The sequence below is a fragment of the Dendrosporobacter sp. 1207_IL3150 genome (assembly GCF_036763085.1).
In the GTDB taxonomy this organism is placed as follows: Bacteria; Bacillota; Negativicutes; order DSM-1736; family Dendrosporobacteraceae; genus JBAIYU01.
This window is the reverse complement of record NZ_JBAIYU010000031.1, coordinates 115343-173013: the sequence shown is the minus strand read 5'-3', so window position 1 is coordinate 173013 and position 57671 is coordinate 115343. Positions and strand designations below refer to the sequence as shown.

General features: G+C 40.5%; 53 protein-coding genes and 2 riboswitches (2 of these 55 running past the window's edge). Of the genes, 6 read left to right on the top strand and 47 right to left on the bottom strand.

The window, feature by feature from the left end:
- A protein-coding gene (locus V6C17_RS14920; protein WP_333523376.1) for an N-acetylmuramoyl-L-alanine amidase family protein crosses the window boundary here: on the top strand, positions 1 to 225 show its 3' end. 615 nt of this gene lie to the left of the window's left edge; the window shows 225 of its 840 coding nt (coding positions 616–840); its start codon lies beyond the left edge, outside the window; it ends in the stop codon at positions 223 to 225.
- A gap of 89 nt (positions 226 to 314) precedes the next feature.
- Positions 315 to 956 carry a C40 family peptidase gene (locus tag V6C17_RS14915; RefSeq protein WP_333523375.1) on the top strand — a complete coding sequence of 214 codons (642 nt, stop codon included), beginning with the start codon at positions 315 to 317 and terminating at the stop codon, positions 954 to 956.
- A 72-nt stretch (positions 957 to 1028) separates the two neighbouring features.
- Here the strand turns inward: V6C17_RS14915 and V6C17_RS14910 are convergent, their stop codons facing one another.
- From V6C17_RS14910 to V6C17_RS14790, 25 genes are all read right to left on the bottom strand, one after another.
- Positions 1029 to 3953: an insulinase family protein gene (locus V6C17_RS14910; protein WP_333523374.1), complete on the bottom strand. Its 2925-nt coding sequence runs from the start codon at positions 3951 to 3953 to the stop codon at positions 1029 to 1031.
- Between the two features lie 317 nt (positions 3954 to 4270).
- Positions 4271 to 4786, bottom strand: a complete 516-nt coding sequence (locus V6C17_RS14905) for a DUF456 domain-containing protein (protein WP_333523373.1) — start codon at positions 4784 to 4786, stop codon at positions 4271 to 4273.
- A gap of 145 nt (positions 4787 to 4931) precedes the next feature.
- Positions 4932 to 6209, bottom strand: a complete 1278-nt coding sequence (gene purD / locus V6C17_RS14900) for a phosphoribosylamine--glycine ligase (RefSeq protein WP_333523372.1) — start codon at positions 6207 to 6209, stop codon at positions 4932 to 4934.
- A 24-nt stretch (positions 6210 to 6233) separates the two neighbouring features.
- Complete coding sequence (gene purH, locus V6C17_RS14895; RefSeq protein WP_333523371.1) at positions 6234 to 7778, bottom strand: bifunctional phosphoribosylaminoimidazolecarboxamide formyltransferase/IMP cyclohydrolase; 1545 nt, start codon at positions 7776 to 7778, stop codon at positions 6234 to 6236.
- Between the two features lie 45 nt (positions 7779 to 7823).
- A complete protein-coding gene (gene purN, locus V6C17_RS14890) occupies positions 7824 to 8441 on the bottom strand; it encodes a phosphoribosylglycinamide formyltransferase (protein ID WP_333523370.1) in 618 nt (205 codons plus the stop codon).
- The gene (purM, locus tag V6C17_RS14885; protein WP_333523369.1) at positions 8434 to 9501 is read right to left on the bottom strand and encodes a phosphoribosylformylglycinamidine cyclo-ligase; all 1068 of its coding nucleotides are present in this window, start codon (positions 9499 to 9501) and stop codon (positions 8434 to 8436) included. Before purM ends, purN begins: the two co-directional genes overlap by 8 nt.
- 25 nt (positions 9502 to 9526) lie before the next feature.
- On the bottom strand, positions 9527 to 10966 hold the full coding sequence (purF, locus tag V6C17_RS14880) for an amidophosphoribosyltransferase (RefSeq protein ID WP_333523368.1): 1440 nt from the start codon (positions 10964 to 10966) through the stop codon (positions 9527 to 9529).
- Positions 10963 to 11673 (bottom strand): phosphoribosylaminoimidazolesuccinocarboxamide synthase, encoded by a 711-nt coding sequence (gene purC, locus V6C17_RS14875; RefSeq protein WP_333523367.1) that lies wholly within the window; start codon positions 11671 to 11673, stop codon positions 10963 to 10965. Before purC ends, purF begins: the two co-directional genes overlap by 4 nt.
- A gap of 22 nt (positions 11674 to 11695) precedes the next feature.
- On the bottom strand, positions 11696 to 12181 hold the full coding sequence (gene purE / locus V6C17_RS14870) for a 5-(carboxyamino)imidazole ribonucleotide mutase (RefSeq protein ID WP_333523366.1): 486 nt from the start codon (positions 12179 to 12181) through the stop codon (positions 11696 to 11698).
- Positions 12182 to 12449: 268 nt separating this feature from the next.
- Entirely contained in the window at positions 12450 to 13820 is a 1371-nt protein-coding gene (locus tag V6C17_RS14865; RefSeq protein WP_333523365.1) for an NCS2 family permease, read from the bottom strand.
- 247 nt (positions 13821 to 14067) lie between these two features.
- Positions 14068 to 14169, bottom strand: a riboswitch (purine riboswitch).
- Between the two features lie 144 nt (positions 14170 to 14313).
- Complete coding sequence (locus tag V6C17_RS14860; RefSeq protein WP_333523364.1) at positions 14314 to 15597, bottom strand: FAD-dependent oxidoreductase; 1284 nt, start codon at positions 15595 to 15597, stop codon at positions 14314 to 14316.
- A 56-nt stretch (positions 15598 to 15653) separates the two neighbouring features.
- Positions 15654 to 16112 carry a RidA family protein gene (locus V6C17_RS14855; protein WP_333523363.1) on the bottom strand — a complete coding sequence of 153 codons (459 nt, stop codon included), beginning with the start codon at positions 16110 to 16112 and terminating at the stop codon, positions 15654 to 15656.
- A gap of 351 nt (positions 16113 to 16463) precedes the next feature.
- Positions 16464 to 18005: a glutamine-hydrolyzing GMP synthase gene (gene guaA, locus V6C17_RS14850; RefSeq protein WP_333523362.1), complete on the bottom strand. Its 1542-nt coding sequence runs from the start codon at positions 18003 to 18005 to the stop codon at positions 16464 to 16466.
- 52 nt (positions 18006 to 18057) lie between these two features.
- Positions 18058 to 18882, bottom strand: coding sequence for an MTAP family purine nucleoside phosphorylase (locus V6C17_RS14845; protein WP_333523361.1), 825 nt, complete (start codon positions 18880 to 18882; stop codon positions 18058 to 18060).
- A gap of 27 nt (positions 18883 to 18909) precedes the next feature.
- Positions 18910 to 19938, bottom strand: coding sequence for a cyclic dehypoxanthinyl futalosine synthase (mqnC, locus tag V6C17_RS14840; RefSeq protein WP_333523360.1), 1029 nt, complete (start codon positions 19936 to 19938; stop codon positions 18910 to 18912).
- Positions 19935 to 20774 carry a menaquinone biosynthetic enzyme MqnA/MqnD family protein gene (locus V6C17_RS14835; RefSeq protein WP_333523359.1) on the bottom strand — a complete coding sequence of 280 codons (840 nt, stop codon included), beginning with the start codon at positions 20772 to 20774 and terminating at the stop codon, positions 19935 to 19937. Before V6C17_RS14835 ends, mqnC begins: the two co-directional genes overlap by 4 nt.
- 3 nt (positions 20775 to 20777) lie before the next feature.
- On the bottom strand, positions 20778 to 21869 hold the full coding sequence (mqnE, locus tag V6C17_RS14830; RefSeq protein ID WP_333523358.1) for an aminofutalosine synthase MqnE: 1092 nt from the start codon (positions 21867 to 21869) through the stop codon (positions 20778 to 20780).
- A gap of 283 nt (positions 21870 to 22152) precedes the next feature.
- A complete protein-coding gene (pdaB, locus tag V6C17_RS14825; RefSeq protein WP_333523357.1) occupies positions 22153 to 22893 on the bottom strand; it encodes a polysaccharide deacetylase family sporulation protein PdaB in 741 nt (246 codons plus the stop codon).
- A 55-nt stretch (positions 22894 to 22948) separates the two neighbouring features.
- On the bottom strand, positions 22949 to 23629 hold the full coding sequence (locus V6C17_RS14820; protein ID WP_333523356.1) for a hypothetical protein: 681 nt from the start codon (positions 23627 to 23629) through the stop codon (positions 22949 to 22951).
- A 149-nt stretch (positions 23630 to 23778) separates the two neighbouring features.
- A complete protein-coding gene (locus V6C17_RS14815) occupies positions 23779 to 24450 on the bottom strand; it encodes a YjbH domain-containing protein (RefSeq protein WP_333523355.1) in 672 nt (223 codons plus the stop codon).
- A 1150-nt stretch (positions 24451 to 25600) separates the two neighbouring features.
- On the bottom strand, positions 25601 to 26566 hold the full coding sequence (locus V6C17_RS14810; RefSeq protein ID WP_333523354.1) for a caspase family protein: 966 nt from the start codon (positions 26564 to 26566) through the stop codon (positions 25601 to 25603).
- A 2-nt stretch (positions 26567 to 26568) separates the two neighbouring features.
- Complete coding sequence (locus tag V6C17_RS14805; RefSeq protein ID WP_333523353.1) at positions 26569 to 26979, bottom strand: TIR domain-containing protein; 411 nt, start codon at positions 26977 to 26979, stop codon at positions 26569 to 26571.
- A gap of 213 nt (positions 26980 to 27192) precedes the next feature.
- Complete coding sequence (locus V6C17_RS14800; RefSeq protein ID WP_333523352.1) at positions 27193 to 30387, bottom strand: type I restriction endonuclease subunit R; 3195 nt, start codon at positions 30385 to 30387, stop codon at positions 27193 to 27195.
- Positions 30384 to 31679 carry a restriction endonuclease subunit S gene (locus V6C17_RS14795; protein ID WP_333523351.1) on the bottom strand — a complete coding sequence of 432 codons (1296 nt, stop codon included), beginning with the start codon at positions 31677 to 31679 and terminating at the stop codon, positions 30384 to 30386. Before V6C17_RS14795 ends, V6C17_RS14800 begins: the two co-directional genes overlap by 4 nt.
- The gene (locus V6C17_RS14790) at positions 31676 to 33595 is read right to left on the bottom strand and encodes a type I restriction-modification system subunit M (protein WP_333523384.1); all 1920 of its coding nucleotides are present in this window, start codon (positions 33593 to 33595) and stop codon (positions 31676 to 31678) included. The genes V6C17_RS14795 and V6C17_RS14790 overlap by 4 nt, the downstream gene beginning before the upstream one ends.
- 501 nt (positions 33596 to 34096) lie before the next feature.
- Between V6C17_RS14790 and V6C17_RS14785 the strand changes: the two genes are divergently transcribed.
- Positions 34097 to 34588, top strand: coding sequence for a hypothetical protein (locus V6C17_RS14785; protein WP_333523350.1), 492 nt, complete (start codon positions 34097 to 34099; stop codon positions 34586 to 34588).
- Between the two features lie 395 nt (positions 34589 to 34983).
- On the opposite strand, the gene V6C17_RS14780 is transcribed toward V6C17_RS14785, so the two are convergent.
- The 3 genes from V6C17_RS14780 to V6C17_RS14770 all read right to left on the bottom strand — a co-directional run bounded on the left by V6C17_RS14780 (position 34984) and on the right by V6C17_RS14770 (position 36488).
- Positions 34984 to 35859 carry a rolling circle replication-associated protein gene (locus tag V6C17_RS14780; protein ID WP_333523349.1) on the bottom strand — a complete coding sequence of 292 codons (876 nt, stop codon included), beginning with the start codon at positions 35857 to 35859 and terminating at the stop codon, positions 34984 to 34986.
- A 66-nt stretch (positions 35860 to 35925) separates the two neighbouring features.
- Positions 35926 to 36273: a hypothetical protein gene (locus tag V6C17_RS14775; protein WP_333523348.1), complete on the bottom strand. Its 348-nt coding sequence runs from the start codon at positions 36271 to 36273 to the stop codon at positions 35926 to 35928.
- A gap of 17 nt (positions 36274 to 36290) precedes the next feature.
- Positions 36291 to 36488, bottom strand: a complete 198-nt coding sequence (locus tag V6C17_RS14770) for a helix-turn-helix domain-containing protein (RefSeq protein ID WP_333523347.1) — start codon at positions 36486 to 36488, stop codon at positions 36291 to 36293.
- 857 nt (positions 36489 to 37345) lie between these two features.
- Between V6C17_RS14770 and V6C17_RS14765 the strand changes: the two genes are divergently transcribed.
- Positions 37346 to 37789, top strand: a complete 444-nt coding sequence (locus V6C17_RS14765) for a helix-turn-helix domain-containing protein (protein ID WP_333523346.1) — start codon at positions 37346 to 37348, stop codon at positions 37787 to 37789.
- 30 nt (positions 37790 to 37819) lie between these two features.
- Entirely contained in the window at positions 37820 to 38989 is a 1170-nt protein-coding gene (locus V6C17_RS14760; RefSeq protein ID WP_333523345.1) for a site-specific integrase, read from the top strand.
- 85 nt (positions 38990 to 39074) lie between these two features.
- Here the strand turns inward: V6C17_RS14760 and groL are convergent, their stop codons facing one another.
- From groL to tsaD, 5 genes are all read right to left on the bottom strand, one after another.
- The gene (gene groL / locus V6C17_RS14755) at positions 39075 to 40712 is read right to left on the bottom strand and encodes a chaperonin GroEL (RefSeq protein ID WP_333523344.1); all 1638 of its coding nucleotides are present in this window, start codon (positions 40710 to 40712) and stop codon (positions 39075 to 39077) included.
- A gap of 36 nt (positions 40713 to 40748) precedes the next feature.
- Positions 40749 to 41033, bottom strand: a complete 285-nt coding sequence (groES, locus tag V6C17_RS14750) for a co-chaperone GroES (RefSeq protein ID WP_333523343.1) — start codon at positions 41031 to 41033, stop codon at positions 40749 to 40751.
- Between the two features lie 382 nt (positions 41034 to 41415).
- Entirely contained in the window at positions 41416 to 42003 is a 588-nt protein-coding gene (locus V6C17_RS14745; protein ID WP_333523342.1) for an ANTAR domain-containing response regulator, read from the bottom strand.
- A gap of 2 nt (positions 42004 to 42005) precedes the next feature.
- Positions 42006 to 43427, bottom strand: coding sequence for a sensor histidine kinase (locus tag V6C17_RS14740; RefSeq protein ID WP_333523341.1), 1422 nt, complete (start codon positions 43425 to 43427; stop codon positions 42006 to 42008).
- Positions 43428 to 43650: 223 nt separating this feature from the next.
- Positions 43651 to 44691 carry a tRNA (adenosine(37)-N6)-threonylcarbamoyltransferase complex transferase subunit TsaD gene (gene tsaD / locus V6C17_RS14735; protein ID WP_333523339.1) on the bottom strand — a complete coding sequence of 347 codons (1041 nt, stop codon included), beginning with the start codon at positions 44689 to 44691 and terminating at the stop codon, positions 43651 to 43653.
- Positions 44692 to 44798: 107 nt separating this feature from the next.
- On the opposite strand from tsaD, the gene V6C17_RS14730 reads away from it, so the two are divergent.
- Positions 44799 to 44999, top strand: a complete 201-nt coding sequence (locus V6C17_RS14730; protein WP_333523338.1) for an alpha/beta-type small acid-soluble spore protein — start codon at positions 44799 to 44801, stop codon at positions 44997 to 44999.
- A 133-nt stretch (positions 45000 to 45132) separates the two neighbouring features.
- On the opposite strand, the gene rimI is transcribed toward V6C17_RS14730, so the two are convergent.
- The 14 genes from rimI to V6C17_RS14660 form a co-directional block, all read right to left on the bottom strand.
- Entirely contained in the window at positions 45133 to 45576 is a 444-nt protein-coding gene (gene rimI, locus V6C17_RS14725; protein WP_333523337.1) for a ribosomal protein S18-alanine N-acetyltransferase, read from the bottom strand.
- Positions 45573 to 46280 carry a tRNA (adenosine(37)-N6)-threonylcarbamoyltransferase complex dimerization subunit type 1 TsaB gene (gene tsaB / locus V6C17_RS14720; RefSeq protein WP_333523336.1) on the bottom strand — a complete coding sequence of 236 codons (708 nt, stop codon included), beginning with the start codon at positions 46278 to 46280 and terminating at the stop codon, positions 45573 to 45575. The genes rimI and tsaB overlap by 4 nt, the downstream gene beginning before the upstream one ends.
- A complete protein-coding gene (gene tsaE, locus V6C17_RS14715) occupies positions 46240 to 46737 on the bottom strand; it encodes a tRNA (adenosine(37)-N6)-threonylcarbamoyltransferase complex ATPase subunit type 1 TsaE (RefSeq protein ID WP_333523335.1) in 498 nt (165 codons plus the stop codon). The genes tsaB and tsaE overlap by 41 nt, the downstream gene beginning before the upstream one ends.
- Positions 46738 to 46748: 11 nt before the next feature.
- Positions 46749 to 47741: a thiamine-phosphate kinase gene (gene thiL / locus V6C17_RS14710; RefSeq protein ID WP_333523334.1), complete on the bottom strand. Its 993-nt coding sequence runs from the start codon at positions 47739 to 47741 to the stop codon at positions 46749 to 46751.
- A gap of 145 nt (positions 47742 to 47886) precedes the next feature.
- Complete coding sequence (thiC, locus tag V6C17_RS14705; protein ID WP_333523333.1) at positions 47887 to 49188, bottom strand: phosphomethylpyrimidine synthase ThiC; 1302 nt, start codon at positions 49186 to 49188, stop codon at positions 47887 to 47889.
- A gap of 183 nt (positions 49189 to 49371) precedes the next feature.
- Positions 49372 to 49471, bottom strand: a riboswitch (TPP riboswitch).
- 58 nt (positions 49472 to 49529) lie between these two features.
- Positions 49530 to 50099: a GerMN domain-containing protein gene (locus V6C17_RS14700; RefSeq protein ID WP_333523332.1), complete on the bottom strand. Its 570-nt coding sequence runs from the start codon at positions 50097 to 50099 to the stop codon at positions 49530 to 49532.
- Positions 50099 to 51625 carry an N-acetylmuramoyl-L-alanine amidase gene (locus tag V6C17_RS14695; RefSeq protein WP_333523331.1) on the bottom strand — a complete coding sequence of 509 codons (1527 nt, stop codon included), beginning with the start codon at positions 51623 to 51625 and terminating at the stop codon, positions 50099 to 50101. The genes V6C17_RS14700 and V6C17_RS14695 overlap by 1 nt, the downstream gene beginning before the upstream one ends.
- 258 nt (positions 51626 to 51883) lie before the next feature.
- Complete coding sequence (locus V6C17_RS14690; RefSeq protein ID WP_333523330.1) at positions 51884 to 52108, bottom strand: DUF3006 domain-containing protein; 225 nt, start codon at positions 52106 to 52108, stop codon at positions 51884 to 51886.
- Positions 52109 to 52111: 3 nt separating this feature from the next.
- A complete protein-coding gene (locus V6C17_RS14685; RefSeq protein ID WP_333523329.1) occupies positions 52112 to 52996 on the bottom strand; it encodes a ComEC/Rec2 family competence protein in 885 nt (294 codons plus the stop codon).
- Between the two features lie 244 nt (positions 52997 to 53240).
- A complete protein-coding gene (locus V6C17_RS14680) occupies positions 53241 to 53591 on the bottom strand; it encodes a type II toxin-antitoxin system PemK/MazF family toxin (RefSeq protein ID WP_333523328.1) in 351 nt (116 codons plus the stop codon).
- A gap of 3 nt (positions 53592 to 53594) precedes the next feature.
- Complete coding sequence (locus V6C17_RS14675) at positions 53595 to 53867, bottom strand: CopG family ribbon-helix-helix protein (protein ID WP_333523327.1); 273 nt, start codon at positions 53865 to 53867, stop codon at positions 53595 to 53597.
- A 97-nt stretch (positions 53868 to 53964) separates the two neighbouring features.
- The gene (locus tag V6C17_RS14670; RefSeq protein ID WP_333523326.1) at positions 53965 to 55515 is read right to left on the bottom strand and encodes an NAD(P)H-hydrate dehydratase; all 1551 of its coding nucleotides are present in this window, start codon (positions 55513 to 55515) and stop codon (positions 53965 to 53967) included.
- Complete coding sequence (acpS, locus tag V6C17_RS14665; RefSeq protein WP_333523325.1) at positions 55512 to 55892, bottom strand: holo-ACP synthase; 381 nt, start codon at positions 55890 to 55892, stop codon at positions 55512 to 55514. Before acpS ends, V6C17_RS14670 begins: the two co-directional genes overlap by 4 nt.
- 92 nt (positions 55893 to 55984) lie before the next feature.
- Positions 55985 to 57671: the 3' portion of a PAS domain S-box protein gene (locus V6C17_RS14660; protein ID WP_333523324.1), read on the bottom strand. It continues 305 nt past the right edge of the window; 1687 of the gene's 1992 nt are visible here — the last part of the coding sequence; the start codon falls outside the window, past its right edge — the gene reads right to left on this strand; the stop codon is at positions 55985 to 55987.

Genomic DNA, 57671 nt, shown 5'->3' with positions numbered 1-57671 from the left:
CAGTCCGCCGAATATCAGAACAAGCTCGCGGATGCCATTGTAAAGGGGATTCAAACTTACTATTTCAAACCAGTGAATGATTTACAGAGCAAATTATATATTTTTAGTTTAAATTTAATTACAAATAACGCTGAGCATAATGCCAGCGTTATTTATTTTAAGATGCAAAATCTTGGTTATTGCCTGATTGGCTATCCTGTTGCTAACTTTTTCAAGTTTACATAACTCATGAAATGATATAAAATATCTTTATGCATGTTTCACAATAAATAAGGTCTAGAGTAACACTGGACACTAATTAGGAGGTTGAATCAATGTTTAAGTATAAGTCGCCGCTTGCAGTTGCTTTAATGCTTTCCGTATCCATAACTTTTACTACTCCAGCATCGGCCTATGCCGCATCGTTGGACAACCTGTTAGCCCAAACAACAAAATCTGTTTCTGATAGTTCTTCTGGAAATGGAATATATAATATACTAATGGGACTTCTTCTAGGTAAGTTGTTAGGTAACGCTACAAGCAAATCAGATGATTTATCTAAAGTCTTAGGTCTAACAAATACTCAGGCTTCAAATCAGGCATCTGCTTCAGGCAGTGCAATTATTGCAACAGGCCAAAAGTATATGGGTGTACCATACGTATGGGGTGGCGAAACACCTAACGGCTTTGACTGTTCCGGCTTCACACAATTCGTAATGAAGCAAAATGGTGTTACAATTCCTAGAACAGCAGCCGAGCAATTCGCTGCAGGCACCCCTGTAGCTAAAAATAATCTAAAAGTCGGCGACCTAGTTTTCTTCACAACTTATAAACCAGGCGCTTCACATGTTGGTTTCTATATGGGTGACGGAAAATTCATTCATGCAAGCTCAGCAGCTAAGCAAGTAGCAATCTCCTCATTAGATGAGCAATATTATGTTGATCATTATGTAGGAGCCCGCAGCTATATTAAGTAGAAAAAATAAGGCTGCCTAGGCATAGGTCTTTGAATAGAATGAGGCCAATCCATTTGCGGATTGGCCTCTTTTCTATTCAAATATGTTTTTAGTATGCTTAAAGGCGTCCTTATTATCGCAAATTTTCTGTTCGCTGCCCAAAACACATAAGTAATTTTCTTTCATAGCAGCATCAATTAAGTCTGCCAGTTTTTTAATATCTTCCTGTCGAGTGCTTAAAACCTCGTTACGCTCTTGCTGGATAATATCTTGTGTTATCTTCCGAAGATAACACTCAGCAGCTACATCACCTTTCATTTGCGGAGTAAGCGGCGTGTCTAACTGACTCATTGTTCCAATGATATATTTAGTCATCTCGCGCTCACTGACATTAAAGCTTCTGAGATATTCCGGTGTTTGATCATATACATTAATTGTTTCTCGAAGATTAGGATCACGATATGACCCTAATACCATATTACCATTCCGGCGGAATTGTGCAAAAGCACCATATGCTCCACCCTGTACGCGGATTTTATTCCACAAATAATCATACCGCAGAATTGTTTCCAAAACTTTAAGACTGCCATGATAATCGAAACCCAGTTTGCGGAAATTTGCGCCTTTTGCTACATATTGGACTTTGCCAGACGTCATCAAACCTTCATTTAGAGCTTCGAGTTCAAAATTATACTTTTGCTTTTCAATTTCAGTGTTTCCTAGATAACTATAAAATGTTTTAAAGGCTTGCTGGAATTTTTCGTAATTTTCATCCTCGACAGTTACACTAACTATTAAATTATCTCGATTAAATATAATCTTAGCTGCTTCACTTAAGCTTGCGTTTATTTCTTCAAACTTTGCATCAAAATTTTTCTCTAAATCAACCATGAATTCATAAAAAGTAAGCAAACCCATCTCATTAAATTTGGAGGATTGTGAGAAATACGATAATACTCGCCCGGCAGCAACTTGTTGCGAATTTCGCATTAAGAACATCGTTAAGCTGGATTTTACCTGTTGCACCAATTCTTTGGCTCGCTTTTTATCAGCAAAAACACTGCGAGCTGTAATCTGACCTACTAGATCAAACATTTTAGGAAGCTTACTAACAAGCGCCTTTGATTTAATTCTAAACTTCGGATAATAAATATCATCACTGTCGTTTTCGGTATAAGCAAGCAGATCATAGATAATTCCACCGGTATTGATGTTTATCTCATTCGCTAGTTCGGTGTACTCATATTTTTCAGTAGAAACCTTACCTAAGAATTCTGCCAGCAAATAAGCATAAGGTAGTTTGCTCTGTGATATTCCGCTAGCATCATAATACAGATTTACATATGCTATTTGATTGGTACCAACAGGATGGAACAGCACTTTAGTTTGCTGTTCATTTTTTTCCACAAGGATCAGCTTTTCGGACTCTGGTTCAATATCACTCAGACTTAGAAGCGGTATGACTGCCAGCGTTTCAGCAGTATCAGGTGTCTCCTGCATAACTCTTAGCTTTTTTGTTTGTTCGATTATTGTTTCTATTTCAGCTGGTGACAGTTTTGCTTTGTAAGAAGCTAAATGTTCAGTTATTTCTTTAGCCTTAGCTTCAGCAAGTCCCTGATTCGGTCTTAATACTACAAGCGTTTTATGCCCGTTTTCAATTAGCCGATCTTTTATAAGCTGTTCAAAATAGTTGCCCGTAAGAGCTGTCTTAACTTTAGCCAGTGCAGCTTCATATTCTAAATGTAAAAATGGGCTTTCATCATAAAGCCAACTGTTCATGCATTTAATATTGTAAACTAATCCCTTAGGGCTTCTTCCAAAGTCAGCTTCACGAAGCTTAAACTCTAACAAATTAATTGAGGCTTCAATCAGCTGTTTATCAAGTCCATCTTTTACAAGCTTTGCTAATGTTTGATTAACTACTTGCTCAAATTTCTCTTTCTGATCTTCGTTCGACCCACTGACAATTATGCTAAAAGTAGGCTGTAATATACTATCACTATATATACTCATAACATCTTTACCAATTTCGGCATCAAGTAAAGCTTTCTTCAGGGGAGCAGCAGGCGTTCTAAGGAGCAGATGTTCTAAAATTTGAAAAGCTAGCGTTTTTTCTGGCTCTGTTGCCTTACCGACAATGTAGTTTAAGCTTATAAAGGTCTTATCTTTTACTTGCTCATTTGGCGACACAGGATAGTCGGCTGCTTTTTCTACTTTTGCAGAAAATAGTTTCTGCTCTTGGACCTCAGAATGGGTCTCAATTTTTTCAAACTTGCCGAGATATTCCCGATTTATAAAATCTAATTTTTCTAAGATATCTATGTCGCCATAAAGGTACATATAGCTGTTGGCAGGATGATAAAACTTACGATGGAACTCAAGAAACCCTTCCTGCGTTAAATCAGGTATTACGTCTGGATCGCCGCCTGATTCATAACCATAGGTAGTATCGGGAAAAAGTGATGCCAAAATTTCTTTATCCAAAATTGCTTCAGGTGAAGAAAAGGCACCTTTCATTTCGTTATATACAACACCCTTATAGGTAAGTTCAGCATCCTTATCCTCAAGTTCGTAATGCCAGCCTTCCTGCATAAGAATCTCTGGCTGGTTATAGATATTAGGAAAAAACACAGCATCAAGATATACGTCCATCAGGTTTTGAAAATCTTTATCATTTCTGCTAGCTACAGGATACATGGTTTTGTCAGGAAATGTCATTGCATTAAGATAGGTGTTCAGGGAACCTTTTACTAACTCAACAAAAGGTTCCTTCATATTAAATTTTCGAGAGCCGCAAAGTACCGAATGCTCGACTATATGAGCTACTCCTGTGCTATCTTCCGGCGGTGTCCTAAAAGTAATTGAAAAAACCTTATTGTCATCCTCATTTTTTAAAAACATTAAACGGGCGCCGCTTTTCTCGTGATTAAATATTTGAGCTAAAGAATTAATTTCTTTTACTTGTTTTTCCTCAGTTAACTTAAAACCATGATAGATATTACCTAACTGTAAAGTCATAATATTTTGCCTCTCTTTCTATTACATAAAGTAAACCTTGATTCAGGTGGGGCTGCCTGTGCCCTTTGGGTATAACTCCATCTGAATTTTAGTACGATAAGAAAGTTTAAACTTTCTTACTGCATAAGTGGTGAGCGGCATCTGCCTTCACATAGCTCAGCACAAGCCTTTTACTAAAAACTCTTTCTAATATCATAATAATTGGCACAGGAATTTCCTATGCCAATTATTATTCGATGGCCTGATAATCTCATTGCCAGCTCTTGTTATCCTTTAGTATATTTCGTACTAAAGGCATCTATCCACACGCCTAACAATTAACTCCAAGGTACGCTTGCTAAAATATAAGCCGTCATTGCAACCGCAATGGCGAACTTTATTATCATTCCGATAATTTGGCCTTTTATAACACTTTGAGCTACACGGGAAGCTTGTTCAGGACTCTTATTCTTTGTATACTCGGCAAAATAACTGCCGGCAAATCCACCTAAAATTGCCCCTCCTATAGATCCTATGACCGGCAAAACCCCTGTTCCAACAATACCGCCAATAACACTACCGAGAAAAGCTGCCGCTACTGCACGTTTTGATGCCTTTTCTCTTTTTGCGCCGACTGCTCCTGCAATCGCTTCAACTACTTCTCCTGCTGCTAATGCTGCAAGCAATACAAGAAGTGAAGTGAAATTGATATGGACGAAATTTTCATAGTAACCATATACCAGGGCCGTTAAAAATATTAAAACATTTCCGGGCAGTCCCATAAGAGTAAGACCTATGCCGCCCAGCAAAACTGCTATAAACGCAATATTCACCAGTAATTCGGTATATTCCATTTTACTCAATCTCCGTTTTAGTAAATTAGTATTGGCTTTTAATTATTATTCTCCAAATCTGATATTCTTACCTTCATTTGCTAATTTATCTTCGGCCTGTCAAAAAAAAATATGTTCCATGATAAACATGAAACATATTTTGTCTTTAATTGTTAAGTTTTTTAATAGCGCGATGTGCTATATCACGGCGATAATGCATATCTGTGAATTTAATCTCTTGTACGGCATTATAAGCTTTTTTTACGGCGCTCAAAATATCCTTCGCTGTTGCAGTAACGCCTAATACACGCCCGCCGCTTGTGACAATAGCGTTATCTTTTATGGCCGTTCCAGCGTGAAATACTAAAGCACCCACTTCTTCAGCGTTTTCGATACCAGTTATTACGTCACCCTTTGCATACCCACCTGGGTAGCCGCCAGCTGCTAAAACAACACACACAGCTGCGTTATCGTCCCATTTAACCTCTATATCTGATAGTTTCCCATCGATGCAAGCTTCCATTACTGTAGCTAAATCACTCGATAAAAGGGGCAGCACTACTTGAGTTTCTGGATCACCAAAGCGGGCATTGAATTCAATGACCTTGGGTCCGCTATCTGTGATCATTAATCCAGCATATAGACATCCGCAATACAATCTACCTTCAGCACGCATAGCATCAACTGCAGGTTGAAGAACCTCTAACTGTATCTGTTCGAGCATAGCTTTAGTTATAATCGGTGCAGGTGCATATGTCCCCATACCGCCAGTATTAGATCCTTTATCACCATCGTAAATACACTTATGGTCCTGAGCTGAAACCATCGGTACAATAGTAAAACCATCAGTAAAGGCAAGCAAGGATGCCTCTTCCCCTGTTAAATACTCTTCAATAACTACCCTGCTGCCTGCTAATCCAAAAGTCTGATCGCGCATTATCATATCAACTGCGCCGATAGCCTCTTCGATCGTCATAGCTACAACAACGCCTTTCCCAGCAGCCAAGCCATCAGCTTTAACTACAAGCGGTGCACCTTGATTCCTAATGTATTCTCGGGCCTTATCTGCATCGGTAAAGACTTCAAAACTTGCAGTCGGAATATTATATTTTTTCATTAACGCTTTGGCAAAAGCTTTAGAGCCTTCAATTTCAGCGGCCGCTTGTGTAGGTCCAAAAATCTTTAATCCTTTAGCTGTGAATACATCTACAATACCATTAGCCAAAGGCAGTTCAGGACCAACAACCGTCAATCCAATTTTATTGCTTTGGGCAAACTCCAGCAAAGCTTGATTATCCGAAATATCTATTTCAACACATTCTGCAACTTTGCTAATACCAGGATTGCCTGGTATGCAATATACTTTTTCTACACACGGGCTCATCGCAAGTTTCCATGCTAAAGTATGTTCACGTCCACCGCCGCCAATTACTAAAATCCGCATACGATCATTCCCCCATATAGAAGACTAATGTTTAAAGTGTCTCATTCCAGTAAATATCATAGCTATACCATGTTCATCGGCAGCCGCAATAGATTCAGCATCTTTTACGGAGCCGCCAGGCTGAATTATTGCCTTGATACCAGCTTTAGCAGCGGTATCCACCGTATCACGAAATGGAAAAAACGCATCTGAAGCTAAAACTGCACCTTGTGCTTTGTCTGCTGCCTGAGCTAGTGCAATAGCGGCAGCACCGACTCTATTCATTTGGCCTGCACCAACACCGTATGTTTGGTTATTACCGGCAACAACAATTGCATTAGACTTAACATGCTTGACTATCTTCCAGGCAAATAGAAGCTGTTTTAATTCTTCCTCTGTTGGTTGACGTTTTGATACTACTTTAACGTCAGTTTCAGCTTGAACTGCCGTATCAGCATCTTGAATCAACATTCCACCAGACACTTTCTTGAAATCCAAGAATTTATCTTCGCCTTTTGTCTCAATTTCAGCAAGCAACAGCCTAAGATTTTTTTTCTGGGCTAGAATTGCAAATGCTTCTTCTTCAAACGCTGGAGCTATAATAACTTCTAGAAAAATGGAAGCCAATTGCTCAGCAGCAGCCTTATCTACAGCACGATTAAGAGCAACTATACCGCCAAAGGCTGAAACTGGGTCAGCTTGGTAAGCCTTGTTATAAGCTTCTAATATGGTTTCACCAACCCCCGTTCCACAAGGGTTAGTATGCTTAATAATTGCTGCCGCTGGCTGATTGAAGTCTTTAACAATCGCGTATGCTGCCTCTATATCAGCTATGTTATTAAATGACAGCTCTTTGCCATGAATCTGGCGAGCATTTGCAATTCCGGCACCAGTAAAATATTTTTCGCGATAAAAAGCTGCCTGCTGATGCGGATTTTCGCCATACCTTAAATCTTGAACCTTTTCCATTACTATGTGCATGGTTTCAGGAAATTGACCTTGACCGAGCTGTTTTGATAAGTATTGACTGATACAAGCATCATATTCTGCCGTATGACCATAAGCCTCTTGAGCCAATGCCATGCGAAAAGTTTCCGATACAGCACCTTTTTCACTTATTTGGCTAATAATTTCATCATATCGAGCCGGATTTACAACTACTGAGACATATTTGAAATTTTTAGCAGCAGCTCTAATCATTGCTGGACCGCCAATATCGATATTTTCAACAGCATCAGCAAGGGTGGCATCAGGTTTAGATATCGTCTGCCTAAAAGGATACAGATTGACTACTACCATATCAATGCCTGTAATATTATGTTCCTTCATTGCCGCTGCATGGGCGTCATTATCCCTAATAGCCAATATTCCGCCATGTATATAAGGATTAAGCGTCTTTACACGCCCGTCCATTATTTCTGGAAAGCCAGTCACATCACTTACATAAACTACTGGCAGACCAGCATCACGGAGTGCTTTCATTGTTCCACCAGTTGATATTATTTCTATTCCTAATTCATGAAGTTTTTTAGCAAATTCTATTATTCCGGTTTTATCAGATACACTAATAAGGGTTCGCTTAATATTCATTTTCATCCCCACTATCTTAGCTGTTACTAACCGAACAGCACTTTATCATTTGCTTAGCAATTTCACTAGCCGGCCTTCAAGCTGCAAACGTCCTTCGACAAAAAACTTGATTGCCTGCGGATAAATCATGTGCTCTTGCTGCAGAATTCGCGCAGCCAAGCTTTCTGGCGTATCGTCAGCTAAAACCGGTACTGGCTGCTGCAATATAATCGGTCCAGTGTCCATACCTTCATCAACAAAGTGCACAGTACATCCTGAAACTTTAGCACCATAAAGTAATGCTTGCTGCTGCGCATTCTTGCCTGGAAAAGCCGGTAAAAGCGATGGGTGAATATTCATAATTTTATTAGGATAAGCATTTACGAAATATGAGCTTAAAATCCTCATAAAACCAGCTAAAATAACTAAGTCTACTTTATATAATTGAAGTTGCTTAATCAACGCTTGTTCAAAGTCCTGCTGCGATTTATATTGCTTGCGATCTACACAAACAGCCGCAATATTTAAGTCAGCTGCCCGTTTAAGCGCATTTGCTTCAGGCTTATCGCTGATTACAACTCCTACTTCAGCTGAAATTTCGCCTGAATTAATCGCATCTAAAATCGACTGTAGGTTGCTGCCGCGTCCGGAGGCTAATACTCCTAAAACAATTGGCTTAGCCACCGAATACGCCTCCCTTTAGGGTTACGGACTGATTACCGGCAGTGACTTTACCTATGATGTAGCTTTTTTCTCCACGCTCAGTTAAGTGTTGCTGTACAGCGTCGGCCTTATCTGCTGATACAACTAAAATCATCCCGATACCCATGTTAAAAGTTCGATACATTTCAGGCCAAGCAACACCGCCCCATTCTTTAAGCAAATCAAAAATTGGTGGCTTGGGCCAGTTTGTAACATCTATTTCTACTGCGCAGTCTTTAGGTAGAACTCGCGGGATATTATCATAGAAACCGCCGCCAGTAATGTGAACCATACCTTTTATATCAAATGAATTGATCAGAGGCAAACATGTCTTAGGGTAGAGTTTTGTAGGCACCAGCAATTCTTCGCCTAAAGTTTTTTCTAATTCAGGTATATATTGATCTGCAGATAGCTTTTTAACATCAAAACAAATTTTTCGCACAAGTGAGTAACCATTAGAATGAAGACCGCTTGATGGCAAACCTATTAGAACGTCGTTTGGCTTAATATTGTCGCCTGTTATAATTTTGGGCTTGTCGACTATACCTACAGCAAAACCAGCGATATCGTATTCTCCTTCGGGGTAAAAACCCGCCATTTCAGCAGTTTCGCCGCCAATTAAGGCACACCCTGATTCTTTACAGGCTTTTGCTACGCCGCTGACGATAGCTGCAACTTTTTCAGGCTCTAGTTTACCGACTGCAAGATAATCTAAAAAGAATAACGGTTCAGCACCCTGAACCAAAATGTCATTAACGCACATCGCCACAGCATCCTGGCCGATTGTATCATGTCGGTCAAGCAAAAACGCCACTCGCAGTTTAGTTCCTACGCCGTCGGTTCCTGAAACTAAAACTGGCTGACTATACTTACCGGCATTAAGAGCAAACAAACCGCCAAAACCACCAATATCACCCAATACCTCAGGACGATAAGTAGCACGTACGTGCTTTTTCATCAGGTCAACAGCTCGATTACCAGCATCAATATCTACACCAGCTTCACGGTACGTAAGCTGCGCATTAGTCTTGTCTGTACTCATAACCCATCCTCCATCTGGCTGCAGCTTATTTCTGCTGCGATTTTCTTTCTTCAAATACAAACTTATTGCTCGCACAGGACCCCTCACATGGTACGTCTGCTGGATATTCACAGTTAAAGCACGCATGGCACATTTCCTCATGACGCACGTTACCGACTGAATTACGAAGCCCTTCAAGTGACAAGTAATGAAGTGAGTCTGCACCAATATATTCTCTAATTTCCTCTATCTGTTTGGAGGAGGCGATTAGATCTTTCCGAACCGACGTGTCTATTCCATAATAGCAAGGATAGCCGATTGGAGGGGAGCTAACACACATATGCACAGCTTTAGCGCCTGCCTCTTTAAGCATTCGCACAATTTTCCCACTAGTCGTTCCGCGCACAATTGAGTCATCCACCATAATAACCGATTTTCCCTTAACAACTGATTTTACAGCGTTTAGCTTCAGCCTAACACCTAGATCGCGTTTTTTTTGCTCTGGTTGGATAAAAGTTCTGCCGATATAGCGGTTTTTCATCAGACCTTCCATGAAAGGAATACCTGACTCATAGCTAAAACCTAGCGCAGCAGTCGTTCCTGAATCAGGAACCGAAATTACTATATCAGCCTTAAACCCACTCTCTCGCGCTAAGGTACGACCCATTTCAAATCTAGTTTCATGTACACTTTGACCATCAATAATACTATCGGGACGAGCAAAATAGATGTACTCAAATATACAAAGCGCACGGCGGTCTGATGAGGCGAATCGATATGATTTAATACCATCGTCATCAATAACTACCATTTCACCTGGTTCAACATCACGGATAAATTCAGCGCCAACTGTATCTAAAGCGCAAGATTCTGAGGCTAATACCCAGCCGTCATCTAGCTTGCCAATACAAAGAGGTCTAAAACCATGCGGATCACGTACACCGAAAAGTTTATCTTCGGTCATTATAACGAGGCAGTAAGCGCCTTTAATTTTATTTAAGCTTTCCATAATCTTCTCTTCGATAGAATGATTACGGGAACGAGCAATAAGATTCACGAACACTTCACTATCAATAGAGGTCTGGAATACACTACCTGTTTGCTCCATTTCGGCTCGCAGCTCACGTGCATTTGTCAAATTGCCGTTATGAGCAAGACTGATGTGTCCGCCAGCATAGGTAACCATAAGCGGCTGCGTATTTGCCAATAAACTAGATCCAGTAGTCGAGTAACGAACATGTCCGATAGCAATATGCTGATTTCCCATGCTTGGAAGCTGGTGACGAAATACTTCATTAACCAGTCCCATCCCGCGATGGACATCCATCCAAGAGCCATCAGTTATTGCAATTCCGGCACTTTCTTGCCCGCGATGCTGAAGAGCATAAAGTCCCCAGTAAGTGAATAATGATACATCTTCTTGCCTCGAATATATGCCAAATACACCGCACTCTTCCTTTAGTTTATCTAGTTCAAGATCAATCATAGAACCTCACCTGTTAAACGCTGTAATACTTCCTTATAGGCTTCTTCAACATTACCAAGATTACGGCGGAATCTGTCTTTGTCAAGTTTCTCACCAGTCTTGCTGTCCCAGAATCGGCAAGTGTCTGGCGAAATTTCATCACCAAGAATAACTTCACCATTATAAAGTCCGAACTCAAGCTTAAAATCTATTAATTCAAGATCTTTTGCTTTTAGATAATCAGTTAATATGGAATTAATTTTTAAAGCATATTCTTCCATTTTAGACACTTGCTCTTCTGTTGCTAAACCTAGTGCCTTAATATGATAATCATTAATTAGCGGATCGCCTAGATCATCATTTTTATAGTAGAGCTCAACAACTGTGCAAGGCATTTTACGGCCTTCTTCCCAGCCGATACGTTTAGCTAAGCTGCCTGCCGCAATATTACGTACAACAACTTCTACTTGGAGTATTTTCAGACTTTTAACTAACATTTCGCGGTCACTAATCATACTGACAAAATGGTTAGGAATATCGTTTTCAGTTAAGAGTTTGAAAAAAAATGAGGAAATCCGATTGTTTAATATACCTTTATTAATAATTGTTCCTTTTTTTTCGCCGTTAAAGGCAGTGGCATCATCTTTATAATAAACTAATACTTCGTCAGCCTTATCAGTTGCATATATCTTTTTTGCTTTTCCTTCGTATAATGGTTGCTTTTCCATTGTAAATTCCTCCTGTTATCTTTTATTGATTAGCTAAGACTTTAGCTGCTTTTTCTTCAACTTCATCAATCATTGCCTGCCGGTGAAATGACAGCTTATCTTGTACGTCCTTGTTGGAAACACCTATTATTTGGGCAGCAAATATTGCTGCATTTTTCGCACCGTTAACGGCCATGGTTCCAACTGGAATACCTGAAGGCATTTGCACAATACTTAATAACGCATCAAATCCATTTAAAGCTGTGCTGTTTATTGGGACACCAACAACAGGCAGAGTAGTCAAGCTTGCTACTACGCCAGGCAAATGAGCGGCAGCACCAGCAGCTGCGATAAACACTCTAACACCGCGTTCAGGTGCAGTGGTAACAAAATCATGTACCTTGGCTGGCGTGCGATGCGCTGATGCTACTATAACTTCTGCACCTATGCCAAATTCTTCTAATAACTTTACAGCTGGTTTCAGAATTGGCCAATCGGAATCACTACCCATAATTATTGCAACTTTCATTTTTGTGCTCTCCCCTCATTTTACGTGATTAATTGATTTCGTCGATTACTGCGCCACATCAAGATGCTATGATAATAAACTAAAAAGTGTAGCTATTGGAATATTGTTTGTTCCAGACGTCATGGAAACTATTCCTTAAAAAAGTAATTTATATTAAACCCAGATACCATAACTGATATCCGGGTTAATTTTCTAAGTTATCATCTATCTTTTTTTTACCAACTCCAGCTTAAGACTGGAGTTGGCAAAAACAAAACGATCAACAAAATTATTCATTTAGGAAAACAAATCTGGCGATAACTAATACAGCTAAAACATAAAGAATCCAGTGAACTTCTCTGCCTCTTCCTGTAATAAGCTTCAGCAGAGGATATAATACTAAACCAGCAGAAACACCATTAGCGATACTGTAGGTGAAAGGCATAAGAACGATAGTTAAAAATGCTGGTAAACTTTCGGTAAAATCGCTAAAATCGATATGGCGTACGCCTTCCATCATTAGGGCACCAACTATAATCAATGCAGGTGCTGTTGCAGCATCTGGAATTAATCCAGCAAGCGGCGTAAAGAAAAGAGCTAAAAGAAATAAAATACCACAAACAACTGCTGTAAGCCCCGTGCGTCCACCTGCACCAACGCCAGCTGCACTTTCAACATAAGCAGTAATTGTACTTGTACCCAAAAGTGATCCTAAGCTTACACCAAGAGCATCAACAAGCATAGCACGGCCAATTTTAGGAAATCTGCCCTGTTTATCCATTAATCCAGCTTTAGTAGCAGTACCAACTAAAGTGCCCATAGTATCAAACAGTTCAACAAAAGTAAATGTGAATATAATTGTCATTAACCCCATGCTGAGAGCACCTTTAATATCAAGCGCAAAAAAGGCGTTATTGCTAAAATCAGGAACAGATATCGGACTAAAGCCTGCTGGTATTTGCACAACCCCCATAACTATACCTAAAAGAGTAGTAGTTACGATACCTAGTAAAATAGAACCACGAACATTGCGTGCCATCAAAATAGCAATAAATATTAGTCCAAAGAGTGTAAGTAAAACATCTTTATGTGCTAAGTTGCCCATCTCAATAATAGTTTCAAAAGAAAGCGGAGTACCATTACCTTTTGCAGCAACGATTTTTTCTAACGTTGGTGGAATCAAGGATAATCTAATTGACATGATTCCCGACAGTTTTAGACCTATAATAGTGATAAATAACCCAATACCAACAGTTATAGCATGTTTAAGCGATGCTGGCATGCCCTCGACGAGCAGCTGACGAACTTGTGTAACTGTTAATAAGATAAAAATGAGACCTGAAAGAAATACCGCACCCAGTGCTACTTGCCAGGAAACACCCATTCCTAGTACAACTGTAAAAGCATAGAACGCATTCAAGCCCATACCTGGAGCTAGCGCAATTGGATAATTAACAAATAACCCCATCATTATGCTGACAAGTCCAGCACCTATTGCAGTAGCCAGAAGTACAGCATTCTTGTCCATTCCAGCTGAAGAAAGAATACTCGGATTAACAAACAATATGTACGCCATTGTCATAAAGGTTGTAATACCAGCCATAATTTCTGTGTTGACTGTTGTATTACGTTCACGAAGCGAAAAGAGTTTTTCTAACATTATTGTCTCCCCTTAAATTATTCTGAAAATCTGAGCAAAAACATGCTACAGTAGCCAGCACCGTTATTTTAACCATTCACCTCCAATAAAATAATAGCCCGGGCAGGGAAATTCGCATTACACTTAGTGAGCGAAATTCCCGCCCGGGCTTTTGTCCCAACGGTGTAGTGTTACTGTTAACACTTGTACCACTTGGTCGCAGCCACAGCCAGACATCAAAACATGGACATCGTCGGCCATGCGGAACCCTAGGTACATTTTCACTCGTAGTCAGATAATTTACGGTTACCTGGTAGAAACTCTTGAGCCATATTCTCAATATTATACGAGTATTAAACTTTACTCACTTATAATAACAGAAATCGCCATAAGCTGTCAACGAAAAATGAACTTTAATCGCCGTAACATGAATAATGTTCGGGTTTTATATTGCGCCCATTTTAAAAGACCTTACTATAACTTTGCAAAAATCACCATTATAGTAAGGCCTATTTTATAATATACTTTTAGAAAATATATCGCTTAATCCTAGGCGATTAACACGTTCTTGTATCTTGGAAATATTTGTTGTGTACAAACCTTTTTCTTGCATACGAACAAAATATTGTGCGCCTGAAAATGTATATTTTAGGCTCATACCTGATTCAGTTTGCATTTGCTCATTAACGTGCGCTATTGCATCACCAATTGCAAGACTGTCGGGTAAAATCAATAAATCTAATCCCGCTAATTTACGTACGGCATTATGACCAGCCAGCATGCCTGTGACAATAGCTTCTGTATGCCCTACCAGCAAGCCTGCTTTTTCGCCACAGCAAAACAGGTTCTCTACCCCTTGTACACGTAAGGCATTATCACGAGGTGATAAATCAAAATACCTCATCGAATTACCTATTCCGCCTGCGTAGGGATCTTCAAAGCGAGCATATTCAAAGCCCGGTATTTCCCGTAGCTTTTCAATCGGATAGTAAGGCGACATTAACTTAGCATGTCCTGTATCTAAAAGGATTATATTCTCGGCAAATTCCTTTAAAGCATATTGCTGGCAAGCTTTGATACCCAGTGTTTCAGACTTTCGCAGATTGGTAGGAATAGGTATCACTACTACACCATACTTATCAAGTCGCTGTACTATTTCATTTGACAAAGACTCTTTTAGCAATTTACACGAACCACTCATAGCTCCAATAGAATTATCGATTTTTTTACCGTGCTTTTCTTGAATGCCAGATCGCCCTGCAATACTTATCCGCGGCCCAAAAGCGGGACATCTAATTATGCACATTGCACAGCCATTTCCGTACTTACTGCAATTACCTTGCGGCCCAGCAGTTCCTGTAGCCTCTACAAAAACATCACCATATATTTCATCATCAGCATCGGTAATAACAGATTTAATTCTATTTCCCTTTATTGTAATATCACGGACCCTAGACATGGTGCAATATTCAATACCATTCTCTGATAGCAATTTGCGCACGGCAGGTTCTATTTTTGATACATCGTATAAGCTGGCATGTTTATGGCCTGGAAATTCAATATTAACATGACGTGAACATTGATCCGTTACAAAAAACAGATCTCCGCCGCCCATAGCGATAGCTTCTTCCGCCGCCGTAAATCTTCCGTTATTACGCATAATCCCACCAACAAGCCCAGTACCTAACAGCATATCAGTGCGTTCTAAGAGTATAACCTTTTGAGCTCCAGCTTTTTTCGCAGCAATAGCAGCTGAGCAGCCTGCCCAGCCTCCGCCAACTACAACTACTGTCGCCATCATATCCCTCCGCTTACGGCTATGTATCAAATAGGACGAATCCATCAGATAAATTATTACTTAACTTTTACAATAAGCTCAACTTCAACTGCACTATCAATAGGCAGTTCAGCTACACCTACTGCTGATCTGGCATGCGCACCAGCCTCACCAAAAACTTCAGCCAGTAATTCCGATGCCCCGTTAATAACCTTAGGCTGATCGACAAAACCAGGTGCACTATTTACAAAACCAACAACCTTAACAATTTTTTCAACATTATCAAGAGAACCAGCAAGGCTTTTAACAGCAGCTAAGGCATTAATAACACAAACTTTCGCTGCTTCATACCCTTCTTCCAGGCTGATATCTTTCCCGACTTTTCCTTTGTACTTTAACTCTCCCGCTACAAAAGGTATTTGTCCTGAAGTATATATCGTATCGCCAATTTTTACTGCTGGCACATAAGCAGCTACCGGCTTTGGTACATCAGGAATAGTTATTCCCATTTCTTTTAGTTTGGCTTCAAAACTCATTTTAAATCCCCTCCAAATTAATCATAACACTTGTTAGTTTATTTTAAACTTCCCATAAATATACTAACCCCTTATTTATCCATAATGCAAGTGTATAGGACGACGAAATATATTTAACCGCAAAGTACGCTAAGGACACAAAGGGGATACGCAAGGGAAATAATTATAATTTGAATGAGAAGCTAATTTATATAAATAACAAGCTAATTGGGCACTCAGCAGGGTGGGTAGATATATTATTAAAAGCGTAAGTCAGCGCTAGCGTTGGAGCGTTAATAATATATCTACCCACCCGTTCTCTATGCAAAAGACAAAAACGCCCCAGCCGAAGCTAGGACGTTAATATCTAATTTATTCCCATTCAATTGTAGAAGGCGGCTTAGAAGTTACATCGTAAACAATACGGTTTACGCCTTTAACTTCGTTTACAATACGACGAGATATATTATCAATTACTTCGTAAGGAAGACGTACCCAATCAGCAGTCATGCCATCTTCACTCGATACGACCCGAAGTCCTACTGTATATGCGTAAGTACGCTCATCACCCATTACGCCAACACTTTTCATAGCTGGCAGTACAGCAAATGACTGCCATACTTTACGATATAAATCAGCAACTTTTATTTCTTGATGAACTATTGCATCTGCTTCACGAAGAATTTCCAGACGTTCTTCAGTGACTTCACCTATGATACGAATAGCAAGACCAGGACCAGGGAAAGGTTGACGCCATACAATATCTTCAGGTAAGTTAAGCTCACGGGCCAACGCTCTTACCTCGTCTTTAAACAGGTCGCGCAGAGGCTCTACAAGCTTAAACTTCATATCTTCAGGCAGACCACCAACATTATGGTGGCTCTTGATTACAGCAGCAGTAGCTGTACCGCTCTCAATAACATCCGGATAAAGTGTTCCTTGTACTAAGAAATCAATCTCACCAAGCTTAGAGGCCTCAGTTTCAAAAACGCGGATAAATTCATCACCAATAATTTTACGTTTTTCTTCTGGATCAGTTACCCCAGCCATTCTAGCCATAAACCGATCAACAACATCCGCATAGACAAGATTCATATTGAAGCCTTCACGGAAGGTTTTTACTACTTGCTCAGGCTCGCCTTTACGTAAAAAACCGTGATTTACAAACACACATGTTAATTGGTCTCCAATTGCGCGATGAACTAAAACAGCGGCAACTGATGAATCAATACCACCACTTAGAGCACAAAGAACACGCTTGTCCCCTACTTGCTCGCGAATGGTTTTAATGGCGTGGTCAACAAATGATCCCATATTCCAATCGCCACGGCAGCCGCAAACGTCGAACAGGAAATTACGAAGCATCTTCATACCCTCAGGAGTATGAACAACCTCTGGGTGAAACTGAACGCCATAGATGCGGCGTTTGTCGTTTGCCATAGCCGCTACAGGAGTGCTGTTAGTATGAGCAGTAACAACAAACTCATTTGGCGGAGTATTGATATAGTCACCATGACTCATCCACACTTTAGTCTCTGCACTGATCTCAGAAAAAAGATCTTGGTTGCGATCAACAAATAAGTGCGTATTGCCGTATTCTCTTGTTGTAGCATGGGCTACCTCACCACCCAATATATGAGCAGTAAGCTGCATACCATAGCAGATACCTAATACCGGAATATCTACATCAAATACTGTTGGATCACATTTTGGTGCATTCTCGCTGTACACACTGGAAGGTCCGCCTGAAAAGACTATTCCTTTAGGCTGAAGTGCCCGGATCTTTTCTATAGGCGTATTGAACGGCACTATTTCACAATATACGCCGCATTCGCGAATTCGTCTAGCAATCAGCTGGCTATACTGCCCACCGAAATCCATTATAAGAATCATTTCATTTTGCTTGGTTTCCATTCAGAGAAATCCCCCTATGTAAAACTAATGTAAGACAATATACCATATAATTCTACTTATTGTAAATAGTTTTGAGCAGAGTTTCTTTACGCAAGTCACTACATTCACATTCACCTTTAGCCGGTAATTGTCTAATTGTGTCCAAAATTATCCGGCTGATCATCGGTGCATCATCATAAAAAATATCCTGCAATTCTTGATGCGACCATTCTTTAACAATTCCTTCGCCATAATTTACGACATAGTAAAGACCGGCAAAACAAGCGCCAATTTCACGTGCTAAATAAACCTCAGGACATAGGCTTTGACCAACAATATCAGCATGTCCCTTCATCATTGCAATTTCGGCAGGGCTTTCAAAATGCCGCCCTTCGGTAACCGCATAAATACCTCTTGTAAAAATTCGCCCCTCATAATTACTGCGAGTAGTCTCTATTAGTTTGTCCCGGACTTCAGAACATAACGCATCACGCATCACTAATAGATATCTTCCCTCTAGACCAACATCTTTACGCAAGGATAAATCCAAATAATCATCTGGTATTACAAAATCACGCGGATCTAGCAGATGGTTGACTGTTCCGACACCACCCTCAGCAATAATTCGCTTTACTCCAGCCTCTCTTAGAGCCCAAAATACTTGCCTTGATGCATCCGCCCTGCTGACCCCACTGCGCCAGCCATGCATTTTGCAAGTCAGAACCTGCCGGTCGTCCACACTAAATAACCGAAAAGCCGGACTCAAGCCGTATGGTGTCTCAAACTCTATATCATCGGCTAAAATTTTTACACCTGGATCGTTTGCTCCAAGTGGAAAATCACTTGATAAAGTACCCGAACCGCCGATAACAGCGAATTCGGTTTTTAGTAGATTCATCTAATCGCCTCATCCATTCTTATTTGCTTAAAACCGCCGAATTACATTATATTCCGTGTCGCGCTGAGCAGGAATTTTGCCAGCAGCTTTTATAATGCCTACCATTTTGTCTATCGACATTTGATAGGCTGTACCAGCTGCTCTAACAACATTCTCCTCAAGCATTATACTGCCTAAGTCATTAGCACCAAAGGCTAGAGTCAACTGACCAATATTTTGACCCTGCGTAACCCAGGAACCTTGGATATGGCTGATATTTGGCAGATAAAGCCTGGTTAGCGCCAGTGTCTTTAGGTAATCCCAAGCCGAGGTCTTTTCTCCGCCCAGCTCGGTATTACCAGGCTGGAATGTCCATGTAATAAAAGCTCTAAAGCCCCCGGTTTTTTCTTGTAGTGCCCTAATTTTCTCCATATGCTCAATACGCTGTTCAAGAGTCTCGCCCATACCAATAACCATTGTAGCTGTACTCTTAAGACCCACAGCATGTGCTGATGACATAACATCAAGCCAGTCGCCTGCGCTGATTTTTTTTGGACTTACTCGTTTTCGAACCTCATCTACTAGAATTTCCGCACCGCCGCCAGGCAGAGAATCCAATCCCGCCTCCTTGAGCCGAGATAATGTTTCTGTAATTGTCAAACCGGCTTGCCGGGATACATGCAGCACTTCAGCAGGTGAAAAAGAATGAATAGTAATATTATAGTTTTTCTTTATCAGACTAAGTAAATCAGTATAATAATCTAAACCAAGCTCAGGATGCAAACCGCCCTGCAGCATAATTTGCGTCCCGCCAGCCTCAATAGTTTCCTTAACTTTTTCTAAAATAACATCGTTGGGTAAAATATATGCATCTTCATGGCCTTGCCGGCGGAAAAAGGCACAAAACCGACATTCACTTGAACATACATTAGTGTAATTGATATTTCTGTCGATGATAAAGGTTACATCATCACCAGGGTGTAATTTCTGGCGTACTTCATCGGCCATTTTTCCGAGTTCTAATATATCGGTCTGCTGTAGCATATCCACAGCTTGCTGTGAGGTTAGCTTTATCATTTAGCCACCTCCGCAAATTTAATTTCTGGAACTTTTTTGATTAACCCGATTTCATAAGCTTTTTGATAGAAAGTCAGCAGTGCTTTTTCATGCTCGTTAGTAAATTTCCAATTAAGCAGTTGTAAGTATTTATTTACCTGATCATAGCTGAAGGGAATTTTATCTAAAAAACAATTTATAGCCTTATCCAGATTTTCAAGACCGAACTCAAAGCCGCCAATAACACTCTCGTAGACTTTTTGCAACTGCATAGGGTTATCTACTGCAAACTGTTTTTTTATAACCCAAACTGCATAAACCATTGGCAGACCAGTTAGTTTTTTCCACTCATCACCAACATCATAATAATATAACCCATCACGACGGTTATGATAATTGTACAGAGCATCATCCCCAATAAATAATATTGCATCTGCGTTATTTAATACACCGTCATCCAGCGATTGATCTGTTACGTAGTAATCCGGAGAAGCTTTGTAGGCGTTATGTAGTACTATTTTAAGCAAACAATGTGATGTCTCCGATTTAGCAGTCAAAGCTATTCTGGTTTTATCAAGACATTCTATCGGTTTCTTAGAAACTAATAAAATGCTCTGTAATGCTCCGTCAGCACTAATCGATACATTCGGCATAAGTACAAATTTATCACTATTTCTGGCATAAACAATCGAAGACACCGGACTTACGTCTAGCTGTCCTCCGACAATTTTAGCATTTAGCTTGGCTGGCACGTCGGGATATACCTCTACATCCTCAGCATAACCACCAAACTTTAAACCATATGATAAGGGTAAGCAATTAATAAAATTAATATGTCCTAAACTCGGCTTTTCCATGTTCTACACTCCGCTCATTATTGCCAGAGGCTGGTAAAAAGTATCCCGCTCAACTGGAATATAACCTGTTTCTTGCACAAGATTTATGATTTCAGCCTTTGTTATGCCTTTGTTTGTTTTAGCGCCAGCAGCATGAATTATCTTTTCCTCTACGACTGTCCCATCTAAATCGTCAACCCCAAAGGCTAACGCTAGCTGAGCAATTGGTAATGTCAGCATCATCCAAAATGCTTTTACATGATCAATATTGTCTAATATAATCCTAGCCAATGCGATCATTTTAAGATCTTCCCACGAAGTTACCCGCTTCAGCTGGTCAAAACCGGTGTTATCAGGATGGAAAGGAAAGGCAACAAACGCTTGAAAACCGCCAGTCTGATCCTGAATATCCCTCAGGGTAAATAAATGCCTTAATCTCTGTTCAATTGTCTCTATATGCCCATACAGCATGGTAGCATTTGTAGGTATACCTAGTTTATGGGCTGTTGTTATTACCTCAATCCACTCAGCACTTGTCGCTTTATTGGGGCAAATAATTTTTCGCACTTCATCATCTAAAATCTCCGCTCCGCCCCCAGGCAACGAGTCCAGTCCAGCTGTCTTTAGCTGCTCAAGAACTTGTTCAACACTTAGGTTAGCAATCTTGGCGAAATAAGCTATTTCTACCGGAGTAAATGCCTTTAAATGTACATCCGGCATGTTTTGTTTTACAATCTTAACTATATCAACATAATACGAAAAAGGTTTATCCGGATGTAAGGCACTTACCATATGTACTTCAGTTAAATCTGGCGACTGTTCCTTAGTCTCAGCGATAAGTTTTTCAACGTCCTCTAGCTCCAATGTAAATGCCTGTTTATTTTCTGATTTGCAGCCAAAAGCACACAAAGGACATCCGGCAGAACAGATATTGGTTAAATTTATATGCCTGTTAACATTAAAGAAAACATTACGGCCCGATTTTCTTTCCTTAATTGTTCTAGCTAGCTTAGCCAAATCCAGTAAGTTATTACTATGATATAAAGCTAAGGCCTCTTCAAAACTAATCCGTTCGCCGTTATTAATTTTAGTTGAAGCGGCTTCTAAAATTGACATGACTTTTCACCACCCTTAGATCAGCATACCACTCAAAAATAAAGTAATAAATATTAGGTTATTAAGTAGTATTTTGTCACTTATTTAAAACTTTAATTATTTCGGTAGTTGTTATTTATTTTCCTGCCAAAATAAACAAGTTATATACTAAAGAAAAGAAGGCTTACACCAAGCTTTTGGTGTAAGCGGAAACCTGTGTACTCCTCACTTATAAAAAGGATGTTCTTTATGGCTAGAGCAAAAAAGAGATCGCTTCGCATCTAGAAGCAATCTCTCTAAAATCCTAATGGCGCTGAACACCTTTGTCACCATACTTGGTGAGCAATTCACCAACAGTTACAATTTGGTAACCCTCCGCTTTAATCTTTTCAACCAAGATCGGCAAAGCTTCAGCCGTCTGAACCGGTGTATCGGATGCATGGAGTAATATTATCGCTCCAGGCTTAAGCCGTTTTGTTACTCTTTCAACAATAACATCTCTTCCGGGGTTTTTCCAATCAAGCGAATCGACATTCCAAATTATTGTCTTATAACCCATTTCATCAGTCGCTTTAAGTGATTGCTGGCTGTAGTGACCATTTGGCGGACGCAGAAGCGAAGGTTCAACACCAGTAACTTCTTTAATCTGAGCATGGGCTTTTTCGATATCACTCTTAACCCACTCAGGCGTCATATCACCGTAGTTTTCATGGCGATAGCCATGGCTTGCAATCTCATGTCCGTCCTTTACCATTCTCTGGGCTACTTCAGGATATTTTGTCGCCCATGGCCCCATGATAAAAAAGGTAACCTTTAAATCATTTTTCTGTAATGTATCTAGTATCGATGGTGTAAATTTATTCCCCCAGGAATGATCAAATGTTAAAGCAACCACCTTTTGCTCTGTTCTTACTCCAGCAATGGCAATAGGACCGCCGGAAATAACATCGGCAACTTGGATATATGTCGTACCTATGGCTAATAAGCCAATAATACTATAAAACAAGTGACGATGCTGCAATAACCTGCGCAGATTTATAATCACACCTTCATCCCCCTTCCGCACAACTACAATAGTATCTATGCGAAAGGAGACGAATTTATGAAAAACGAATATATGGATATTTTTTTATAGCGTAAATAATTAGTTTGTCTGAAATAGTATAGGCTAATCTCAGAGTAACTATTGATGTTGCAACGGTAATCCACCATAAATATTGTGTCCTTCTAATTTCTATTGGAATTAAAAATGCAGCCAAAAATACAGCCACGACACAAGATAATGCTAATGGGATTACTGATTGTACAACACCAAATCCAATTCTAGTATGAATCATATTGGGAAAGGTATCTTTATGGGCTTCAAATAATTCTATGATATCAAAATACTTATCTTCCGCCCACTTCTCATCTTCGCTGTAAACTACCAATTTACCGCTTGCTGGCGCAAAATTCCGAAAAGCTAAAGCGATTACACCTTTGTCAGGTACTTCTGCTGTAATGGTCAGACTGTCAATGCGAGGCAATGTCTGCATTAATTCAATTAATTCATCCCATGAATTTACTGCTTGTTTAGGTCTTTCTTCTTGTTTGCCTAATATATCACCGCCGGTACCTACTTCCGAAGTCCATAAAAACTCTCCATCAGCGTTGAATATATCCCATAGTTTATTTAGTAGCTGCCTATCTAGTTTAGAAGCCGGCAGCCGCCCCTTTAACTTAGGTTCTATTTTATCGCTTTTTTCAACTACTACAGGCTTATCTTTTTTCATCCCAAACACTTTATATAGCCCCCTATTATAACGAAATAAATTAAAAAAATATTATTTATAATTATATCCATTACTTCGCCTTATAAAGCATAAACCCCTTCAAATAGAAGGGGTTATTCATAATTTTATCAAAGATGATCAGTATTTACTTATTTAGATTAGTTAAAAACATATGTGGCACCAGCATAACCATGACCATTCCGGCTGCCAATATCAATTTTTAGACCTGGAACTGTAGCAATGCTTGCTCCAAAATTAGTATCCTCGCCATCGTATTCAACTTTAAGCGTAGTTGATGGAAAGAGATTTTTGCTGCCTAACAGTGGTGTAAAAGTCTTTTCAACACTTGCAAAAGCTTTGTTATCACCCTTTTGATACATACCAATTGAAACTTTAGTGTCAATTACAGGTAGATTTTTAGAGCCGACAATATAAGCATTACGTCCGTATTTATCGGAAATATCCACCACGCCTATTGCTAAAGCAGGTGTCGCAATAGTCTCTTTTAGAAATTGATACTTCAAATTTCCGTATGTAGCTTCATCATCTTTATTTAAATTAAAGCTAGTAACACCTATCTCCAGATTACCACCGATTCCAATATTAGCCTGAGTAAGAGTTTGGCTACCTGTTAAATCGTGATAGCTTATAGAGAACCCGCCTTTGTCTAAAGCTATAGCATGAGGAGTATTAATTACACCTGTACCACCAATTTTAGCGTGATAATCATTTGGCGAACTCGGATCGCTAGGAGCCATCACTACTCCAGCTGATACAGTAGAAGTTAGCAGCATGGAAACAAAAGAAAATAAAATTGCAGTTTTTTTCATATCATAATTCCTTTCTTGTAAACAAAATACGTTATGTATTATAACATAAACTGACACGATTTTACATTAATGGATTAAACATTTTTCACTCACCGTGGATAAGTATTATTAATTTACATATAATATTTACAGACATTTTACCTCTGCCCCATTTGGGGCATTTTTATTACCAATTTTTAACCGTAATAAGCTGTTAGACTTAGGAAATAATATAAACGGTAGTTTTAAATATTTCCTCCTTATCCCGCCCTCCGCAATCGCATGTGGAGGCTTTTTTTATGGCACACTAATAATTACCCGAATATACTATTATTAGGTAAAGTTGTTATGAATAGTAGGAGGGTGAATTATGCACGATCATTCATGCTGTGTTGCCTTGCTTGCAGCATCTATTACTGTTATTTCTTGTATATATTTTTATTTTAAATCGGAGTTATTATATTCACGTAATAAAAATGACAATAAAGACTAGCGTATTAAAAAAGCTGCTTAAGATACTAATTTTAAGCAGCTTTTTTTATCTTAAATAAAAATAATAAAGCGCATCTGTTCTTTGGACGTTTATGCTCGCAACATTTCATCATTTAGCATCGCTTTAAATGTTGACTGATTTTTATATGTTGATTTATTATTGGATTCAGTTTTTTTGTCTTTATATTTATAATCGAACAACTCGCTTTTATAGATACACATAATAGGAGTTATTTTCATATTTTAATCACACTCCAATGGAATTTATATTATAGATTTAATTCCTCCTTTATTTACTATTTAAATTATAATTTGGAAATATGACATAATTATGACAACAGTATATAATCTAATGGAACAATTTATATCAAAAAAGAGGCTGCCCATAAGTTTTATACTTATAGACAACCTCTAATTTTTTATGCATGTTCAGTAACAAAACGTTAGCAAATTATGCTTATCATTTGACGAACCCATTTTTAAACGGGTTACGGCAAATATTACATCATGCCGCCCATGAGATCGCAAGCTGTAATATCGTTCATAAGCATTCACAATCCTGCGGAAAAACTGAGTTTCCACCGATGTATGCTGTAATATCTTGCATTAGATTGTACAACTTTTCTTTGAGAGCGTGGTCAACCGGTGGTCAAATTCATTACCTACTAGTTAACACGGGTCAAATTCTCTTGTCGTGGACAAGCCGCCAATAGTGATAGCCTAAAGCCGTAAGTCTGCAAGACTTTGAGTTCATTGCGGCAAAATACATATAGTCTGCATTAACAGGGACAACTAAGCCAATACTCTGAAGCTTTTGTAAATTTTTAAATACCCTAACGTTCTCTTCTTTAGCATAAGGCTCAACTATTTCGTGCTTTACCTCTTCCGTATTAGTATCCTCGTAAGAAGGATCTAAAGGAAATTCTTGCTTCGGATTGGGGAAATACTCTACAATTTTTCTTAGTGTTTCTAACGGGACGGAAGGCCTTGCCTTTCTGATTGAAGTAAACCTTGTTATGTTAGTTTTAAAAACCGGCCGTTGATCCCACGCGCCTAATGCCTGATCAATGTACGAGTAAATACTACCTGGTGTGATATGACCCCTAATGTCTGCAGCGCCACCACGTAGAGCGTCTAGTAGCAAACTAGTAAAAACACCGTGACCTGCGATCTCTAAAGACGGCTCGTCTTCTCTACTTGCCGTAAGTATAGAAACACCTTCTGATATATGGGCATTATGTCCTGTAATTTTAGGAGAGCCAAACGCTCCCGAATGACAGCAGTCCAAGATAATAATTTTATCCTGTGCCTTAGAATTATTTGCAAGTGTGAGGATCTCGTCCATAGAAACACCCTCGTCATATTTACCGTAATCAGGCGTTACAATGTATCCCCCAAGTTCGTTTATAAAACCATGTCCCGAAAAATAAAACAGTGACGTATCGCAAGCTCCACTGAACAAATCAACAATTAAGCCTTTTAGGGTCGCTTTATTAGGAACGTCTTCTGCATATTTTACGTCAAAATTTGGCGAACCATCATCATTAGATCCAATAGTTTCGGAAAATTCTTTTGCATCATTAATGCAACCACGAAGTGGGCAAGAGGGATAATTATTTATACCGACAACTAGTGCCCTCTTCATAACTATTTATTCTTCCCTTCCGTCATAACTTGGTCTATTGCTGCTGCAATGGCATCCCATTTCCAATCAATAGTGCGGTTGCGCTGTAGTCCTTCAGGTAATGTACTAGTTTTGTCCGCACCCCCAACATAGACACCGAAAACCGGGACATTATTACTCTTTGCAAAACTAATTTCTTTTTTCACGCCACTAGCTGAAGCCATATATTTACCTACAAGAACTATAAGCATGTTACATTTTTTAATTTTCGCCTCGATAATCTCCTCCCACTTAGATTGTGGTAAGGATAATTTTGAAGACCAATCCTCAATGTTGAATGGAGTACGTGAGTTTTTTGTCTGACCAACAAACAATGTCTTTTCTTCTTCGTTGTGATCAAAATCAAAACTTATAAACGCCCGTGGATCCGCCATGCCAATCACTCCTTTTGCTTCAATAAGCCCGTTATCTTATTACTTTTATACTTGGCTATCGGCTTTAGTAATCCTTCAGGTATCGCTTACATTTCTACACTTTTCACAAAATTTCTACAATAGCTTGTGACAATACTAATAACGTACAGTAGACAAAGGATCTAGGGGAAACCTCCCTAGATCCTTTAATTATTTGTCTAACCTACTGCTGAATTATTCATTTTCACGTGCGGCCTTTATAAGTTCAGCACTTTGATCTTGCTTAAGCATTTCATAGACAACATTTAGAAACAATGTGCGGCTTGCCTCGTCACTTAATAATCGTGTGGCGATATCACGATGAGTCGCAAAAGCACTGCTGATAGCCTGGATCGTGGCTTTTGGTAAGTTTGCTTTCATGGCCTGGTCGCGAGGGTTGTTCCGCACCTGAGCCATTACTAGCAAATCCTCGCGCAGTTTCTCAGAAACATGAACGGCAAAGGCTACTTGGTCTTTGTCACTGATATCCTTACCAAAGGCAGCATTCAGCCTAGCTATAAGCTCTGACAGATACTTTTTCTGACGATCTCGCGCCTCGCGTTGTCCATTATCCGTAATGCCATACAACTCCGGTGTTTCTTTCGTACCATTGACTCCTGATAATTCACCGCCCTGGTTGATACGATAATGGGAAAGTTTTAGATCAGCCAAATCGACTTGTTCAGGGCCAATACCTCGTAATCGCTTGCGCAGGAGCCTTGCGTAGTTTGCGAAAGCCTCTAGGTTTGGATCACCGAAGTCAACTAATTGTGCTACATATTCATAAGTGCGGACAAACTTTGATAATCCTTCACTGAAGATCAAGAGTTCATCTCGTTCTGTGCATAGCTCGGATCGATGCAATTCGGCATTTTCCTTGCCAGTTTTATCGCTTTTTTCATTTGCCTTCTCCCATACTCGCTCCCACTGATCAATCGCATCGTTGAGTGCTTTCATTTTAACGTTATAACGGTCCGTTGCCGGCTGAGTCAAGGAGAATAACTTCTGGTGAGTCACATTTTTGTCAACGATAGCGTCACCGAAAGCAACTACTTCCACAGCATCATACATCAGCGATGCATCTAGCCTAGCCTTCAGGTCATACACTACATTGGGGTCTTGGATATCGGCAACTTTTGCATCACGATAAAATGTCCGAAAGGCAGACAAAATTTCTTCGGGATCATTAGCGAAATCAATAACGTAGGTCTTATCTTTTCCGGGGTAAGTACGGTTCAGTCGTGACAGCGTCTGTACCGCTTCCACCCCGGATATCTTTTTATCTAGGTACATAGCCACCAGCTTGGGCTGGTCAAAACCAGTCTGAAACTTGTTGGCTACAATCATTACCCTATATTCTGGATGGTCAAACATTTTGCGCATATCCCTCCCATTAAGGCCGGGATTGCTGTTGCTCTCGTTAAACTGATAGTCTTCTGGAAAGGACTCGTCTTGTACTTCTTTGTTTGGCACATCGCCGGAGAAGGCCACCATCGCTTGGATGTTTTTGTAGCCTTGCTGTTGGCAGTACCGCTCTAAAGCTAAATGATACTTGACTGCCGCCGCCCGTGATGAAGTCACTACCATGGCTTTAGCCTGGCCGCCAAGCAAATGAGCTACATTCTGCCGAAAGTGCTCAATGATTAGTTCTACCTTTTGCGCTACGTTGGTTGGATGCAGGGATAGCCACTTAGCCAAAGCCCTTTTTCCACTCTTTTCATCAACCCGCTTATCAGCACTTTTATTAAACTGCTCGCCAATACGAAAGGCAACCTTATAACTGGTATAGTTTTTCAGCACATCCAGGATGAAGCCTTCCTCAATTGCCTGCTGCATGGAATAGAGGTGAAAAGGTGCCGGCGGATTGTCTTTGCTTACTAACTGGGCCGGATTACGGGGACGACCAAACAAGCTAATAGTTGAATGTTTAGGTGTTGCCGTAAAGGCAAAATAGCTGGCATTGCCTGGCCGCTGGCGGGAAGATTGCCATACTGACAGCCTCTCATCTTTACTCAGTTTTTCCCATTCCTCTTCGCTCTGGCCAGTTAATACATAACGCAAATCATCAGCTGTACTGCCGCCGGTGCTGCTGTGGGCTTCGTCGATGATAACAGCGAAACGGCGGTCACGGAGGCTCTTCTCATGAAGAATCAGCTTTTGCGCATGGGGGAAGGTCTGCAAGGTGCAAATAATAATCGGTGTTCCTTCCAGCATAGCTTTAGCCAATTGCTGACTCTTCGGCGAGTTGGAGGCTTCCCGGTCAATAGCTCGTACTACGCCGGTCTGATGCTCGATCTGGGCAATGGCATCCTGCAGTTGCTTGTCTAACACGGTCCGGTCGGTCACGACGATAACGCTGTGAAAATATGGCTCACCGTCAGGCTGGCGCACGCGAATCAATTCATGAGCCGTCCAAGATATAGTATTCGTCTTACCAGAGCCAGCGCTGTGCTGAATCAGATAGGGCTGACCAGTCCCTTCTTGCCTGACGGCGTCGATGACTTTGGCGACACATTCCCATTGGTGAAATCGAGGAAAAATCAAGTTCTCTTTGAAGTAGGATTTGCCACTTATATCTTGGGCTTCCTTTTTCTCGAGCAATACGAAGCGGTGGAAGACTCGTAGCCAATGGTCCCTTTGCAGAACCCTCTGCCAGAAATAGCTCACCGGATACTCGCCGTTCTCACCCGGAGGATTGCCCTTAGCTCCATCATTTCCGCGATTGAAAGGCAGGAAAAAGGTTGAATCACCAGCGAGTTTAGTAGTCATTCGGATATCGCTGTCGCTCATAGCGAAATGTACTACTGCACCCCGCTTAAAGGTTAAAAGTGGCTCCTCCCGTCCGGTTTTCTCATTCTTTGGCTGCCGGTCCTGGCGATACTGGTGCATGGCCGCTTCCACCGACTGGGTAAAGTCAGTCTTGAGTTCCACCGTTGCAACCGGGATACCGTTAATGAATAAGACCAAATCGATTTCATCAGCCTTGTCCAGCGAATAGCGCAATTGCGGAACTACCCTTAATCGGTTGGCGGCATAGCGGTGGATAACTGTCTCGTTGCGCTCGTCTTCGGGCTTTGCCTGGCTCATGGACAAATTGCCGCCGCCAGCAATAGAAAAACCCCTACGCAGCACATTGACGGTGCCACCCTCCTTGCTCTCCAACGTTTTCACGAGGCGCTCCAGTACCGCTTTAACCGTGCAAGAGCCATTTATCCGCTCTAGCTTGTCCCAGGTTTCGGCCTGGCTGTCCTGTAACCAGCCGATAACGTCTTCTGAGTACAACCCTGAGGCTTGGTCGTAGCCGCTCGATCGACCTACCAACCAGCCCGCTGCTTGCAGTTGGTTAACGATATACCGTTCCAGTTCACATTCATGGTGGATTTGGCTCATGGGGCAGCCTCCCTTAAATCGATTTGACCAGTAACGGCGGCAGTAATGAGGGCTATGCGGCGTTCTTTGAGGAGATCGATAGATTTGGCGATTTTATATTGAATGTTATCGATATCTCTTATCTTGGAATTAATATACTCGACTATTGCCTTCTGTTCTAAAAGCGGCGGCAAACAAAGAAAGTAATTACGTACCGTTTCAACATTGACGTGCGGTGATGTTGTTTCAACTATATCAACTTTTCCTTGGTTATAGACAGCATCTGAATTAAGGTGCCACATCAAATAATCAGGGACTATATCTTTATCGCAGCGGAACTGCATCATTCGTTGTCCCAGACACGCCTTTATATCAGGTGGGATTAAAGCGGCAAAACCCCATCTTTCCCCTTCACGACTATATACAATATCTCCGGATTCTAAACTACACCTTCTTATCCTTTTCTCGTATTCATCATTGTTGACAAGCTTCATCCGAGAAAAATCGATTGTTCCGCATCCTATATCCGCAGTTCTTATCACCGGAAAATCTCCTTCATCTGAGTAAACAGGAGTTTCATGCGGACAATCAATGATTTTATAAGCAACAAATTTTAATCTAGTAACTGCCCAATGCTCAGGCACCTGCCCTAACCGATCTACACCGGAATCTTTCATCTTAGCATTAGAGTCAAGCCCCTTCGTAACTGCTTGAGTAATCAACGTCTGTCGTTTTTCGCGCAGTAGTTCAATAAAGCGAGCTTTCTTTTCGATAAGTGTGTCTATACGGGCGGTCTCACGGTCAAGGATATTCGCTATGATTTGTTGCTCACTCAATGAAGGCAGACAAATATAACATCCACCAATTTCCTCAAATGTGATAGTTTGTCTGACTCCTGCTCCAAGAGTTTTCATATGTAAAATATCAAAACAGAAGAGCAAATATTTCAGAAAACGCTTGTCTGAATCTGTTATAGTATTTAAAACGATGTATGCAGGACTAACACAAACATCTATTTCAGAAAGTCCTGTTCGGAGACTTTTTAAATCGTAATTTAAATTGATTGGATTAATTAAAAACTCGCCGCGAAGAACTTCCTGGTAGGTTGCTCTGGTCTCTGTTGGTATACTTTCGCTATCCTTATATACAACATTTCCAAAACTAATAGCACCACATGGAAGAAATGGCGTGACTTTTCTCTTCTTCTCTGCCAAAAGGTATCTTAGCCTGATTATTGACCAATGTTCCGGCACCATTCCCAACCATGCTACCCCCGAATCCATATACGTTGGATAGGGCTTGTACAGTCTCATGCCGTCACCTCATTCAAAAGCGCTGCAATCTCGTCCTCTACCTGTTTTAGCTCGCTATCAATTTCCTCTAGGCCGCGCGTCAACTGGTATTGGTAGAAATAGCGGTTGAAGTTAATTTCATAGCCCACAATGCCGACCAGACCGTCTTTTTCGTCCTTTTTGCTTTCGTTAATCCAGGCGTCAGGCACATGAGGCAGCACTTCTCTAGCAAAGTAGTCGCGAATATCTTCGCTTAGCGGTACATTCTCATATTCCCGTAGGTCCGTATCAGCCATGACCGATCCATCAATATCAACTGCTGGCTGTGCATCAATACACTTTTCGCCAAAACAAGCCAGCACCGCTTTATGGGCTGCTTTACTCAGCTTTTTCACTTTAGCTGCCGCTAAGAAGTTTTTCACGTCATCATAAGAGCCCTGAACAGCCGCAAAAGAGTCAGCCTGATCACTGCCTTTAGTATCCCGGTAAGCTGTTAAGCGCTCTGGCGTTACAGAAAAACGTAACCGCAGCGGCCGCTCTACCGTAATTCGGCGGTAGCCAAAATCGGTCGTAGCGAAGGTTTTGCTAGTAGAAGTATTCTCAAATACTTCATGGTGACGGGCAATCTCTGCAATCTGCTCGTCAGACAGGAATTTCCGCTTACTGCCGAGAGACTTGCGCATGGGTGAATAAAGGGCGGTGGCATCAATAAGCTGCACCAGGCCCTTGCGCTGAGGCTCCTTATGGTTAGAAAGAATCCAAATATAAGTGCCGATACCGGTGTTATAGAACAAGTCTGTCGGCAGAGCTACAATGGCTTCCAACCAGTCCTGCTCCAATATCCAGCGCCGGATTTCCGATTCTCCTGAGCCAGCCCCGCCGTTAAACAATGGCGAGCCTGAAAGGACAATGCCGATGCGGCTCCCCCCCTGCTCTAACGGCTTTCGCTTTGATAAGAGATGCATTAAAAACAAGAGGGAGCCATCGCCTACACGCGGCAGACCCGGACCGAAACGTCCGGCATAGCCAAGCTGTTTCTGCTCGTTCTGCACTTCCTTTTGTACCTTTTCCCATTTCACGCCAAAAGGGGGATTGGCCAGGCAGTAGTCAAACCGCTCGCCCGGCAGCAGATCATTGGATAGTGTATTGCCCAGCTTAATATTTAGGGTGTCATATCCCTTGATTAGCTTGTCCGCCACCGAGATAGCGTACGTCTCGGGATTCAATTCCTGGGCATAGGGCACCATCCGAGCATTTCCATTCCACTCTGCCACTTGCTCGATAGCTGATGACAAAAAGCCGCCTGTTCCGGCAGCACAGTCATACACCGTACGCACTACACCTTCGCCGTTCAATGCCTCATGGTCAGGGGCGAAAACCAGGGTTGTAGCCAACCGTACCACATCACGAGGCGTAAAAAATTCTCCTGCCGTATCATTAGCCGACTCAGCAAATTTGCGAATTAAATGCTCAAAGACCAAGCCCATTTCGGCGTTACTTATGGTATCGGGATGGAGGTCTATGGAGGCGAATTTCTGGGTTACCAGGTATAGAAGGTTAGCTGTCTCTAGCTTGGCCAGCCAGCCGTCAAATGCAAAATGCTCAAATACCTGTCTTGCGTTGGGCGAGAACTTGGCTATATAATCTTCGAGATTAGCTCTGGTGCTGGTTGCGCCGACTGTAGCCAACGAGAAGCGAGATATATTGTAAAAAGTCGCCTGTGCCGCACCTGGTAAAATTAATTCAAAGTCAATGCCACTGTCTTTCATCATCTCATATTGTTCAAGCACTGCATCCCGAGTTGGCTCAAGCACGCATTCCAAGCGGCGCAACACTGTGAATGGCAAAATGATTCGGCCGAATTCGGACTGTTTAAAGTCACCCCTGAGTAAGTCAGCCACATTCCAAATAAAATCTGCTAAGTTTTGCTGTTTCATTTCCACGATCAATTACTCTCCTTAGTTATATCTTCTGCCGTACGGTGCCAATAAACATTTTCTGAACAAGGTATGATTTCTACACCACATGCGGTTTCCCTGCCCAGCAAATAAGTAAGAACCAAGTAAGAAGCTACCGCTTCACCCGTCCTTTATACTCCAAGTACCATAGCTCCCTACTATCTAGCATGAGGCTTCAAGTAGCGGCAAAACTGTTGATTGGAATTTCTCAAGCCCCTTCGGGGACATCTATCTCATTCAAAAGTGATGGAACCCTACTACTTAGCGATTTTAAGCATAATACAGTAGGACGGTTCTCCTGTATCTTTTTGCCGTTCTCGCTGAGCAAGGATATACGAGAACCGTTGTATCTACCGTTCTTAACTGACCAGTCCTACTCACTGATGGGCATGTCTGAGAGGTAAAGTAACCTTGACACAATTCCAAATCACACTTATTCTATAATTGCCGCACAACAAATGCCCCATGGAGGTTACCGTATTGCACCAAAGAATATGTTTCGGCCCTTACGACTTATTTTCGTTAAAGCACGACTTAGTTGTTACTCTGCAGCCACCGACAAACGAACCAGCGCAGCCGCTGACGAAAGAAACATTTAAGATAGCTACTCAATTTATTAAAGAATTTGGCGAAAAGGAACGGGGTCGCATATTACCGGAGCGTTTTGAGGACACGAAGGCAAAGTATGTGGCAATCTGGGCAAGATTCATAAGCACACATCAAGAATACTATCGCAAGCGAAAATATCTGCATGTCGCATATAATCCTGATAACGATACGTTTTCTGTTGTTATTCCCGATAGAGGACGCCCACCGAAACCTAACTCCGCCGATAAGAAGATCGATTTCCGTCTGGACACGGCAACAACTAATCAATTGGACAATTATTGTCGCATAAGTAATATCCAAAGATCACAAGCAATTAGAGAGGCTATTGAACTGTTTCTCGCTGACAAAGGCCGAAATAAATGATATTACCGCTTATTTAGCCACTTAAAACAAGCTACCAAATGCAGATCCTTCTCCATAACACCCAAAACCCCTGTATCCATGCTGGATGCAGGGGTTAACATTTTCTGCCTCACACTTAATATCCACGTTTTGCGCCGTTTTTACGAAACAGCCAGCTTAGGCCTTCCTCCACCGGAATACCTGGTGTTTTTTGCGATCTTGCAGATTAGTCGGAGGAAGCGCATAATCCTTCCGCTGCATGAGTTATTGATTGAATGGCATGAGTTATTGATTGAATGATTCCAATTTCTCTTAAAAGCACAAACAGCCTACCCATATAGGGCAGGCTGTTTTCCATATAGATTCACGCATAGCCCGAATGCTAAACTACATTAACTGCTATACGTGGTAATATTTCAAGAGACCAAGCGTGAACTAGATTGCGAGGTATGTGCCTCCAAGCGATTGAATGCAAAGTAATGGTATGATCCAACATAATCCACTTTATCCTGAGTATAGCTATATATTTCTGTCAGTCCCTTATCAACGACTTCCCTTTGAAGAAAGCTAATGCCGTCGCAATCGCACATTGTTGTATACGCTTTTAGATTATCTGATCGATATACTTTGTGTTTCTCATGCATTCTTGGATCATCTGTTGCCTTAGTAATGTAGTTTGCTAAGTTGTGACCTAAATTTCCATACTCTGTGTCAAGAATCTTAACATGAATAAAACCATGCGGCCATAAAGCTGACAGACATCCTTTTTTGCTTTTGATCACACCTTCCTTGATGAAAGGAGCCGCTTCCTCTGGATCCTTTGGAAGTTGTCTATTTATGATCGCATGAAGATGATAGCCACTTCGTTGATGCGGCTCTACTACAGCGATGTATTTTACTCCAGGAACTTTTCGTTGAAGTTCCTGTAAGAATCGGCGGAATGCTTTTAACGACTCATCTATTTCTTTTACAGTCTGAAATGTCAGCGTAATGAATGTATCCCCATCTGTAAAATTTTCATTGATTATCCTTCCAAGTTTTCTTGCTTTGCGGCGCGCTCTATATGCTTTCATGTTGCTGTTTCTTTCAATGGGGTCGTCTGATGCACACTTATCCTGCCTGCCTACGCTACGCCGGGGCTTCCCTGTGTGTAGAATATTGCGTTCATAGACCTGTACCTCAATATAAGGCCCAGCGACCACTACTTTGAAGTTTGATCCTACTGCATCAGCATAGAGCTTTTGGCAGGCTACTGAGAATGGAACAGTGGCCTGAACCTGGTTTTTCTTCATACAAACGACCCCTTACTGTTATAACTGCGTAGTATATCCTCAAGTATTAGACGCCGCAAAACTGTTCTAAAGTTGTAGGTTTCTAGTCGGCTTCGGCATCAATTTCACTTCTTCACAGATTGCTTTAACCATCTGTTCAAAAGGTGTTGGAACATATTTGCTTGCCTTCCGTGCCTTTAGTACATTTAAATCATCCTTCATTAGTTTGATTGCTTCATCAATCATGCCAGTTTCACTGAGAAACTGCGGACGTGTCACATTTCTTAACGTACATTCTTCCGCCAAATTAAGGCTGTGAACTTTCTCCAATATCGCGTCTAAGTGACGCCATCCGCGTTTTGTATTTACATCCCGTATGGCCGCGTAATCCTCTACTATCTTGCGTAGCTCTGCCTTCTTACTCAATTGCCTCATATCTAACCATCTCCTAATCACTTTCTTAAAACAGAAACATCAACCCCATATAAGTCGGCTAGCCGGAATAAAACTTCCCCTTTAACCTGGGTCTTTCCATTCTCATATCGCCAAACCGTACCTGGGTTCTTGCCGATCAAATCAGCAACTTTTCGAATAGTCAGCCCGCGCTTCCGTCGCAGATGCCTCAGCGCATCGAAATCAATCATGCTCATCGCTACACCTCCCTTCATTCCGTTCGTAAATACATTACGCAGCCTTATCTGTCATTTACACAATATGAATCCAAAAATGCATAATTATATCGATCTAATTACAATCACAGCTCCTAGAACCTATATGCTTGATGACTTGTCCGTCTGGGTATTCTTGCCCCCGGGGGTCGAGATAGCAAAAGGCCAATTTCCGCCGCACAATAAATGCGGTAGAAGTTGGCCTTTCGTTTTATTTCTGAACTTGAAAGGAGGTGAATCTAGTGAGCATCCATAAATACGGTAGCCGCTTTTGGACCGCTTAGGCTGACGGTAATCTTGTCTGCGTCACATTGTATAAAAAGGGGGCGATCAAAGTAGTTCGACGCTTATCTGGAATCCATTAGCGAACAGACCAAGGGAGTTACATTATATTTAATCGAACTCAGTAAAGGACACCGTCAAACGTTTGCCTTCTATGTTCAATCCGGCAGACTACCTATCACGGGAATCTGGCAGAGTGGAACAAGCAGCAAGGAAGACATTATTTGCCGCACATAAAATTACTAACAGAGCCTGGACGGCAGTGAATAGCGGCCATCTGCAGATCGACAGCTTATAACGCGAGCAATGGAAGCCAGTTGTGCAAATTCTTGCTCCGGCACTGCAGTACATCTGAATGTAGAATACATGAAATTATGCTACAGAATACTTTTAGTGTCGATCACAGCACAAAGTTATCCAAACAGCAGACTCGTGAATTGAACGATTAACTCATGAAGTAATTTTTTACAAATACGACATAATATGTTGACGTAATTTCAATCCTGTGTTAGAATACAATTGAATACTTATGATAAGTCAAGCGGCTTTGAGTAAATTTGCTCACTAGCAACTTGTTAATACACTTTCAGCTAAAAGGCGCCAATTGCGCATTGTCTAATCAAGTCATCGTCACTACGAATGATTTGATTGACCGTGTCCAATTGGTGCCTTCGTGTTTATTAACCTATTATGCTGAAGGAGCGGATATAATCGTGACTACTTTAAATGCAACAAAACTAACCGAATGCAATGGCACTCATTCAAAACCTCGTCGAATGAATAGAAATCTTGATTCTATGTCAGACATCCTGACAGCTCAGGATATCGCCGACTACTTACATATTTCCCGACGCCGAGTTTATGAATTGTTCCAATTCCACCCCTCTGATGGCGGAATCCCGAACTTCGACATCGGAAATTCCAAGAGAGTCGACAAGCATGACTTTATTGCTTGGATCGAAGCCCTAAAATTGCAAAAGCAAAATAAGAAATCGGCATAATGAATTTCACCTTATAATGGAGGAGTATATATGGCATATTTCCGCAAACGTGGTTCTACATGGTCTTATACCATAGATATTGGCAGAAAGCCGGATGGCAGAAGAGATCAAAAAACAGTAAGCGGCTTTAAAACAAAAAAGGATGCCCAGTTGGCATCTGCGGAGGTCTTACGAGAAGTTGAGGATGGCACCTATGTTAAAGAGCAAGATATAACGTTTGAACAATTTGTGAACGAGTGGCTGGAGCTATATGGTGACAACGTTAAAGAGAGTTCTGTTAGAGTTAGAAGGCATGAAAGCAATTGCCTGGTTGCGCTATTTGACGCAAACACAAAAATCAAGGACATTACTCCCCGCATATATCAGAAAGCTCTAACTGACCTTAAAAAAGATGGTTATGCCGAAAATACTCTTGCTGGTATCCACGGCACCGGCCGCATGATCTTCAAGAAAGCTGTCGAGCTGAAAATAAGAAAAGATGACCCTACACAATATGCTCGTATTCCACGTGTGCAGAAAACGGTCGAAGAACTAGAGCAAGAGACTGAAATCCCGAAGTATCTCGAAAAAGAGGAATTAGCTGTCTTACTCAGAACAGCTCGCGAAAAGGGCCTAGAAGGCGATTACGCAATCTTCCTGACTTTGGCCTATACTGGTATAAGGGTCGGTGAATTATGCGCCCTTAAATGGACTGATATCGATTCTGATGAAGAAACAATCACTATTACTAAGACGTACTACAACCCAAGCAACAACACTGTAAAATACAAGCTCCAGACACCTAAGACTGGCAGCTCAAAGCGCACGATTGAAGTGGACAAGCTTGTTATCCAAGAACTTGAGCGTCACCGTTTAAAACAAAATATTATAAGAATGAAACACCGCGAGACTTATCACGACAAGAACTTTATATTTACAAAAACAGAAGATAAATTTGGCTACCCTCACTATATCAAGTTTGTAGAGAATCGAATGGCAAGGCTCTTAAAACTGAGTGGGTTAAGCACAAACCTCACGCCCCACTCGTTACGGCATACACACACTTCCCTGCTGGCTGAGGCTGGTGTTGGGCTTGAGGAGATTATGGAGCGGCTTGGTCACTCTGATGATGAAATCACAAGAAAGGTTTACCTCCACGTCACAAGAACAAAGAAGAAAGAGGCAGCTCAAAAGTTTAGCGAACTAATGAGCTGCCTCTAAAAATATTCTTTATGTGGTCAAAATGTGAGCATTGGGCTTAACATCGAGCTTGGAATCCCAGATTTTCTGGGATCTCAGGCTCTTATTACATCATGCCGCCCATGCCACCCATGCCGCCCATACCGCCCATAGCGGCGGCTGCAGGGTTATCTTTTTCTGGCTTATCAGCTACTAGTGTTTCAGTAGTCAATACCATAGCTGAGATGCTGGCTGCGTTTTGCAGTGCGGAACGAGTTACTTTAGCAGGATCCACTATACCAGCAGCAATCATATCGATATACTCTTCAGTAAGAGCGTTAAAGCCGATACCCTTGCCAGATTTTTTAACATTTTCTACTACAACAGATCCCTCAAGACCTGCATTATTAGCGATTTGACGAACTGGCTCTTCAATAGCACGTCTAACTATTTGAACACCAGTCTTTTCATCACCGCTTGCAACCACACCGTCAAGAACAGGCAGAATATCGATGAAAGTAGTACCACCACCAGCTACGATGCCTTCTTCAACAGCAGCACGAGTTGCATTAAGTGCATCTTCAATGCGCAGTTTCTTTTCTTTAAGTTCAACTTCAGTAGCTGCACCAACTTGAATAACAGCTACACCGCCAGACAATTTAGCAAGGCGTTCTTGAAGTTTTTCTTTATCAAAATCAGAAGTTGTTTCTTCGATTTGAGCTTTAATTTGGGCTACACGTGCTTTAATATCGTCAGCTTGGCCAGCACCGTCTACAACAGTAGTTTCTTCTTTAGATACGCGAATCTGACGAGCGCGTCCAAGATCTGTTAATTGAACGCTGTCAAGTTTACGTCCAAGTTCTTCAGTGATGACACTACCGCCTGTAAGGATGGCGATATCTTCAAGCATAGCTTTACGACGGTCACCGAAGCCAGGAGCTTTTACTGCAACAGCGCGGAAGGTACCACGAAGTTTATTAACAACTAAAGTAGCAAGAGCTTCGCCTTCAACGTCTTCAGCAATAATTAGTAATTCTTTGCCTTGTTGAACAACTTTTTCAAGTACAGGAAGCATATCAGCAATTGCGCCAATTTTGCGATCTGTGATAAGGATATAAGGATCGTTTAAAACAGCTTCCATTTTATCTGTATCTGTTACCATGTAAGGGGATATATAGCCGCGGTCGAATTGCATACCTTCAACAACATCAAGACTAGTTCCCATACCTTTGGATTCTTCTACAGTGATAACGCCATCTTTGCCAACCTTTTCCATAGCCTCAGCAATTAATTGGCCAATCTCTTCGTCAGCTGCTGAAATGGAAGCAACTTGAGCAATAGCATCTTTCGTTTCAACTTTTTTAGCGTTCTTTTTAATTTCTTCTACAAGAGCTACTACAGCTTTCTCGATACCCTTTTTAATAATCATAGGGTTTGCGCCTGCTGCTACATTGCGCATTCCTTCACGGATCATAGCTTGTGCTAGTAAAGTAGCAGTTGTAGTACCGTCACCTGCAACATCATTTGTTTTTGTTGCAACTTCTTTAACAAGCTGCGCTCCCATGTTTTCAAACGGATCTTCTAATTCGATGTCACGAGCAATAGTAACACCATCATTAGTAATAGTTGGAGCACCAAATTTTTTATCTAAAACAACGTTACGGCCCTTAGGACCAAGAGTAACTTTAACAGCATTAGCAAGCGCATTTACGCCTTTCTCGAGTGCACGACGTGCGTCTTCATCAAACAAAATTTGTTTAGCCATTATATGTAATCCTCCCTTATTTGAATAGTATATTTATTACTCTACTATTGCCAGAATATCTCTTTCGCTTACAATGAGGTATTCTTGACCTTCAACTTTAACTTCGGTACCAGCGTATTTAGAGAAAATAATTTTATCTCCCTCTTTAACATCAAGGGCTACACGTTGACCGTTGTCGAGTAATTTACCAGTACCAACAGCTACAACCTGACCTTCTTGGGGTTTTTCCTTAGCAGTATCAGGTAAAACGATACCACTCTTTGTTTTTAATTCCCCTTCTAAAACTTTAATGACCACTCTGTCGCCTAATGGCTTAATCATTGAAGTAACCTCCCTTTATGATGTCTTATATTATTAGTTTATTTGTTAGCACTCACCAATCGCGAGTGCTAATTCCATAAATTATCATAATATAATTCATTGCCAAAAATCAAGAGCAATAAACGGAAAAATAAGGCTTATGCTAATTTTTTTTTAAAATTAACACTTGAATTCGCTTTATTATTACGAATTTCTTTAATTTAGTCAGTTTTTTAGCTTTTACATTTTACATTGACTGGCCCATATAAAGTGAGATCTTAATTTAGGCGGAGTTTGATAGAACTTATCCCAATAAGAAGTTATTCTTCTTATTGGGGCAAAAAAAGAATTAGCCTGAACTGCTATGCTTAATTAATTTAAACCTAACAGTTCAGGCTAATTGCTATTTTTCCTTCTTCTTGGTAACAGAGTCAACTATCGCTTGAGCTACATCTCTAATAGACTTTCTCTTACTCATACTATATTGCTGAATACGACGGTATGCTTCAGTTTCATTTAGATTATACGCATCCATCAGTATCCCTTTAGCTCGGTCAAGGATTTTGCGAGTTTCAAGAGAGTTTTTTACATCTTCCAACTCTTGCTCTAATTCAGCAAATTCCTGAAACCGTGATAATGCGATTTCAATAGCAGGAAAAAGATTTGTTTCTTTGACCGGTTTTACTAAATACGCTAAGACACCGGAATCTTTCGCTTTTTCAACAATTTCTTTTTGGCTGAAAGCTGTTAGCAGAAGTACTGGCGAAATTTTTTCGTTAGAAATAGCTTTAGCAGCTGTAATGCCATCCATTTCAGGCATTTTAATATCCATAATAACCAAATCAGGACGATACTTGCGCGTTAGTTCAATAGCCTTCAGCCCGTCAGTAGCCTCGCCGACAACAATATGACCGGCTTCTTCAAGTATCTCTTTTAAATCCATTCTAATTATTGATTCATTATCAGCAATAACTACACGCAATTGTTGCATTTTTATCTTCCTCCCTCAATGGTTCTAGGAATTGCGATACGCGCGTGCGTACCCTTATCAGCATACAATTCAAAAGTGCCGCCTAAGTCATCCTCAATTAAAGTTCTTACAATTTGAAGCCCCAAACTTTTGGACGCCTGTGAGTTAAAATCTTCTGGCAGTCCAATACCATTATCGTATATTTCGATACGATAAGTGTCTGGATTCGTGCTTATATCCACACCAATGAGACCTTCCGGCCTGCCAATAAAACCGTGTTCTATTGAATTTTGGATAAGCTCATTAATCACTAAGGCTAAGCTGCTTGCTTGCTCCGACGGCAGTATTACCGTTTCGCCATTGAAGACGGTTTGTAAGTTAAAGTCTGGCTCTAACATGTTTTGGATAACTAGATCCAGGATATTTTTCGCAACTTCAGCAACATCTATTATCTCAGCATCCTGCTGTGATAAAAATTCATGAACCACTGAAATACTCAAAATTCGGTTAACACTCTCACGCAGTGCCGCCTTAACTTCAGTAGACTTAGTCCGCCTAGCCTGAAGCCTCAGTAAACTGGCAATCGTCTGAAGATTATTTTTGACTCTATGGTGAATCTCTTGGATTACCGCGGATTTTATTAGTAACTCTTTTTCCTTTTTTTTGAGTTCAGTTACGTCTGAAACAACAATTACAGTGCGTAAGACCTGCCCTCCCTGAATGATCGGAATGGTTCGCTGGACTAAGATTAAATTGCCTGCCTCCAATTCGCTCTCATAGGGCATTTGACTAGAAGTTGTTTTTTTAGTATAGCGCATATTTATCTGCTTATCGTAAATATAGCGACCAACTAACCGTCCAACTCCCAATATCTTATAAATACTGCTTGAAGCACCGTTTGCAAAAATTATTTTACCACGGTCATCCGTTATTATAATGCCATCACTTGCCGAAAGTGCGCGATGAAGTTTTCCATCAAAAGGTGATCTTGCATTAATAAGAAGTTTATAGGCAGTATCAAGCAGAATATTATATCCTTCAGTACGAATCTCTTCATGACTTGTTTCAAAACTAACTACTGCAATAATGTTACCATCATAATCCCTTATCGGGTAGGTCTGCATCTCCATCAACATTCCGAGTGCCCATTCTCTCTGACCGCAGATAGGCTGTCCTGTAGACATAGTACGCCAAATTAATGGCTCCTCAGTTGAATAAACAGTAGTTCCAAGCAAATTGGGTTTATATTGGCTAAAGCTTGTATTCGGTCTAAACTGGGCAGCAATAACCAATAAATTTTCATCGGTAGCCTTAGTATAAATAGTTAATTGAGCGTGTGCTAAATCGCACACTAAAGGAAAGATACCGCTGAGTTTATCCAGTATTTCAATTTGCGCAATGGTTAATACAGTTATCTTACGGCATACATCTCCAATAACTCCCATTTTCCTATCCATCCTCCAGGCATATTACTAAATTAATTTTTATTCAACCTTTAGTCACAAAATTCCTTTTCGCGTAAACTTTTTTTATTTAATAAAAGTCAATATCACTTTTAGATTTATCCACAATATCCACAAAGTTATACACATTCACTACACTTATTAATGGCCCTATTTTCTACTTATCCACAGTATCCACAAATTATAATTCGACACTTTTCCACAGTTATTGCCCTATTTTGAGCGAAGGTACTGCATTTAGATATAAATCTGCAATTTTGCCACCTTGGTATTGATAATACGCCCTGCACGCTATCATTGCCGCATTATCGGTACATAATATTGGGCTTGGATAATATAGCTTAATGCCGCTTGCCGTACAATCGCTTTCCAATCTATTTTTAAGCATACTATTTGCAGCAACACCACCTGCTAAGACAAGCTTATTTACATTATAATGCTCGGCTGCTTGCAGAGCTTTCGAAACCAAAACGTCTACTACTGCAGTTTGAAAACTCGCAGCAACATCAGCTTGATTGATCTGTTCCCCGCGCTGTGCCGCGCTATTTAGATAGTTTAGAACTGCTGATTTAAGCCCGCTAAAACTGAACTCAAAGCTGCCTTTTTCACTCAAGGCTCGCGGAAAGCTAATAGCAGAAGGATTACCTTGCGCAGCCAACTGATCAATATATGGTCCTCCTGGGTAAGGTAACCCCATTACTCGGGCAACTTTATCAAAAGCTTCACCAGCCGCATCATCGCGAGTCTGACCAACTAGTTCAAAATTGTTATAGTCTTTAACATAAACTAGTGATGTATGTCCACCTGAAACTACAAGAGCCATAAATGGCGGCTCTAGCTCACTGTGCGACAAAAAATTAGCAAAAATATGCCCTTCTAGATGGTTGACTCCAATTAACGGAATATCAGACGCAAACGAAAGAGCCTTTGCCGCGGCAACGCCAACTAATAAAGCCCCAACTAAACCTGGTCCGTAGGTTACTCCAATTGCCGTAATGTCCTTTAATGACACTTCAGCTTGCCTTAAAGCTTCATCTACAACAGGTATAACATTTTCAATATGCTTACGTGATGCTATTTCAGGAACAACGCCACCAAATTTTTGGTGCACCGGAATTTGAGAAGATATAATGTTTGATAATACTTTTCGCCCATTAAGAACAACCGCTGCTGAAGTTTCATCACAACTTGTCTCTAATGCTAATGTATAATAATTGCTATTGATTTGGTTTAATGAACTATTCAAGGCAGATGCCTCCATCTTTTTGCTATTTAATTACACGTATTATTAAAACTGAAAATACACAAATTACAGATAGAGTGATAATAAATCACTCGAAAGGAGGGATTCAAATGGCAAGATCAAATAGACCTGTAAATCCTGCCAGTGAAAACGCTCTAGATCGAATGAAATTCGAAGTAGCATCAGAACTAGGAATTGCGGAACATGTTCGTTCATCAGGATGGTCTACAATGACTTCCGCAGACTGCGGTCGTGTAGGTGGCCAAATGGTTCGCCGGATGATTGAGCAGTACGAATCAACACTGAAATAACCGATTGGGCGGCATTGCCGCCCATAAACTTTTGTGTAGCACATTTGTGCCATAGTGCATATTCTATAAAAACCAATCACCCTTTGACCGCGAAAGCGGTCTTTTTTTTACGCAGGTTACCAATTATATACCATCAAAATTCCGCCCACATAATAAGCGCATCTTCTTTCGTATCAGTATAATACTGCTTTCTAATACCACGTTTTTCAAAACCTAGCTTCTCATACAAACACTGCGCAGCATTGTTAGATACCCTAACTTCCAAGGTCATACTGGCTGCGCCATGCAGCTTAGCCTTCTGTATCATTTCAAGCAGAAGTTTCTCGCCCAAGCCACTTCTGCGGTACTGAGGGATAATAGCTATATTTGTAATATGCGCCTCATCTAAAATCAGCCACATTCCGGCGTACCCTATTACTTGCCTATTATCTTCAAGCACAAGATAATAGGCGAGCTTATTAGTTATTTCCGATTCAAACGCGTCTTGCGACCAAGGCGTAGAAAAAGAAAGAACCTCAACAGCCAAAACATCCTCAATATCTTCCGCTAACATCGGTCGAATAATTATTTCATTCATCCACAAACTCCATTGCGTCGTTCCCACAATTCTTCAGCTTCAGACCTTCTTATATATAACGGTTCTAATGTCATTACGTCATTCTTTAATTCGGAATTTAGCATTTTATGACCAAGAACAGCTACACTTGCTGCTCTTGGAATTATTAAATGAGCAGGTGCTAGAAGTATATTATCTCCATATGAAATAATGTGTTCTTTTTTCATTACTGCAGCCTCACCCATAACCATTACAGGTTTATTTAAAACTGTCAGTTTCTCAAGCACTTCGTCAAACATACCGACTTGGGCAGGCTGAAGCTCGCGAAGTTCTCCACTTTCCCATCGATATAACGCCGTATAAACGTTATTTTTCTGCGCATCAAGCATAGGCGCCAAATAAACTTCCGGCACTGGACAATTATAAGCAAGCGCTGTTAACGTTGGCACACCGACAAGCGGAATATTAAGAGCATACGCTATTGCTTTTGCCGTAGCTAAACCTATTCTTAGTCCTGTAAAAGAGCCTGGCCCAATACTGACTGCTATTGCTTTTAAATCACTCTTATTTAGTTTCGCAGCAGACAAAATCTGTGATATATGAGGCATTAGCAATTCTGAATGAGTTAATTTAGTTTGAATTGTTAACTCAGCCACCAGTGTATCCTGTGTAGCTAAAGCTACGCTAGACACAAGGGTGGCCGTATCTAAAGCAAGAATTGGCAACAGTTTTCAACTCCTCGCAAACCTGTTGATACTTAACACCATTTGATTTAACTTCAATAAGTCTTTCAGTAGTTATATCACCAGGTTTTATTTCGATCCACAAATGCTCTTGAGGCATTTCCTCAATGAATTTATCCGGCCATTCAATAATGGTCAGACCGCCGCAATTAATATATTCATAAAAACCAATATCAAATAACTCTTCAGTCCTGTCTAATCGATATAGATCAAAATGATAAATAGTCAACTTGGCGTTATAAATATTTAAAATACTAAAAGTAGGGCTTGTAACATCATCAGTCGCCTTAAGTTCAGCAGCTATTCCCTGGACTAAAAGTGTCTTACCAGCTCCTAAGTCGCCTTTAAGACAAATTTTAAAGCCATCTGAAGTATGTTTTGCAATTTGTCTGCCAAAATCAAAAGTCTCTTCTGGCGAACAAGTTTTAAATATAAACATCGAAACACCTTCTATTTAAAATGATTGTATCCTCTAGCCTCTAATTGTACAACTTTTCCAGAGGATTCGACAAGCTCAACTTTAGCTGATCCATCAATAACATCCCCAATAATTGTTAAAGTCTCACCTATCTCTTCTAAAGGTAACAAACTGTATTTATCTGGATCAATTGTGAAGATCAACTGGTAATCTTCACCCCCGTATAAAGCATAATCTAACTCTGGGCGCTTTAGAAAGCCTGCAGCTTGATATACTTCTGTCGCTATTGGGATCTTTTGAGAAAACAGTCTAAGGCCAACATTGCTAGCTTTAGCTATTTCATTTGCCTCACTTGCTAATCCGTCGCTTATATCATCCATGCTGTTAGAATATGCTGCTATAACTCTTCCAGCGCATACCTGAGGCTTCGGAGTGAGATGGCTAGTTACTAATGGCCAAGCAAAATCAAGTTCTTCCCAGTTACCCTTTGTAAGTAGGTCCAACCCAGCTGCAGAATTTCCAAGCATACCTGTAACAACAACAAAATCACCAGGCCTAGCGCCAGATCGTCTTTGTAATTGAGCTGGTTCAACTTCACCTATTACTGCAACATTTATAACAAGACCATTTTTGCTGGCTACAGTGTCCCCGCCAACTATATTTACTTTAAATTGCCGGCATATCTCTTTCATACCTTTATATAAATTCAAAACAAAATCCGCTGATATCGTATTGGGGATTGCTATTGATATAACTAAATGCTTTGGAGCCCCCCCCATAGCGGCAATATCGCTTAAATTAACAGCAATAGCCTTGTAACCAAGTTGATAGGGTGTTGTCGTGTTTAAGTCAAAATGAACGTTTTCTACCAGCATATCGGTTGATAATAATTGTAACTGACGCGGAGTCGGCAGCAAAACTGCAGCATCATCCCCAATACCAAGAATAACAGAAGCTGGATCGATAATCGTGTTCTCTTTTAGTAGGTCAATAAGACCGAATTCGCCTAATTGTTTTAGTTCCATTAATACCACCCAATTCATGTACGTGTTCCACAAGCTTTACGTAATTTCTTTTCTTGCTTATACTAGTATTTCCTGCATTCGTAGTATGCCACACATCGAAAAAAATAAAAGCAGCCACTAGTTTTCACTAGGGCTGCGTAACCATTTAGCATTGTTCGATTGGTTTACCTAAATATTCACCAACAATTTTCATCGCACAATAATTACCGCACATTGAGCAGGCTTCTGCTCCACCTGGATTTCGTTCTTGCCGATAACGCGCTGCTTTTTCTGGATCAATAGCTAATTCGATTTGCTTATCCCAATCTAGAGCTTTACGGGCTTTAGCCATTTTTAAATCCCATTCGCGAGCTCCTTTGACTCCTTTTACAATATCAGCAGCATGAGCGGCAATCCTAGACGCCATGATACCCTCGCGAACATCATCAACTGTCGGTAACCCTAGATGTTCAGCTGGTGTTACATAGCAGAGGAAATCAGCACCTGCGGCTGCTGCAAGCGTGCCTCCTATTGCAGATGTGATATGATCATAACCTGGTGCAACGTCAGTAACCAGCGGTCCTAAAACATAGAAAGGAGCGCCTTTGCATATTTGTTTTTGTAATTTAATATTAGCTTCGATTTGGTCGTAAGGAACATGACCAGGGCCTTCGACTAAAACTTGAACACCTTTAGCCCATGCTCGATCTACTAATTCCCCTAAAACCAAAAGTTCTTGTAATTGAGCACGATCGGTAGCATCAGCTAGGCACCCTGGTCTTAGACCATCCCCTAAGCTTATTGTTGAATCATAGCGAGCACATATGTCGAGAATTTCATCATAACGCTCATATAGTGGGTTTTCTTTACCATTATGCAGCATCCAGCCAGTTATAAAGGAACCGCCACGGCTTACTACGTCGGTTACTCTACCCTGTTGACGCAGGCGAGCAATAACACCTTGTGTTACACCACAATGAATGGTCATGAAATCAGCACCGTCTTTAGCTTGCTGCTCGATTGCATGAAGCATATCGTCACCTGTCATATCAATAACAGAGCCACGTGATTTAATAGCTTCTACTGTAGCTTGATAAATAGGCACAGTACCGACAATGATAGTCGATTTTTCAATAATTGCCCGACGTGAAATATCAATATTATCACCGGTACTTAGATCCATAACTGCATCTGCACCAGCTTTAATAGCAACTTCTAATTTAGCTAGTTCTGGCTCAATATCAGGAAAGGCACTTGAGGTGCCGATATTAGCATTTACTTTAGTCGAAAGTCCTAGACCTACGCCTCTAGGCTGTAGTGAGGTATGGTTTACATTGGCACAGATAGCTATTGTGCCTTCTGCAACTCTTTCCCTTATAACCTCAACGTTTATACCTTCTTTTTCTGCCACAATCTGCATCGCATCAGTGATTTTTCCTTGTCGTGCAAGCTGCATTTGAGTTGCCATAAAAAAGTCCCCCCTAATTAATCTGCGATTTACTACTGATAAAGAAAACACGGCTTGCGTCTAGCCTTAGCAACAGCGCAAGGCGATACTTACCATTTATCCTGCTTTTAAGAAAACTATGCTTCTGTTAGGATAAAATAAGAGCCGCTTAACCAAGAATGGCTAAACGGCTGTTAATATTTACAGTCTTTTCGGCCACTTCCCTACGCTGGTATTAGCCAGTAATCAGGTTCTAAGGGTCGGCCAAGCGGCCTCTCAGCTATATGCTCCCCTAGTGGAATGTATAATATGAATTTACTCTTTATCATTACCATTTTAGCAAATTGCCTATGGTAATACAATCATTTTTTAATAATATTTTCTGATCTACCGAGCGGTTCACTTGTATCTAGATGCCCGTTAATTGTATCTACTTTTTTGCCATCAACTAATATTTGAACCTTCTGAATATCAGGGAACTCAGTAAGAGTGTTTACTATCGCTCCCACTAATAGAATTTCTCCCGCTGAGCCGCCACTGCTGTTTTTTATGAGTTTATCATTAAAATCAACATATGCGGTATGGTCTTTTATTCTTATACTGCGCAATTTAGTTCCCGCAGGAATAGCGGAAACCAGTTCTGCCTGCTTAGTTCCACTGATTAAAAGCTCAACAGCAGTTTTTGCAGGATGATCATTATTGGGAACTATATGCGCCTCAGCTACTAAATTCGAAGCATCTTTCGTGGCATGATAAACTGTTATCTTCATCATATTCTGAGCCGGAACTGCCGAATTTTTATCTGCTTGTCCAGAATTATCATTCGCAGCCGGCGGGACATTTGGAGAAGGCTGATTACTTTCACTGCAGCCAGTAATTAGCATAGCTATCAAAAGGAGCAGCAGTAATAAATAGTTTTGTCTTAGTTTCATTACTTGGCACCCCCTCTGCTAGCAGCCTGACGGAAGAAATTATTTATTCCATCAACAATACCCTCGGCAATTTCCTGCTGAAACGTAGGAGAGCCTAATAGTTTTTCCTCTTCTGGATTAGATATAAATGCCAACTCGAGTAATGCTGCTGGCATTAAAGTACGTTTAACTACATAAAAATTTGCTGTCTGAATACCGCGATCTGCTAAACCGCCGGCCTCAATAAGGCTAGTTTGGATATTTTGTGCCAGCATTTTATCATATCTTGATTTCTGATAATAATGCGTAGAGGTGCCACCAACGCTCCTATTAGCAAATGCATTGGCATGAATACTCAAAAACAGATCAGCTTTTATGCTGTTTGCCACTTTTGTACGTGCGCTAAGTTCCTCCACTGCAGTAGCAGCAGCCCCAAATACATCACGGTCATCCTGTCTTGTCATAATAACTTTAGCGCCGGCTTTCTCTAATAAAGCCTTAACTTTTATTGCTACAGGCAGCGTAACTTCTTTTTCCTTAAGCTTATTTAAGCCTATAGCCCCTGGGTCACTTCCTCCGTGACCAGGATCTAGGACGATTACCTTACCTTTAAGTCCGGGTTTAAAATTAAACTCGATAGGAGGAATTGGCTTATTAATATCAACTACTACCCTAAAAGGCCTATTAGCTTTCGGATCGCTAGGCAACGTAAACACCTTATATTCGCTGTCCTCAAGCATTGCCGGAAGGTTAATCATTATTTTACTGCTTTCAGCATTTATTGCCGAAAACTTCACCTCATTGGCTATCTTACCGTCTAAAGTCATAGCATCTTTAAAGTCCCCTAAAGATGCACCTTTAAAATTAACTGTAAGGCAAGGATCAGGTGTTGCACTCATACTAGCTGTAGCCTGAACTTGTCCTGAAATATCGAATACTAAACGAAGTTTTTGAGAACCAGTAAGGGCATCATTCGAAAGTGCATAATTGACCTTTGTTATTTCATTTTTCTTAGCTGATAAGTCTGCAGCAGGCTTCGCCTCTATATTTACAGGAGGTTTAGTTAATGCGGTTGGCTTATTGATATCAATTACTACTCTAAAAGGTCTTTTCGCTTCTTCATTACTTGGTAAGGTAAAGACACGATAATCACTTTCGGCAATCATCGAAGGTAAGTTTACAATCAGCTGGCTGTTTGAATCATCTAACCGTTTGATATTTGCTGAATCTGCTATATTTCCATCTAGTTTAAATTCCTCTTGCAAACTACCAACTGATGCACCCTTCACATTTACTATTAGAGTGTTAGTATTTCCGATAATTGAAGAAGCTTGTACCGGCCCTGATACATCAATAACTAACCGAAGCATTTGGGCCTTTGTAGTTTGATCAGTATGTATAGCGTAGTTAAACTTAGTCATTTCAAGTCTATTTCCAAGACTAGACTGAAATTGGCCATTACTATCTACATTTATAGGAATCGATACCGCGGGTTTGCCATCAGGAATTAACTCAGGCAGACCTGCCAATGCTATCTGTGGAATCATTAGGAAAACTAATAAAAGTAAAGTAACTATCCTAGTACTTATACGCCAACACCTCCTATTGCTTATTTTAATATTTTTTATACGATAAGAAAGTATAACTTTCTTACTGCATAAGGGGTGGAGCATCGATTTTTGCCTTCGCAGAGCTCGACACAGGCCGTGTTTTCTTTATGACTTAAATTTATCTTTTTCGTGTCAAACAGCCAAATTCCTGCAGGACTTAAGTTGGAAATTCTTGAGAATATTTCGACAAACTAACTAGATTTTTCTAATATTGGTTAAATCTTTGAGCAGATCCTCAGCCTCTTTCTTGGCCTCAGCAGTAGCTTCTACATCTATATCAATATTAATTTTTATAAAGTCGCCCTCTTTTGCTTTTTCTGGCAAAAAGCTCTTTGGCCAACTCACTATTACTTCTTCTTCCCCTACTAATAATACAGCTTTTTTTTGTTCAAATCGGTCAATAACTGCTGTAGTTTTCATTTATTATTTCTCCTTCGTAATATTATAGCTCTGACCATCGGTTACTATAGTTATAGTGCCCGCCAAGTCAGTTTGCAAAATCTGCGACTTTAGTTCTTTATATCGTTTCAAAACTTTGGCATGTGGATGATGGTAGTCATTATTAGCACCCAGCGAGATAGTTATTACTTCTGGCGATACAGCGCGCAAAAAAGCCATAGAAGAGGATGTTTCACTACCATGGTGTGGACTTTTTAGTATTGTGGCTTTTAACTTTGGAGAGTAGTTTTTTATCAATTTAGCCTCTGCCTCTTTTTCAATATCCCCGGTGAATAGCATAGAAACCTTACCGAAAGCAACTTTACCTACAATACTGTTGTTATTTAGCTCAGATTCCTCAATGAACGGCTTTTCTGGAGCTAATACATTAAATGTTACTCCGCCGCCAAAATCAATGTTCTCCCCGCCTGTAACGACCTTGAAAGGTATATTCTTCTTTTTTATATCTGTTAAATATTGACGATAAACTTTGGTTGTTGTAGTTATGCCACTGTCATAGACCTGCTTTACGTCAAAGTTGTCTAAAACTGCATCCATACCGCCCAAATGATCGGCATGAGGATGTGTAATAATTACTTTATCAATTACTTTGATATCTTGCTTTTTTAGAAAAGAAACCAATTTATCCCGCTCGGATATATCACCCGTATCTATAAGAATAGTTTGTTCGGCAGTTCTTAGCAGTGCAGCATCACCTTGACCAATATCAATAACCTTAATCATTAGCTGATTTGGACGTGGTTTTTCTAGTTCTGTACTCTGACTAACGTTACCGCACCCAATCAAAAATATTATTGCCAGCATCATAATTATAGTAGCAAGGCTGATCTTTTTATTTAAACTATTCATTTTTCTCCTCCAATTGAAACAGATTTAGATTATATTCGCCTTAGGATGTACTTGGGCGAAATTAGAAACTACTCACTCTCTATTCTATCAAAATTTAATTATTATACAATTCTAAACAAAAACAAGGAGTTCCGAGTCTATAACAAAGTTGAAGTAACCGTCGCAGTTATCCTGTTTTTGAGAAATTTCAGCTTTCTGCCAGAATAAAAAAAATAGGCAGTTATTCTGCCTATGAAGTAATAAATTAAATTTGTATTAAACCTAAGCTAATTTTAATAGCTTCGTCGACTTTAGTCATAACGTCATCATTAAGGTGCGTAACCTTCTCTTTAAGCCGTCGCTTATCGATCGTACGCATTTGTTCAAACAGAATAACTGAGTCCTTCTCTAAGTTGCATTCTTTAGCATTGATTTCTACATGAGTTGGCAGTTTCGCCTTAGAAATTTGCGATGTTATGGCTGCAACAATAACAGTAGGACTATATTTATTGCCTACATCGTTCTGAACGACCAAAACAGGCCTAAGACCGCCCTGCTCTGACCCAACAACCGGACTTAGGTTGGCATAATAAATGTCCCCGCGTTTAACCACCATTTGTTATTCACGCTCCGCCAGGAAGCTGGGCATCTCAATAAAGTCTGCATCAGCATGCAATCCTTCTTCCGCTAATGCCAGATTGATAATGGCCATCTCCTGATATCCTTTTCTCATGTTATCCCGTATTGCTTTACGTCTGCGATCTTCAATATATACACGCATCGCATCTCGCACAAATTGGCTGCGGCTAAGCTTCTCCATGGCAATAATACCATCTACTTCCTGCAACAAGCTATTTGGGATAGAAATCATAATCCTTTTTAACCCTGCCACGCCTTCACCCCCGCAGATTGCACACACACACTCTCTCTAATAAAAATTATATGTTTTTTATATATTAATGTCAAACTTTTTTATATATAATAGTATATCACTCTTCTACAGCTCCATGTAGCGCCGAAGGTATAGAATTTATTATATCACCTGCTAATAACCCAATCATACCCGATTTAGCAGCAATATCACCCGCCAAACCGTGTATATATACACCAATAATTGCAGCTGTATGACTATCTAAACCTTGGGCGACCATAGCGCTTATTATGCCTGTCAATACGTCCCCAGTTCCACCTGTTGCCATACCGGCATTACCGCTAATATTAATATATACCTCTCCATCAGGAAATGCCACTATACTCCGGGCGCCTTTAAGTACAACAATACTTCCAAAAAGTTCTGCAGCCTGCCTAGCTACATATATACGATCTTGATTCACTTCATCTGGCGATAATCCTATAAGTCGAGACATTTCACCTGGATGAGGTGTTATCACTGGTAATGCACTGGCCTTAGTTAATATGTCGCCACATGAAGCAATTGCAGTTATTGCATCAGCATCAATAATAAGAGGTATATCCGATTGTAAAATTATCTCTTGAACAAGCGTCTTAGTCTCTTCATGCGTTCCTAATCCAGGCCCGATTGCTAGTACGTCACACTTCTTAGCAATCTCTAATATACTTTCTAAAGCCTCTTTGCCGATTGAGCCATTGCCTAAATCCGGCAGAGGTACAGTCATAACTTCCGTTAACTTTGTTTCTAATATATCATGCAGAGTTTCTGCAACTGCTAAAGTTACTAATCCAGCACCCGATCTTAATGCTGCTGTGGAAGTAAGAACTGCAGCTCCAGTAAGTCCCTTCGAACCAGCGAGCACTAAAACCTTCCCGCAATTACCTTTATGAGCATCTGGTAGTCTTTTTATCATCTTGGCTCGCACATCACTAACAGTAATAAGGTTCTGCCTAATATTAACATCTGTCAGTAAGCAGTTTGGTATACCAATGTCTGATACTAAGATTTCACCAGCGAACGAAGCCCCAGGATATAGGAGTAAACCCGGTTTTGGAAGTCCGAAAGTCATAGTGTAACTAGCTTTAACAGCGGATGTAGCTATTTGACCTGTATCAGCGTTGACACCAGATGGTATATCAACAGCTACTACTGGCTTATGGGCTTCATTTATGATACCAATTGTTTTTTTCATACTCGAACTTAATTCGCCTTTGTAACCTAGACCAAGTAAAGAGTCAACTAAACAGTCAGCAAATGCACTGGCAATTTTCATTTTATCCCAGTCTCTTTCATTAGCGACTTCGACAATATCAATTCCCATTTTACATAAAATATCATAATTTATTTTAGCTGCCCCTTGCAGTTCATTTATACCGCCAAGTAGGAAAACTTTCACCTTTGCACCTTGATTACTTAAGTGCCTAGAAGCAACTAAACCGTCTCCACCATTATTGCCCTTCCCCACGAAAACGCAAATTTTCTTATTTGCTAGTGAACCTATCATAGTTTCAATAGTCTTAACTACTTCTACTCCGGCGTTTTCCATTAAAACAATTTCTGGAATTCCAAATTCATTTATTGCTTTATGATCAATCTCCCGCATTTCAGAAGCTGTAGCTATCTTCATTTTTTTCCTCCCCAAAGTATTACATTTGCCGCAGCATATAGACGTGCATGAGTTAAGGTGATATGTATATCTGAAACCTCTAGTAAAGCTGCATACTCACTAAAAAAACCTGTAAGCGACACCTTAGGGCACCCTTTGTCATTTGGTAAAATTTCAATATCCAACAATTCACCGCCGACAAGACCAGTGCCAAAAGCCTTTAAGATGGCTTCCTTGCCAGCGAAACGAGCCGCATAAGAGGCTGCACGCTGGATACCCCTGCTGTTACAGTACTCCTGTTCCTTAACGGTAAAAACCCTTTTAACAAACTTGTCCCTCTGTATAGCCTTTTCTATTCTATCAATTTCAATGATATCTATTCCTGTACCAATTATCACATTACCACCTCAAAATTAAACATTACTGTTGATTTGAGCTATGACATATTAAAACCAAAGAGTCTAAGTGACTCTTTGGTTTTAGGTCGAACCTAATTATCAGCATCTGTTGATAAACGAAACCGAACAAATACTGTCGTTCCAAACTCACAGGATTCATATTCTATATTAGCATCATGCCGGGCTGCTACGCTATAACAAACTGCAACCCCCAAGCCTGTTCCTTGTTCTTTTGTAGTAAAAAATGGGGTTCCAACTTTATCTAACAACTCAGGCTTCATACCTATTCCCTGATCTTGTACTGCTAGTATAACAGTTTTGTTTTCTATATATGTTTTTATCTCCAAAATACCGCCTGTACTCATAGCTTCCAAGCCATTTAATGCCAAGTTCAAAACAAGCTGACGGATTTCTTTTTCATCAAGGTAGAGCATTGGGCAAGGCTTCGAGTCAAATATAACAAATTTATCCGAACGTATGGCTTCTGCTTGAATTAGCGGAAGAATGTTTTCGACCACTTGGTTTAAGGATTGAAGCCTTCTATCGGTTGGTTTATCTTTTGCTAAGCTAAGATATTCGGTAATAATCGCGTTTGCCCTATCTAATTCCTCAATCATTAGGTCTATATGTGATGGCGAGAGTTTTCCTCGCTGTTTAGTCATCTGCAAAAAACCACGTACCGTAGTCATAGGATTTCTGATTTCATGAGCTATGCCAGCTGCCATTTCGCCTATTAAATTCATTCGGTCAAAACGGGCCATCTTATTTTCGAGAAAAACTCGCTCCGTTATATCAGTAACTACTAACAGCTGGCATTGTTCGCCGCTTATCTCAAAGCTCTCTAGTGACAAAAGTGCTTCTCTCACTTGTCCCGCCTTAGTATAATACCGAATTCTGGCATTTCGTAAAGAGTTGTTACAGCTTATATCTACCAAATCAGGTTGACCCGAGACAAATGTTATATTCAGCTTATTTTCAACTTGATCTAGAACCTCTTGCCGGCTATAGCCAGTAAATGCCACCCAGCTTTCATTTACGTCAATATATCTTCCATCTTTACATGAAGCTATCGCCATCAAACTAGGGCTAGACTCAAATATCTTCCGAAAACGTTCCTGCGACAATCTTAGATTATCAGCTACAATTTTTCGCTCTTCTATCTCATGCTGCAGTTTTGTATTGGCGGAAAGCAATTCTAACGTCCTAGCTTCAACAAGTCGTTCTAAGTTTTCATACTGAAGCTTTCTTTCACTTATATCTCTTATAGAGCAAACATAAATACAGTCATTTTCAAAGTTAGCTTGACGTATTTGGATATCCGCAGGGAAAGTTACTCCGCTTTTACGCACTGCAATAACTTCACTTATTTTATCAGCCAAAAGACTTATTGATTGACCAGCAATCAAAACTTCAGAGCTTCTTGGCTGATTTGACTGTAAAAAGAGTTTTTCAACTCGATCACCAGCTAAATCGGCGGCTTTATAGCCAAACATTTTTTCAATTGCTGGATTGACAGTCAGTATATAACCTGCTGAATTAAAAGTTATAATTGTGTCTAATGCAATATCTGCAATAAGCTTTGCAAGAGCTCGAGTTTTTCTAAGATCCAGCTTTATACTATCAAGACGCGCACTGGTTTGTTCTAACTCGATTGTTTTTGTATCAAGCAGCTGACTATCTTGCTTGGCTTCTTTATATTTTCTATGAAGTTTAACAAACTGATCTACTTTCGAACGTAAAGAATTGGGCTGAAATGGCTTTACTATATAATCAATCGCC

What these genes read in the sequence shown, in the direction of transcription:
- V6C17_RS14915 (WP_333523375.1), top strand. Translation starts at nt 315, where the DNA reads ATGTTTAAGTATAAGTCGCCGCTTGCAGTTGCTTTAATGCTTTCCGTA.
- V6C17_RS14910 (WP_333523374.1), bottom strand. Translation starts at nt 3,953, where the DNA reads ATGACTTTACAGTTAGGTAATATCTATCATGGTTTTAAGTTAACTGAG.
- V6C17_RS14905 (WP_333523373.1), bottom strand. Translation starts at nt 4,786, where the DNA reads ATGGAATATACCGAATTACTGGTGAATATTGCGTTTATAGCAGTTTTG.
- purD (WP_333523372.1), bottom strand. Translation starts at nt 6,209, where the DNA reads ATGCGGATTTTAGTAATTGGCGGCGGTGGACGTGAACATACTTTAGCA.
- purH (WP_333523371.1), bottom strand. Translation starts at nt 7,778, where the DNA reads ATGAATATTAAGCGAACCCTTATTAGTGTATCTGATAAAACCGGAATA.
- purM (WP_333523369.1), bottom strand. Translation starts at nt 9,501, where the DNA reads ATGAGTACAGACAAGACTAATGCGCAGCTTACGTACCGTGAAGCTGGT.
- purF (WP_333523368.1), bottom strand. Translation starts at nt 10,966, where the DNA reads ATGATTGATCTTGAACTAGATAAACTAAAGGAAGAGTGCGGTGTATTT.
- purC (WP_333523367.1), bottom strand. Translation starts at nt 11,673, where the DNA reads ATGGAAAAGCAACCATTATACGAAGGAAAAGCAAAAAAGATATATGCA.
- purE (WP_333523366.1), bottom strand. Translation starts at nt 12,181, where the DNA reads ATGAAAGTTGCAATAATTATGGGTAGTGATTCCGATTGGCCAATTCTG.
- V6C17_RS14865 (WP_333523365.1), bottom strand. Translation starts at nt 13,820, where the DNA reads ATGTTAGAAAAACTCTTTTCGCTTCGTGAACGTAATACAACAGTCAAC.
- V6C17_RS14860 (WP_333523364.1), bottom strand. Translation starts at nt 15,597, where the DNA reads ATGGCGACAGTAGTTGTAGTTGGCGGAGGCTGGGCAGGCTGCTCAGCT.
- V6C17_RS14855 (WP_333523363.1), bottom strand. Translation starts at nt 16,112, where the DNA reads ATGAGTTTTGAAGCCAAACTAAAAGAAATGGGAATAACTATTCCTGAT.
- guaA (WP_333523362.1), bottom strand. Translation starts at nt 18,005, where the DNA reads ATGGAAACCAAGCAAAATGAAATGATTCTTATAATGGATTTCGGTGGG.
- V6C17_RS14845 (WP_333523361.1), bottom strand. Translation starts at nt 18,882, where the DNA reads ATGAATCTACTAAAAACCGAATTCGCTGTTATCGGCGGTTCGGGTACT.
- mqnC (WP_333523360.1), bottom strand. Translation starts at nt 19,938, where the DNA reads ATGATAAAGCTAACCTCACAGCAAGCTGTGGATATGCTACAGCAGACC.
- V6C17_RS14835 (WP_333523359.1), bottom strand. Translation starts at nt 20,774, where the DNA reads ATGGAAAAGCCGAGTTTAGGACATATTAATTTTATTAATTGCTTACCC.
- mqnE (WP_333523358.1), bottom strand. Translation starts at nt 21,869, where the DNA reads ATGTCAATTTTAGAAGCCGCTTCAACTAAAATTAATAACGGCGAACGG.
- V6C17_RS14815 (WP_333523355.1), bottom strand. Translation starts at nt 24,450, where the DNA reads ATGAAAAAAACTGCAATTTTATTTTCTTTTGTTTCCATGCTGCTAACT.
- V6C17_RS14810 (WP_333523354.1), bottom strand. Translation starts at nt 26,566, where the DNA reads ATGAAGAGGGCACTAGTTGTCGGTATAAATAATTATCCCTCTTGCCCA.
- V6C17_RS14805 (WP_333523353.1), bottom strand. Translation starts at nt 26,979, where the DNA reads ATGGCGGATCCACGGGCGTTTATAAGTTTTGATTTTGATCACAACGAA.
- V6C17_RS14800 (WP_333523352.1), bottom strand. Translation starts at nt 30,387, where the DNA reads ATGAGCCAAATCCACCATGAATGTGAACTGGAACGGTATATCGTTAAC.
- V6C17_RS14795 (WP_333523351.1), bottom strand. Translation starts at nt 31,679, where the DNA reads ATGAGACTGTACAAGCCCTATCCAACGTATATGGATTCGGGGGTAGCA.
- V6C17_RS14790 (WP_333523384.1), bottom strand. Translation starts at nt 33,595, where the DNA reads ATGAAACAGCAAAACTTAGCAGATTTTATTTGGAATGTGGCTGACTTA.
- V6C17_RS14780 (WP_333523349.1), bottom strand. Translation starts at nt 35,859, where the DNA reads ATGAAGAAAAACCAGGTTCAGGCCACTGTTCCATTCTCAGTAGCCTGC.
- V6C17_RS14775 (WP_333523348.1), bottom strand. Translation starts at nt 36,273, where the DNA reads ATGAGGCAATTGAGTAAGAAGGCAGAGCTACGCAAGATAGTAGAGGAT.
- V6C17_RS14770 (WP_333523347.1), bottom strand. Translation starts at nt 36,488, where the DNA reads ATGAGCATGATTGATTTCGATGCGCTGAGGCATCTGCGACGGAAGCGC.
- V6C17_RS14760 (WP_333523345.1), top strand. Translation starts at nt 37,820, where the DNA reads ATGGCATATTTCCGCAAACGTGGTTCTACATGGTCTTATACCATAGAT.
- groL (WP_333523344.1), bottom strand. Translation starts at nt 40,712, where the DNA reads ATGGCTAAACAAATTTTGTTTGATGAAGACGCACGTCGTGCACTCGAG.
- groES (WP_333523343.1), bottom strand. Translation starts at nt 41,033, where the DNA reads ATGATTAAGCCATTAGGCGACAGAGTGGTCATTAAAGTTTTAGAAGGG.
- V6C17_RS14745 (WP_333523342.1), bottom strand. Translation starts at nt 42,003, where the DNA reads ATGCAACAATTGCGTGTAGTTATTGCTGATAATGAATCAATAATTAGA.
- V6C17_RS14740 (WP_333523341.1), bottom strand. Translation starts at nt 43,427, where the DNA reads ATGGGAGTTATTGGAGATGTATGCCGTAAGATAACTGTATTAACCATT.
- V6C17_RS14730 (WP_333523338.1), top strand. Translation starts at nt 44,799, where the DNA reads ATGGCAAGATCAAATAGACCTGTAAATCCTGCCAGTGAAAACGCTCTA.
- rimI (WP_333523337.1), bottom strand. Translation starts at nt 45,576, where the DNA reads ATGAATGAAATAATTATTCGACCGATGTTAGCGGAAGATATTGAGGAT.
- tsaE (WP_333523335.1), bottom strand. Translation starts at nt 46,737, where the DNA reads ATGTTTATATTTAAAACTTGTTCGCCAGAAGAGACTTTTGATTTTGGC.
- thiL (WP_333523334.1), bottom strand. Translation starts at nt 47,741, where the DNA reads ATGGAACTAAAACAATTAGGCGAATTCGGTCTTATTGACCTACTAAAA.
- thiC (WP_333523333.1), bottom strand. Translation starts at nt 49,188, where the DNA reads ATGGCAACTCAAATGCAGCTTGCACGACAAGGAAAAATCACTGATGCG.
- V6C17_RS14700 (WP_333523332.1), bottom strand. Translation starts at nt 50,099, where the DNA reads ATGAAACTAAGACAAAACTATTTATTACTGCTGCTCCTTTTGATAGCT.
- V6C17_RS14695 (WP_333523331.1), bottom strand. Translation starts at nt 51,625, where the DNA reads ATGATTCCACAGATAGCATTGGCAGGTCTGCCTGAGTTAATTCCTGAT.
- V6C17_RS14690 (WP_333523330.1), bottom strand. Translation starts at nt 52,108, where the DNA reads ATGAAAACTACAGCAGTTATTGACCGATTTGAACAAAAAAAAGCTGTA.
- V6C17_RS14685 (WP_333523329.1), bottom strand. Translation starts at nt 52,996, where the DNA reads ATGAATAGTTTAAATAAAAAGATCAGCCTTGCTACTATAATTATGATG.
- V6C17_RS14680 (WP_333523328.1), bottom strand. Translation starts at nt 53,591, where the DNA reads ATGGTGGTTAAACGCGGGGACATTTATTATGCCAACCTAAGTCCGGTT.
- V6C17_RS14670 (WP_333523326.1), bottom strand. Translation starts at nt 55,515, where the DNA reads ATGAAGATAGCTACAGCTTCTGAAATGCGGGAGATTGATCATAAAGCA.